60 protein-coding genes and 2 pseudogenes are annotated in these 54,713 nt (G+C 71.7%); 39 read left to right on the top strand and 23 right to left on the bottom strand.

What is annotated here, in order from left to right:
- Positions 1-84: 84 nt before the first annotated feature.
- Entirely contained in the window at positions 85-1,278 is a 1,194-nt protein-coding gene (locus ABZ924_RS17295) for an RtcB family protein (RefSeq protein WP_361909757.1), read from the top strand.
- Positions 1,279-1,351: 73 nt separating this feature from the next.
- On the opposite strand, the gene ABZ924_RS17290 is transcribed toward ABZ924_RS17295, so the two are convergent.
- The gene (locus ABZ924_RS17290; protein WP_361909754.1) at positions 1,352-1,960 is read right to left on the bottom strand and encodes a Uma2 family endonuclease; all 609 of its coding nucleotides are present in this window, start codon (positions 1,958-1,960) and stop codon (positions 1,352-1,354) included.
- A 284-nt stretch (positions 1,961-2,244) separates the two neighbouring features.
- On the opposite strand from ABZ924_RS17290, the gene ABZ924_RS17285 reads away from it, so the two are divergent.
- Positions 2,245-2,811 carry a polysaccharide deacetylase family protein gene (locus tag ABZ924_RS17285; protein ID WP_361909751.1) on the top strand — a complete coding sequence of 189 codons (567 nt, stop codon included), beginning with the start codon at positions 2,245-2,247 and terminating at the stop codon, positions 2,809-2,811.
- A 22-nt stretch (positions 2,812-2,833) separates the two neighbouring features.
- Here ABZ924_RS17285 and ABZ924_RS17280 read toward each other — a convergent pair whose 3' ends face one another.
- Positions 2,834-3,595 carry an SDR family NAD(P)-dependent oxidoreductase gene (locus ABZ924_RS17280; protein ID WP_361909748.1) on the bottom strand — a complete coding sequence of 254 codons (762 nt, stop codon included), beginning with the start codon at positions 3,593-3,595 and terminating at the stop codon, positions 2,834-2,836.
- A 92-nt stretch (positions 3,596-3,687) separates the two neighbouring features.
- Positions 3,688-4,023 (bottom strand): YnfA family protein, encoded by a 336-nt coding sequence (locus tag ABZ924_RS17275; protein WP_361909745.1) that lies wholly within the window; start codon positions 4,021-4,023, stop codon positions 3,688-3,690.
- Positions 4,024-4,119: 96 nt separating this feature from the next.
- Between ABZ924_RS17275 and ABZ924_RS17270 the strand changes: the two genes are divergently transcribed.
- Positions 4,120-4,698 carry a hypothetical protein gene (locus tag ABZ924_RS17270; protein ID WP_361909742.1) on the top strand — a complete coding sequence of 193 codons (579 nt, stop codon included), beginning with the start codon at positions 4,120-4,122 and terminating at the stop codon, positions 4,696-4,698.
- 25 nt (positions 4,699-4,723) lie between these two features.
- Here ABZ924_RS17270 and ABZ924_RS17265 read toward each other — a convergent pair whose 3' ends face one another.
- Both ABZ924_RS17265 and ABZ924_RS17260 read right to left on the bottom strand, forming a co-directional pair.
- The gene (locus ABZ924_RS17265) at positions 4,724-5,461 is read right to left on the bottom strand and encodes a Mut7-C RNAse domain-containing protein (RefSeq protein ID WP_361909739.1); all 738 of its coding nucleotides are present in this window, start codon (positions 5,459-5,461) and stop codon (positions 4,724-4,726) included.
- Positions 5,462-5,502: 41 nt separating this feature from the next.
- Positions 5,503-5,919 carry a helix-turn-helix domain-containing protein gene (locus ABZ924_RS17260; RefSeq protein ID WP_361909736.1) on the bottom strand — a complete coding sequence of 139 codons (417 nt, stop codon included), beginning with the start codon at positions 5,917-5,919 and terminating at the stop codon, positions 5,503-5,505.
- A 153-nt stretch (positions 5,920-6,072) separates the two neighbouring features.
- On the opposite strand from ABZ924_RS17260, the gene ABZ924_RS17255 reads away from it, so the two are divergent.
- The gene (locus ABZ924_RS17255; protein WP_361909842.1) at positions 6,073-6,972 is read left to right on the top strand and encodes an NADP-dependent oxidoreductase; all 900 of its coding nucleotides are present in this window, start codon (positions 6,073-6,075) and stop codon (positions 6,970-6,972) included.
- Between the two features lie 139 nt (positions 6,973-7,111).
- Here the strand turns inward: ABZ924_RS17255 and ABZ924_RS17250 are convergent, their stop codons facing one another.
- Positions 7,112-7,732 carry a hypothetical protein gene (locus ABZ924_RS17250; RefSeq protein WP_361909733.1) on the bottom strand — a complete coding sequence of 207 codons (621 nt, stop codon included), beginning with the start codon at positions 7,730-7,732 and terminating at the stop codon, positions 7,112-7,114.
- A gap of 134 nt (positions 7,733-7,866) precedes the next feature.
- Here ABZ924_RS17250 and hemL point away from each other — a divergent pair, with 134 nt between their 5' ends.
- From hemL to ABZ924_RS17210, 8 genes are all read left to right on the top strand, one after another.
- A complete protein-coding gene (gene hemL, locus ABZ924_RS17245) occupies positions 7,867-9,201 on the top strand; it encodes a glutamate-1-semialdehyde 2,1-aminomutase (RefSeq protein ID WP_361909730.1) in 1,335 nt (444 codons plus the stop codon).
- Positions 9,198-9,872: a histidine phosphatase family protein gene (locus ABZ924_RS17240; RefSeq protein ID WP_361909727.1), complete on the top strand. Its 675-nt coding sequence runs from the start codon at positions 9,198-9,200 to the stop codon at positions 9,870-9,872. The genes hemL and ABZ924_RS17240 overlap by 4 nt, the downstream gene beginning before the upstream one ends.
- 68 nt (positions 9,873-9,940) lie before the next feature.
- Positions 9,941-10,567: a TlpA disulfide reductase family protein gene (locus tag ABZ924_RS17235; protein WP_361909724.1), complete on the top strand. Its 627-nt coding sequence runs from the start codon at positions 9,941-9,943 to the stop codon at positions 10,565-10,567.
- A 4-nt stretch (positions 10,568-10,571) separates the two neighbouring features.
- Complete coding sequence (locus tag ABZ924_RS17230; RefSeq protein WP_361909722.1) at positions 10,572-11,351, top strand: cytochrome c biogenesis protein CcdA; 780 nt, start codon at positions 10,572-10,574, stop codon at positions 11,349-11,351.
- A gap of 13 nt (positions 11,352-11,364) precedes the next feature.
- The gene (locus tag ABZ924_RS17225) at positions 11,365-13,071 is read left to right on the top strand and encodes a cytochrome c biogenesis protein ResB (protein WP_361909719.1); all 1,707 of its coding nucleotides are present in this window, start codon (positions 11,365-11,367) and stop codon (positions 13,069-13,071) included.
- Complete coding sequence (gene ccsB, locus ABZ924_RS17220; protein WP_361909716.1) at positions 13,068-14,162, top strand: c-type cytochrome biogenesis protein CcsB; 1,095 nt, start codon at positions 13,068-13,070, stop codon at positions 14,160-14,162. Before ABZ924_RS17225 ends, ccsB begins: the two co-directional genes overlap by 4 nt.
- A 25-nt stretch (positions 14,163-14,187) precedes the next feature.
- On the top strand, positions 14,188-14,691 hold the full coding sequence (locus ABZ924_RS17215) for an SRPBCC domain-containing protein (protein ID WP_361909714.1): 504 nt from the start codon (positions 14,188-14,190) through the stop codon (positions 14,689-14,691).
- Positions 14,692-14,942: 251 nt separating this feature from the next.
- A complete protein-coding gene (locus ABZ924_RS17210; protein ID WP_361909712.1) occupies positions 14,943-15,647 on the top strand; it encodes a hypothetical protein in 705 nt (234 codons plus the stop codon).
- Positions 15,648-15,663: 16 nt separating this feature from the next.
- Here ABZ924_RS17210 and ABZ924_RS17205 read toward each other — a convergent pair whose 3' ends face one another.
- Positions 15,664-15,990 (bottom strand): PLD nuclease N-terminal domain-containing protein, encoded by a 327-nt coding sequence (locus tag ABZ924_RS17205; RefSeq protein WP_361909710.1) that lies wholly within the window; start codon positions 15,988-15,990, stop codon positions 15,664-15,666.
- A 90-nt stretch (positions 15,991-16,080) separates the two neighbouring features.
- Here ABZ924_RS17205 and ABZ924_RS17200 point away from each other — a divergent pair, with 90 nt between their 5' ends.
- The 4 genes and pseudogenes from ABZ924_RS17200 to ABZ924_RS17185 form a co-directional block, all read left to right on the top strand.
- On the top strand, positions 16,081-17,538 hold the full coding sequence (locus ABZ924_RS17200) for a menaquinone biosynthesis decarboxylase (RefSeq protein WP_361909708.1): 1,458 nt from the start codon (positions 16,081-16,083) through the stop codon (positions 17,536-17,538).
- Entirely contained in the window at positions 17,535-18,005 is a 471-nt protein-coding gene (locus ABZ924_RS17195) for a hypothetical protein (protein ID WP_361909706.1), read from the top strand. Before ABZ924_RS17200 ends, ABZ924_RS17195 begins: the two co-directional genes overlap by 4 nt.
- Positions 18,005-18,925, top strand: a complete 921-nt coding sequence (gene mqnP / locus ABZ924_RS17190; protein ID WP_361909839.1) for a menaquinone biosynthesis prenyltransferase MqnP — start codon at positions 18,005-18,007, stop codon at positions 18,923-18,925. Before ABZ924_RS17195 ends, mqnP begins: the two co-directional genes overlap by 1 nt.
- Positions 18,926-19,003: 78 nt before the next feature.
- Positions 19,004-19,114, top strand: a pseudogene (locus ABZ924_RS17185) (Uma2 family endonuclease); the annotation flags it as partial.
- An 80-nt stretch (positions 19,115-19,194) separates the two neighbouring features.
- On the opposite strand, the gene ABZ924_RS17180 reads toward ABZ924_RS17185, so the two are convergent.
- Positions 19,195-19,812: a rhomboid family intramembrane serine protease gene (locus ABZ924_RS17180; protein WP_361909703.1), complete on the bottom strand. Its 618-nt coding sequence runs from the start codon at positions 19,810-19,812 to the stop codon at positions 19,195-19,197.
- A 115-nt stretch (positions 19,813-19,927) separates the two neighbouring features.
- On the opposite strand from ABZ924_RS17180, the gene ABZ924_RS17175 reads away from it, so the two are divergent.
- Entirely contained in the window at positions 19,928-20,611 is a 684-nt protein-coding gene (locus tag ABZ924_RS17175) for a UbiX family flavin prenyltransferase (RefSeq protein ID WP_361909700.1), read from the top strand.
- Positions 20,612-20,631: 20 nt separating this feature from the next.
- Here ABZ924_RS17175 and ABZ924_RS17170 read toward each other — a convergent pair whose 3' ends face one another.
- On the bottom strand, positions 20,632-20,772 hold the full coding sequence (locus ABZ924_RS17170; RefSeq protein WP_361909697.1) for a hypothetical protein: 141 nt from the start codon (positions 20,770-20,772) through the stop codon (positions 20,632-20,634).
- A gap of 123 nt (positions 20,773-20,895) precedes the next feature.
- Here ABZ924_RS17170 and ABZ924_RS17165 point away from each other — a divergent pair, with 123 nt between their 5' ends.
- The 7 genes from ABZ924_RS17165 to ABZ924_RS17135 all read left to right on the top strand — a co-directional run bounded on the left by ABZ924_RS17165 (position 20,896) and on the right by ABZ924_RS17135 (position 26,886).
- Positions 20,896-21,351, top strand: a complete 456-nt coding sequence (locus ABZ924_RS17165) for an Lrp/AsnC family transcriptional regulator (RefSeq protein ID WP_361909695.1) — start codon at positions 20,896-20,898, stop codon at positions 21,349-21,351.
- 88 nt (positions 21,352-21,439) lie between these two features.
- Positions 21,440-22,603 (top strand): aminofutalosine synthase MqnE, encoded by a 1,164-nt coding sequence (mqnE, locus tag ABZ924_RS17160; RefSeq protein ID WP_361909692.1) that lies wholly within the window; start codon positions 21,440-21,442, stop codon positions 22,601-22,603.
- Positions 22,604-22,793: 190 nt separating this feature from the next.
- Positions 22,794-23,318, top strand: coding sequence for a GNAT family N-acetyltransferase (locus ABZ924_RS17155; protein WP_361909690.1), 525 nt, complete (start codon positions 22,794-22,796; stop codon positions 23,316-23,318).
- A 112-nt stretch (positions 23,319-23,430) separates the two neighbouring features.
- On the top strand, positions 23,431-23,736 hold the full coding sequence (locus tag ABZ924_RS17150) for a DUF4229 domain-containing protein (protein WP_361909687.1): 306 nt from the start codon (positions 23,431-23,433) through the stop codon (positions 23,734-23,736).
- 353 nt (positions 23,737-24,089) lie between these two features.
- Positions 24,090-25,409 (top strand): dicarboxylate/amino acid:cation symporter, encoded by a 1,320-nt coding sequence (locus ABZ924_RS17145; protein WP_361909836.1) that lies wholly within the window; start codon positions 24,090-24,092, stop codon positions 25,407-25,409.
- Between the two features lie 170 nt (positions 25,410-25,579).
- The gene (locus tag ABZ924_RS17140) at positions 25,580-26,017 is read left to right on the top strand and encodes a hypothetical protein (RefSeq protein ID WP_361909685.1); all 438 of its coding nucleotides are present in this window, start codon (positions 25,580-25,582) and stop codon (positions 26,015-26,017) included.
- Positions 26,014-26,886: a hypothetical protein gene (locus ABZ924_RS17135; RefSeq protein WP_361909682.1), complete on the top strand. Its 873-nt coding sequence runs from the start codon at positions 26,014-26,016 to the stop codon at positions 26,884-26,886. Before ABZ924_RS17140 ends, ABZ924_RS17135 begins: the two co-directional genes overlap by 4 nt.
- Positions 26,887-26,896: 10 nt before the next feature.
- Here ABZ924_RS17135 and ABZ924_RS17130 read toward each other — a convergent pair whose 3' ends face one another.
- Positions 26,897-27,208 (bottom strand): hypothetical protein, encoded by a 312-nt coding sequence (locus ABZ924_RS17130; RefSeq protein ID WP_361909679.1) that lies wholly within the window; start codon positions 27,206-27,208, stop codon positions 26,897-26,899.
- A gap of 118 nt (positions 27,209-27,326) precedes the next feature.
- On the opposite strand from ABZ924_RS17130, the gene ABZ924_RS17125 reads away from it, so the two are divergent.
- The gene (locus ABZ924_RS17125) at positions 27,327-28,046 is read left to right on the top strand and encodes a hypothetical protein (protein WP_361909677.1); all 720 of its coding nucleotides are present in this window, start codon (positions 27,327-27,329) and stop codon (positions 28,044-28,046) included.
- Positions 28,047-28,068: 22 nt separating this feature from the next.
- Here ABZ924_RS17125 and ABZ924_RS17120 read toward each other — a convergent pair whose 3' ends face one another.
- The 3 genes and pseudogenes from ABZ924_RS17120 to ABZ924_RS17110 all read right to left on the bottom strand — a co-directional run.
- Complete coding sequence (locus ABZ924_RS17120) at positions 28,069-28,317, bottom strand: hypothetical protein (RefSeq protein ID WP_361909674.1); 249 nt, start codon at positions 28,315-28,317, stop codon at positions 28,069-28,071.
- 59 nt (positions 28,318-28,376) lie between these two features.
- Positions 28,377-28,568 (bottom strand): DUF397 domain-containing protein, encoded by a 192-nt coding sequence (locus ABZ924_RS17115; RefSeq protein WP_361909671.1) that lies wholly within the window; start codon positions 28,566-28,568, stop codon positions 28,377-28,379.
- A gap of 46 nt (positions 28,569-28,614) precedes the next feature.
- Positions 28,615-28,713: pseudogene (locus tag ABZ924_RS17110) on the bottom strand (transcriptional regulator); the annotation flags it as partial.
- Positions 28,714-29,616: 903 nt separating this feature from the next.
- Here ABZ924_RS17110 and ABZ924_RS17105 point away from each other — a divergent pair.
- Entirely contained in the window at positions 29,617-30,000 is a 384-nt protein-coding gene (locus ABZ924_RS17105) for a hypothetical protein (RefSeq protein WP_361909668.1), read from the top strand.
- A gap of 114 nt (positions 30,001-30,114) precedes the next feature.
- Here ABZ924_RS17105 and ABZ924_RS17100 read toward each other — a convergent pair whose 3' ends face one another.
- The gene (locus ABZ924_RS17100) at positions 30,115-31,254 is read right to left on the bottom strand and encodes an NAD(P)-dependent alcohol dehydrogenase (protein ID WP_361909665.1); all 1,140 of its coding nucleotides are present in this window, start codon (positions 31,252-31,254) and stop codon (positions 30,115-30,117) included.
- Positions 31,255-31,399: 145 nt separating this feature from the next.
- Here ABZ924_RS17100 and ABZ924_RS17095 point away from each other — a divergent pair, with 145 nt between their 5' ends.
- The 6 genes from ABZ924_RS17095 (at position 31,400) to ABZ924_RS17070 (ending at position 38,053) form a co-directional block, all read left to right on the top strand.
- Positions 31,400-32,320 carry a helix-turn-helix transcriptional regulator gene (locus ABZ924_RS17095; RefSeq protein ID WP_361909662.1) on the top strand — a complete coding sequence of 307 codons (921 nt, stop codon included), beginning with the start codon at positions 31,400-31,402 and terminating at the stop codon, positions 32,318-32,320.
- A 215-nt stretch (positions 32,321-32,535) separates the two neighbouring features.
- Positions 32,536-33,870, top strand: a complete 1,335-nt coding sequence (locus ABZ924_RS17090) for a hypothetical protein (RefSeq protein ID WP_361909659.1) — start codon at positions 32,536-32,538, stop codon at positions 33,868-33,870.
- 46 nt (positions 33,871-33,916) lie between these two features.
- Positions 33,917-34,264 (top strand): GntR family transcriptional regulator, encoded by a 348-nt coding sequence (locus ABZ924_RS17085; RefSeq protein WP_361909656.1) that lies wholly within the window; start codon positions 33,917-33,919, stop codon positions 34,262-34,264.
- Positions 34,261-35,205, top strand: a complete 945-nt coding sequence (locus ABZ924_RS17080) for a DUF1648 domain-containing protein (RefSeq protein ID WP_361909653.1) — start codon at positions 34,261-34,263, stop codon at positions 35,203-35,205. Before ABZ924_RS17085 ends, ABZ924_RS17080 begins: the two co-directional genes overlap by 4 nt.
- 130 nt (positions 35,206-35,335) lie before the next feature.
- Positions 35,336-37,300 carry an AMP-binding protein gene (locus ABZ924_RS17075; RefSeq protein WP_361909650.1) on the top strand — a complete coding sequence of 655 codons (1,965 nt, stop codon included), beginning with the start codon at positions 35,336-35,338 and terminating at the stop codon, positions 37,298-37,300.
- Between the two features lie 201 nt (positions 37,301-37,501).
- A complete protein-coding gene (locus tag ABZ924_RS17070; RefSeq protein WP_361909647.1) occupies positions 37,502-38,053 on the top strand; it encodes a DUF1062 domain-containing protein in 552 nt (183 codons plus the stop codon).
- A 92-nt stretch (positions 38,054-38,145) separates the two neighbouring features.
- Here ABZ924_RS17070 and ABZ924_RS17065 read toward each other — a convergent pair whose 3' ends face one another.
- Entirely contained in the window at positions 38,146-38,562 is a 417-nt protein-coding gene (locus ABZ924_RS17065) for a carboxymuconolactone decarboxylase (RefSeq protein ID WP_361909645.1), read from the bottom strand.
- Positions 38,563-38,673: 111 nt separating this feature from the next.
- Here ABZ924_RS17065 and ABZ924_RS17060 point away from each other — a divergent pair, with 111 nt between their 5' ends.
- Positions 38,674-39,231: a MarR family transcriptional regulator gene (locus ABZ924_RS17060; protein WP_361909642.1), complete on the top strand. Its 558-nt coding sequence runs from the start codon at positions 38,674-38,676 to the stop codon at positions 39,229-39,231.
- Between the two features lie 127 nt (positions 39,232-39,358).
- The gene (locus tag ABZ924_RS17055; RefSeq protein ID WP_361909639.1) at positions 39,359-41,026 is read left to right on the top strand and encodes an alpha/beta hydrolase; all 1,668 of its coding nucleotides are present in this window, start codon (positions 39,359-39,361) and stop codon (positions 41,024-41,026) included.
- A 49-nt stretch (positions 41,027-41,075) separates the two neighbouring features.
- On the opposite strand, the gene ABZ924_RS17050 is transcribed toward ABZ924_RS17055, so the two are convergent.
- Complete coding sequence (locus ABZ924_RS17050) at positions 41,076-42,269, bottom strand: lipase family protein (protein WP_361909636.1); 1,194 nt, start codon at positions 42,267-42,269, stop codon at positions 41,076-41,078.
- A 574-nt stretch (positions 42,270-42,843) separates the two neighbouring features.
- On the bottom strand, positions 42,844-43,869 hold the full coding sequence (locus ABZ924_RS17045; RefSeq protein WP_361909633.1) for an AraC family transcriptional regulator: 1,026 nt from the start codon (positions 43,867-43,869) through the stop codon (positions 42,844-42,846).
- Between the two features lie 136 nt (positions 43,870-44,005).
- Here ABZ924_RS17045 and ABZ924_RS17040 point away from each other — a divergent pair, with 136 nt between their 5' ends.
- Both ABZ924_RS17040 and ABZ924_RS17035 read left to right on the top strand, forming a co-directional pair.
- The gene (locus ABZ924_RS17040; RefSeq protein WP_361909630.1) at positions 44,006-45,811 is read left to right on the top strand and encodes an AMP-dependent synthetase/ligase; all 1,806 of its coding nucleotides are present in this window, start codon (positions 44,006-44,008) and stop codon (positions 45,809-45,811) included.
- Positions 45,812-45,865: 54 nt separating this feature from the next.
- On the top strand, positions 45,866-46,570 hold the full coding sequence (locus ABZ924_RS17035) for an alpha/beta hydrolase (RefSeq protein ID WP_361909627.1): 705 nt from the start codon (positions 45,866-45,868) through the stop codon (positions 46,568-46,570).
- A gap of 739 nt (positions 46,571-47,309) precedes the next feature.
- On the opposite strand, the gene ABZ924_RS17030 is transcribed toward ABZ924_RS17035, so the two are convergent.
- The 3 genes from ABZ924_RS17030 to ABZ924_RS17020 all read right to left on the bottom strand — a co-directional run bounded on the left by ABZ924_RS17030 (position 47,310) and on the right by ABZ924_RS17020 (position 49,523).
- Entirely contained in the window at positions 47,310-47,702 is a 393-nt protein-coding gene (locus ABZ924_RS17030; RefSeq protein ID WP_361909625.1) for a hypothetical protein, read from the bottom strand.
- A gap of 712 nt (positions 47,703-48,414) precedes the next feature.
- Positions 48,415-48,657 (bottom strand): DUF397 domain-containing protein, encoded by a 243-nt coding sequence (locus tag ABZ924_RS17025; RefSeq protein ID WP_361909622.1) that lies wholly within the window; start codon positions 48,655-48,657, stop codon positions 48,415-48,417.
- Positions 48,654-49,523 carry a helix-turn-helix transcriptional regulator gene (locus ABZ924_RS17020; RefSeq protein ID WP_361909619.1) on the bottom strand — a complete coding sequence of 290 codons (870 nt, stop codon included), beginning with the start codon at positions 49,521-49,523 and terminating at the stop codon, positions 48,654-48,656. The genes ABZ924_RS17025 and ABZ924_RS17020 overlap by 4 nt, the downstream gene beginning before the upstream one ends.
- Before the next feature lie 130 nt (positions 49,524-49,653).
- Between ABZ924_RS17020 and ABZ924_RS17015 the strand changes: the two genes are divergently transcribed.
- Positions 49,654-50,091, top strand: a complete 438-nt coding sequence (locus ABZ924_RS17015; protein ID WP_361909833.1) for an ATP-binding protein — start codon at positions 49,654-49,656, stop codon at positions 50,089-50,091.
- Positions 50,092-50,134: 43 nt separating this feature from the next.
- Here ABZ924_RS17015 and ABZ924_RS17010 read toward each other — a convergent pair whose 3' ends face one another.
- The 3 genes from ABZ924_RS17010 to ABZ924_RS17000 all read right to left on the bottom strand — a co-directional run bounded on the left by ABZ924_RS17010 (position 50,135) and on the right by ABZ924_RS17000 (position 51,932).
- A complete protein-coding gene (locus tag ABZ924_RS17010; protein ID WP_361909616.1) occupies positions 50,135-50,725 on the bottom strand; it encodes a hypothetical protein in 591 nt (196 codons plus the stop codon).
- Positions 50,726-50,930: 205 nt separating this feature from the next.
- Positions 50,931-51,413 carry an SRPBCC domain-containing protein gene (locus ABZ924_RS17005; RefSeq protein ID WP_361909613.1) on the bottom strand — a complete coding sequence of 161 codons (483 nt, stop codon included), beginning with the start codon at positions 51,411-51,413 and terminating at the stop codon, positions 50,931-50,933.
- A 90-nt stretch (positions 51,414-51,503) separates the two neighbouring features.
- Entirely contained in the window at positions 51,504-51,932 is a 429-nt protein-coding gene (locus ABZ924_RS17000; protein WP_361909611.1) for a VOC family protein, read from the bottom strand.
- A 100-nt stretch (positions 51,933-52,032) separates the two neighbouring features.
- On the opposite strand from ABZ924_RS17000, the gene ABZ924_RS16995 reads away from it, so the two are divergent.
- Entirely contained in the window at positions 52,033-52,515 is a 483-nt protein-coding gene (locus ABZ924_RS16995) for a MarR family transcriptional regulator (RefSeq protein ID WP_361909608.1), read from the top strand.
- A gap of 203 nt (positions 52,516-52,718) precedes the next feature.
- Complete coding sequence (locus tag ABZ924_RS16990; RefSeq protein ID WP_361909605.1) at positions 52,719-54,419, top strand: lytic transglycosylase domain-containing protein; 1,701 nt, start codon at positions 52,719-52,721, stop codon at positions 54,417-54,419.
- Positions 54,420-54,713: the final 294 nt, after the last annotated feature.

The following is a 54,713-nucleotide window of genomic DNA, read 5'->3' as shown; positions in this document are numbered from 1 at the left end:
CCGGTTCCCTGTCTGGTTTGGGACTGTGAGCGAGGGTTTTTGCCTATTCTGAGTTTTCTGTGGGTTTCGGGGGATTAAGACCGTATGTCGTACGTAGAGGTACCGGGGGCGCAGGTCCCGATCCGGATGTGGGCCGATCCGGCGTCGGTGGAGGAGCAGGCGATGCAGCAGCTCCGCAACACCGCGACCCTCCCGTGGATCAAGGGCCTGGCCGTGATGCCGGACGTCCACTACGGCAAGGGCGCCACCGTCGGCTCGGTGATCGCGATGAAGGACGCGATCTGCCCGGCGGCGGTCGGCGTCGACATCGGCTGCGGCATGTCGGCGGTGAAGACCTCCCTCACCGCCAACGACCTCCCCGGCGACCTGTCGAAGCTCCGCTCCCGCATCGAGCAGGCGATTCCGGTGGGCATGGGGATGCACCGGGAGGCGGTGGATCCGGGGCGGCTGTACGGGTTCGGGCCGACGGGGTACGGGGACCTGTGGCAGCGGTTCGACTACCTCGCGGATGCGGTCAAATTTCGACACGAACGTGCCACGAAGCAGCTCGGAACGCTCGGATCCGGCAACCACTTCATCGAATTCTGTCTCGACGAGTCGGGTTCGGTCTGGTTGATGCTGCACTCGGGATCCCGGGGCATCGGCAACGAGCTCGCCTCGCACCACATCGGCGTGGCCCGGGGGCTCTCCCACAACCAGGGCCTGGTCGACCGGGACCTCGCAGTCTTCCTCGCGGCGACGCCCGAGATGGAGGCGTACCGCAACGACCTCTTCTGGGCGCAGGAGTACGCCAAGTACAACCGCGCGGTGATGATGAGCCTGTTCAAGGAGGTCGTCCGGCGGGAGTTCCGCAAGGCGAAGGTCTCCTTCGCGCAGGAGATCAACTGCCACCACAACTACGTGGCCGAGGAGCGCTACGAGGGCATGGACCTGCTGGTCACCCGCAAGGGCGCGATCCGCGCCGGCAGCGGGGAGTACGGGATCATCCCGGGCTCGATGGGCACGGGTTCGTACATCGTGAAGGGCCTCGGGAACGAGAAGTCCTTCAACTCCGCCTCGCACGGAGCGGGCCGGAAGATGAGCCGCACGGCGGCGAAGAAGCGGTTCTCGGCGCGGGACCTGGCGGAGCAGACCAGGGGCGTGGAGTGCCGCAAGGACTCGGGCGTGGTCGACGAGATCCCGGGTGCGTACAAGTCCATCGAGCAGGTCATCGACCAGCAGACCGACCTGGTCCAGGTCGTGGCCAAGCTCAAGCAGGTCATCTGCGTGAAGGGCTGAGGCCCGGCGCGCGGATTTCGGGGGAGTGGAGGAGCTCCGGACCGGATTCGGTCCGGAGCTCCTCCGCGTGGTGTCAGTTCTCCTCGCCGTCCAGGAGGAGGTCCACCGGCAGCTCCACGGCGACTCCGAGGTGCTCGGGAACGGGGACGGACGTGCCGCGCTTGTACGTCCTGCGCAGGCTGTACGTGCCGTTGCGGGGGGCGCAGCAGTAGATGACCTCGTCGTGATGGCGGTCGGCGATGATGTACACGGGCACGCCGGCCTGGGCGTAGGCGTCGACCTTGATGTGGACGTCGTCCGCCCAGTTCGACGAGGTGACCTCCACGATCACCTGGAAGACGTCGGGCGAGTAGCAGTTCATCCGGCCCTTGTAGTCGCGGAAGTCCGCGTTGACGAGTGCGAAATCCGGGATGGCGAAGTCCGAGGGACCGGTCGGCAGCCAGATGCCGATGCCCTGGAGGTAGCGCAGTCCGGCCTTCCTGGCCCCGGCCTCGTAGAACCTCTCGGTGAGCCAGCTCAACGTGAGGGCGTGCGACCCGTCGGCGGGTGGTGTCACAGTGAGCCTTCCCTGGAGGATCTCCACTCGGTGCCCGGGAAGCTCCTTGGAGAGACGATCGGCGGCCTCCGCGATCGTCGTCTCGTGCTGTGTCACGGCCATGGCTTCCTCCTTTTCGCGGCTCATGGTTCTGGAGCGTAGCCCCGCCCGTGGGCAAACTGCTCGACATCACCCGTACGGGCGCAACCCGCGCGCCACCGACTGGCCTCGCGTCACAACTTCCCCCGGGGAAGCCCAAGTTGGGTCGCGGGTCTCGGGCCGGGGGATTGACGGCAGGGGATGGTCTAGACCAAGGTGGCGGCATGGGGAGAACTCGTGTGTCGCTTGCCGCCATTGCGTCGTTGTCGCTCGCTCTCGGGGCCGCCGGGTCCGCTCAGGCCGGGGTGGGTTTGCCCGTCGTCGTGTCGCACGTGCCGACGCAGGAGAAGGTCGTCTTCATCACCGTCGACGACGGGTGGGTGCACGACCCGGGCGCCGCGCAGACCCTCGTCGAGCGGCGGATCCCCGTGTCGCTGTTCCTGCTGCCCGGCGCGACCTCGTACGACACCGGGTACTTCACCCGGCTCGTCGACGAGGGGCGGGCCACCGTCGAGAACCACACGGTCAACCACCCGGACCTCACCACCCTCGACGCCGCCGGGAAGGACGCCGAGGTCTGCGGGGCGGGGGAGCAGCTCGCGGCCGCGTTCGGGCGGGAGCCGAAGCTGCTGCGGCCGCCGTACGGGGCGGTCGACGACGACGTGCGGCTGGCGGCGAAGGCGTGCGGGGTGAAGGCGCTGGTCACGTGGACGTACGACTTCACCACCTGGGAGCGGACCCCGCCGACGCCGCAGCTGAAGTCCGGTGACATCGTGCTGCTGCACTTCACGCCGACGCTGGGCGCGGACCTGCAGCGGGCCCTGGACGCGGCGAGGGCCGCGGGCCTGAAGCCCGCGGCCCTCATGCCGCACCTGAAGGCGGCCGGGATCGTCGCCTAGCCGCGGCAGCGGCGGTGGCGGTTCACAGCTCGCGGTGGACCTTGGTGTTGGAGGCCTGGGCGCGGGGGCGGACCACGAGGAGGTCGATGTTGACGTGGCTGGGCCGAGTGACGGCCCAGGTGATGGTGTCGGCCACGTCGTCGGCGGTCAGGGGTTCGGCGACGCCCGCGTACACCTTGGCGGCCTTGTCGGTGTCGCCGCGGAAGCGGGTGGTGGCGAACTCCTCGGTCTTGACCATGCCGGGGGCGATCTCGATGACGCGGACGGGCTGGCCGACGATCTCCAGGCGGAGGGTCTCGGCCAGGACGCGGGCGCCGTTCTTGGCGGCGACGTAGCCGGCGCCGCCCTCGTACGTGGCGTGTCCGGCGGTGGAGGAGAGGACGACGACGGTGCCGTCGCCGGAGGCGGTCAGGGCGGGCAGCAGGGCCTGGGTGACGTTGAGGGTGCCGATGACGTTGACCTCGTACATCGTGCGCCAGTCGGCGGGGTCGCCGGTGGCGACCGGCTCGGCGCCGATCGCGCCGCCCGCGTTGTTGACCAGGACGTCGCAGCGGTCGAGGGAGGCCGCGAGGGCGTCGACGGCGGCCCGGTCGGTGACGTCGAGGGCGTGTGCGGCGGCGGAGTGCCCGGCGGCGGTGAGCTCGGCGGCGAGGGCCTCGATGCGGTCCTTGCGGCGGGCGGTGAGGACGACGTGGTAGCCGGCCTCCGCGAGCTGCCGGGCGGTGGCGGCGCCGATGCCGCTGCTCGCGCCGGTGACGACTGCGGTCCGGGTGGCCGTGCTCATGGTGGGGGCTCCTCGTGCGGTCGTGCGCGCTGCGTGGGTGTGCGTGCGTGCGTGTGTTCGTACGGGCGGGTACCGGCCAGCATAGGCGGGGGTCAGCCGCCGCGCGGCGCGTACATGATCACGGCCATTCCGGCGAGGCAGACGAGGGCGCCGGCGATGTCCCAGCGGTCGGGGCGGTAGCCGTCGGCGACGACGCCCCAGAGCAGGGAGCCGGCGACGAAGACACCGCCGTAGGCGGCCAGGACGCGGGCGAAGTCGCCCTGCGGCTGGAGCGTGGCCACGAAGCCGTACAGGCCGAGGGCGATCACGCCGGCGCCGATCCAGGCCCAGCCGCGGTGTTCGCGCAGGCCCTGCCAGACGAGCCAGGCGCCGCCGATCTCCAGGACGGCGGCGAGGGCGAACAGGGCGGCGGAGCGGGCGATCAGCATGGCGCGAAGCGTACGCAGGGGCCGGTTGGGGGAGGGCGCGCCCTCGTTCGTGTGATGGTCCGACCGGTCGGGGGCCGGTGCGGTTAGCGTCCGCGCGTGAAGGAGGAGGTGGTGGCGGTGCGCCGTTGCGCCGTACGGAGTGTGGTGGTGGCGGGCCTGCTGGTGCTGGGGGGCGCCGCCGGGGTCCAGGGCCGGCCGGCCCTTGCGCAGGAGCCGCCCGCGCAGGGATACGAGCAAGAGGTCGGGCAGGAGGCCGCGCAGGAGCCCGCGCCGGAGGCCGCGCCCGGTCCCGACGAGGCCGATGTGGGCTACCACGGGCGGGTGTCCCTGGAGCGGGGGCAGCTGCGCGTGTGGCTGGTGCCGCAGAACGACGGGCCGGCCGCGCTGCCCGATGCGACGCTGCGGGTGCGGCTGTCGGCCGAGCTGGCGGACCGGCAGGAGCTCTCCGCGGGCTGTGTGCGGGCGGGCTCCCGCGAGGTGGTGTGCGAGACCGGGCCGCTGCCGATGCACGGGTACGGCCGGCACATCGGGCTGCTGCTGGCGCTGAAGGAGCCGGTCCCGGAGGTGGTGGTCCGGATCGACACCTGGTGGAACGGCGGGGCGTCCGACCGGAACCTGTCCAACAACCAGCACGCGGTGCTGGCGCTGGACACCGGGGACAGCTACGCCTTCTGACGCTCGGACAGGGTCGCGGCCCGGCTCAGTGCCTGCCCACCGCCCCGAACTCCTCGACCGCCTCGCTGACGATGCGCTGCAGGCGGGCGTGGTGGGCGCCGCGCCAGTAGACCCGCTCGCACGCCGTGCACTGCGCGAACACGTCGTACGAGCGGTGCGTCCCGCGCTCCAGGCGGTCGCCGACGCTTTCCTTGTCGGCGTCGCGCAGGGCCCCGTTGCAGGCGGTGCAGCGGGTCCACGGGGCGAGGGCGGGTGCGAAGCGGCCCAGGACGTCGCGCAGTTGCTCGTCGGGGTTGTCGCTGTAGACGTAGGCGCCGGCAAAGATCTCCCGGCGGCGCAGCAGTCCGCGGTCGCGGGAGAGCAGGACGCGCTGCTCGTCGGCGGAGCGGGTGGCGAGGGCGGGGTCGCCGATGTCCTCGTTCTCGTACGCGGCGTCCACGCCGAGCAGGCGCAGGCGGCGGGCGAGGGTGCCGAGGTGGACGTCGAGCAGGAAGCGCAGCGGTGCGCCGTCGACGCGCTGCGGGCGCTCGACTCCGTACACCTCGACGGACTGTCCGGCGCGCGGCACGTAGGAGACGGGCACCTCGCGGCCGTCGACCAGGAGCCGGCCGACCTCGGTGAGCGGGACCCCGGCCGATTCGACGACGTGGCCGAGGCTGGACGCGCCGTCGATCGCGGTCGGTACGCGCTCGGCCCGCCTGCTGGGCGGGGCGAAGAGGCGCAGTGCGGGGGCGAGGGTGAGGTGAATGCCGGGTCCGTTCACGCTGCCAGCATGCCATTGCGGGGCGGGCCGGTGCGGGGGAATTACGCGGTCCCGGCGGCCTCGTCGTAGGCGGCGCGGTGGGCGCTGACCTCGTCGAAGTGGTCCTCGGCCCACAGCTTGACCGAGTACAGCAGGGCGCCGAGGCCCGCGCCGAGCTCGGTGAGGCGGTAGTCGACGCGGACGGGGACGGTCGGGGTGACGGTGCGGGTGACCAGGCCGTCGCGTTCGAGGGAGCGCAGGGTCTGGGTGAGCATCTTCTGGCTGACGCCGGGGATCTTGCGGCCGAGGTCGCTGTAGCGCATGGAGCCGCCCTCGGCCTTGCCCAGTGCGCTGACGATCAGGCCGACCCACTTGTCGCTGATGCGGGCCAGGAGCTGGCTGGTGGGGCATTCCTTGAGGAAGGCGTCGTAGGCGTAGCGCGCCTCGTCGCGGCGGGCGGCGGCGCTGAGCGTGGCCATGGGTACCCACTTCCGGGTCGGGTACGCACTCCGAAGTGCGTACTTACGGAAAGAGAGTACCTCTCCCTAAGTTAGTGCTCACAAGGAACGAGCGAACGAGCGAGCGAACGAAACGGGAGACGGACCATGAGCGAGAACATCACGAACAGCACCATGCAGGCGGTCGTCGTCGACGGGTTCGGCGGTCCCGAGCAGGTGCGCATCGTCGAGGTGCCGGTGCCGCGCCCCGGGGCCGGCCAGGTCCGGGTCCGGGTCCGGGCCGCCGGGGTCAACCCGGTGGACGGCGCGGTCCGCGTGGGCGTCTTCGGCGGCGCCGGGCAGCGGCTCGGCCTCGGCTGGGACGTGGCCGGCGAGATCGACGAGCTCGGCGAAGGGGTCACCGGCTGGTCGGTGGGCCGGCAGGTGATCGGCCTGCACTACGGACCGGTCAAGCCGCTCGGCACGCACGCCGAGTACGCGGTCCTCGACGCCTCGGCCCTGGCCCCCGCCCCGGCCACCGCGGACACCGCGGCTGCCGCGGCGCTCCCGCTGAGCGGGCTCACCGCCGGGCGGGCGGTGCGGCTGCTGGACCTGGCGCCGGGCTCCTCGGTGCTGGTCACCGGGGCCGCGGGCATCGTCGGCGGGCTCGCGGTGCAGCTCGCGGCGCGGGCCGGGCTGGCGGTGACGGCCCTGGCCGGCGAGGGGGACGAGGAGCTCGTACGGTCGCTGGGCGCGACCGCGTTCGTCCCGCGCGGCGGGGCCCCGACCGAGCCGGTCGACGGGGTGATCGACGCGGCGGTCCTCGGCGAGGAGGCGCTCGGCTTCGTCCGCGACGGCGGTGTCTACGTGGGCCTGCGCCCGCACGCCGCCCCGGCCGCCCAGCGCGGGATCACGGTGGTCGAGCAGGAGGTCGCCGCCGACGGCGCGCACCTGGCGGAGCTGTCGGCCCTGGTCGACGAGGGCGCCCTCACCCTGCGGGTGGCCCGCACGATCCCCCTGGCCGACGCCGCGAAGGCCCACGCCGAACTGGCCGAACCGGGCACCCGCGGCCGCCTGGTCCTGACCACCTCCTGACACCCGCCGACCACCTGCCGAGCCCCCGCCCCGCGGCGGGGGCCAGGGGCAGGCGCACGGCTCTAGGGTCAGGGCCCAAGAGCCCAGGGGTCAGGGCCCATGGGTCAGGGCCCACGGGTCAGGGCCCCTGGGCAACGGCTCAGGGCCAGACCAGGCAGTACGGCTGGTGGCCCGCCTCGTGGAGGCGGTGGCTGAAGTCCTGCCACTCGTGCAGGAGCTGGTAGACGTCGAACGCGTCCCGCGGGCCGCTGCGGTCCGGGACCGTGGACCAGATGAACGCCGCCGCGCCGACCGACTCCTCGCCGATGTCGCGCAGCGGGTCGACCACCGTCATCGGGAGCTTGACCACCGCGTAGTCCGGGTGGAGGACGACCAGCTCCAGCGGGGGCACCTTGTGCAGGGGTATGCCCTGGATGCCGGTGAGGACCATCGCGGCCATGGTCTCCGGCTTGATCTTGGTGAACATGCCGCCCATGCCGAGCTCGTCGCCGCCGAGCTCCTCCGGCCGCATCGTGACCGGCACCCGGGCCGCCGTCGCCCCGTCGGGGGCGCCGAAGTACTTGTACGTCACGCCCATGCCGCGGCCCCTGGGCAGCAGCAGGCTGCCGGGATCCTCGGCCGTCTCGGTCTCCGGCACCGGATCGGCCGCGTCCGCGGCCCGCCGGCGGTGCCTGCCCCGGCGTCGGGCTTCGCGGGCCTCGCGGGCGCGCTTCGGGTCGAGGCCGTCCGTACCCTCGCCCGGTCCACCACCGCGTTGCATATCTCCACCCGACTGGTCTTGCCTGCCCCGGCCCCGCGGCCCCCGCCACGCAGCCTGATCATCATGGCAGTGACCTCCCCGCGGGCGGCGCGGTGAAACGCCCGTCCGCAAGTGAGTCGCGGCCTGATGAGACCATGGCTCGTGTGAGCTACCCGTACCCGTATGAAGCCAAAGTCTCGCAGACTCTCTTTGACCGTGCGTCCCTCGTGACGCCCGGCGGCGTGAACTCTCCGGTGCGCGCGTTCCGCGCCGTGGGCGGTACGCCCAGGTTCATGGTGTCCGGTACCGGTCCGTACCTGACCGATGCCGACGGCCGCGAGTACGTCGACCTGGTCTGCTCGTGGGGGCCGATGATTCTCGGCCACGCCCACCCGGCCGTGGTGGAGGCCATCCAGGCCGCCGTCGCCCGCGGTACCTCCTTCGGCACGCCCGGCGAGGGCGAGGTCGCCCTCGCCGAGGAGATCGTCGCCCGTATCGAGCCCGTCGAGCAGGTCCGCCTGGTGTCCTCCGGTACGGAGGCCACCATGTCCGCGATCCGCCTGGCGCGCGGGTTCACGGGCCGCTCCAAGGTCGTGAAGTTCGCCGGCTGCTACCACGGCCACGTGGACGCGCTGCTCGCCGCCGCCGGTTCCGGTTTGGCGACTTTCGCACTGCCGGACACCCCCGGCGTCACCGGCGCGCAGGCCGGCGACACGATCGTGCTCCCGTACAACGACCTCGAAGCGGTCCGGGCGGCCTTCGCCGCGCACCCCGGCGAGATCGCCTGCGTGATCACCGAGGCCGCGCCCGGCAACATGGGCGTGGTCACGCCCGCCGAGGGCTTCAACCAGGGGCTCGCGGACCTGTGCCGTGAGAACGGCGCCCTGTACATCTCCGACGAGGTCATGACCGGTTTCCGCACCTCGCGGGCCGGCTGGTACGGGGTCGACGGCGTCAAGCCCGACCTGATGACCTTCGGCAAGGTCATGGGCGGCGGCTTCCCGGCCGCGGCGTTCGGCGGCCGCGCCGACGTGATGGGCCACCTGGCCCCGGCCGGCCCGGTCTACCAGGCGGGCACCCTCTCCGGGAACCCCGTCGCGACCGCCGCGGGCGTGGCGCAGCTGCGCCTGCTCGACCAGGCCGCGTACGAGAAGGTCGACGCGGTGTCGGCGCAGATCCAGGGCCTGCTCACGGACGCGCTGGCCAAGGAGGGCGTCGCCCACCGCCTGCAGACCGCCTCCAACATGTTCTCGGTCTTCTTCACCGACAAGCCGGTGCGCAACTACGACGACGCGAAGACGCAGGACGCATTCCGCTTCAACGCGTTCTTCCACTCGATGCTGTCGCAGGGCGTGTACCTGCCGCCGTCGGCCTTCGAGTCGTGGTTCGTCTCCACCGCCCACGACGAGCGGGCCGTCGAGCGGATCGCGGCCGCGCTGCCCGCCGCCGCCCGCGCCGCCGCGCAGGCCGTCCCGGAAGGTTCCGCATGAGCGACATCACCGTCGTCCACCTGATGCGCCACGGCGAGGTGCACAACCCCGACGGGGTCCTGTACGGGCGCCGCGCCGGCTACCACCTCTCCGAGCTGGGCCGCCGCATGGCGGACCGGGTCGCCGAGCACCTGCAGGACCGCGACATCACGTACGTGGTCTCCTCCCCGCTGGAGCGGGCGCAGGAGACGGCGGCGCCGGTCGCCAAGACGCACGGCCTGGACGTGGCGACCGACGCCCGGCTGCTGGAGGCGGAGAACGTCTTCGAGGGCAAGACCTTCGGCGTCGGCGACGGCGCGCTGCGCAAGCCCGGCAACTGGAAGCACCTGACGAACCCGTTCAAGCCGTCGTGGGGCGAGCCGTACGTGGAGCAGGTCGTCCGGATGATGAGCGCGATCGAGGCGGCGCGGGACGCGGCCCGCGGCCACGAGGCCGTCGCGGTCAGCCACCAGCTGCCGATCTGGATCGTGCGCAGCTTCGCGGAGAAGCGCCGGCTGTGGCACGACCCGCGGCGCCGCCAGTGCACGCTGGCCTCGCTGACCTCGTTCACGTTCCAGGGCGACAAGCTGGTGTCGGTGGGCTACAGCGAGCCGGCCCGGGACCTGGTCCCGGCGCACCTGCTGGCCGGGGCGAAGCCGGTGAAGGGCAAGTCGAAGGCGTTCGGCGCCTGACCAGGGAATCAACCCACCGGACGGGGGGCGCGGAAGATCGCGCAAATCGCTCATGCGAAACTTTTCACATGAGAATTGGCCGCGCCCCCCGTCGCCGCTCGACCCGCGGCGGCCGCGCCCTCCTGCTGACGGCGGCGACCGTCGGATGCGCCCTGGCCCTGTCGGCGTGCGACGACGGCGGCAAGCCGTCCGGTTCCGGCGGCGGCAACTACGTGACGGGCCCCAGCGGCATCTCCACCGTCGCCAAGGGCGAGCGCACCGAGGCCCCCAAGCTCGACGGCGAGACCGTCGACGGCAAGACCCTCGACACCACCGCCCTCAAGGGCAAGGTCGTCGTCCTCAACGTGTGGGGCTCCTGGTGCCCGCCGTGCCGCGCCGAGGCCCCGAACTTCGCGAAGGTCTCCAAGGAGCTCGCCGACGCGGGCAAGGACGTGGCGTTCGTCGGGATCAACACCCGCGACAACACCAAGCAGAACGCGGCCGCCTTCGAGGAGAACTTCCAGATCTCCTACCCCAGCCTGTACGACCCGGACGGCAAGCTGATGCTCCGCTTCCCGGCGGGCACGCTGAACCCGAACGCGATCCCCTCCACGATCGTCCTCGACAAGCAGGGGAAGATCGCGGCCCGCACGCTGGCCGCGCTCGACGAGGAACACCTGCGCTCCATGATCGACCCGCTGCTCGCGGAGCAGTGACCTCGTGGTCCCCCCGCTCCTGCCCCTGGCCGCCGAGTCGGCCGGCGTGAACACCACGGTCCTCAACGGGGCCCTGCTGCTGGCCCTGCCCATCGCGGTCCTCGCCGGCCTGGTCTCGTTCTTCTCGCCGTGCGTGCTGCCGCTGGTCCCCGGCTACCTCTCGTACGTCACCGGCGTCAGCGGCGCCGACCTCGCCGAGGCCCGCCGCGGCCGGATGGTGGCCGGCGCGAGCCTGTTCATCCTCGGCTTCACCGCCGTCTTCGTCTCCACCGGCGCCCTGTTCGGCCAGTTCGGCAACGTCCTGGTGGGCAACAAGGAGATCATCTCCCGGGTCATGGGCGGCCTGGTGATCGTCCTCGGCCTGTTCTTCATGGGGGCCATACCGGGCCTGACCATGCGGGAGTTCCGCTTCCACAAGAAGCCCACGGCCGGCCTGCTCGGCGCGCCCCTGCTGGGCGTGCTCTTCGGCGTCGGCTGGACCCCCTGCATGGGCCCGACCCTCGCCGCCGTCACCACGCTCTCCCTGGACCAGGCCAGCGCCGGCCGCGGCGCCCTGCTGACGGTGGCCTACTGCCTGGGCCTGGGTCTGCCCTTCATCGCCGCCGCGGTCGCCTTCCGCAAGGCGCTCGGCGCGTTCGGATGGGTCAAGCAGCACTACGCCTGGGTGATGCGCATCGGCGGCGGCATGCTGATCCTGACCGGGCTGCTCCTCGTCACAGGAATGTGGAGCACCATCATCAGCGACACGCAGAGCTGGACCCGAGGCTTCACGGTGGGGATCTGAGGACGACACGGACATGAGTACGACCGACAAGGCGCGGACCGGCGCGCCGAACCCGACCCCCGAACCCACCGAGACCGAAGCCGAGGCCGCGGCCGGCGCGCAGCTGTCCACGGCCCCCGCCGAGGACGCCGGCGGGCCCGTCGGCATCGGCGTGCTCGGCTGGGCCCGCTGGTTCTGGCGGCAGCTCACCTCGATGCGCGTCGCGCTGATCCTGCTCTTCCTGCTGTCCCTGGGCTCCATCCCCGGCTCCCTCATCCCGCAGACCCAGGTCGACGCGATGAAGGTGGCCCAGTGGAAGAAGGACCACTCCTTCTGGGTCCCGGTCGCCGAGAAGCTCCAGCTCTTCGACGTCTACAGCTCGGTGTGGTTCTCCGCGATCTACCTGCTGCTGTTCGTCTCGCTGATCGGCTGCATCGTCCCGCGCACCTGGCAGTTCGTCGGCCAGCTCACCGGCCGCCCGCCCGGTGCCCCGCGGCGCCTGGACCGGATGCCCGCGTACACCACCTGGCGCACCGCCGCCGCCCCCGACGAGGTGCTCGCACATGCGAAGACCCTGCTGGGCGGGCGGCGCTTTCGCACCGAGGCCGGCCGCGGCTCCGTCGCCGCCGAGAAGGGCTACCTGCGCGAGGCCGGCAACCTGGTCTTCCACATCTCGCTGATCGTGCTGCTGGTGGCGTTCGCCTGGGGCCAGCTGCTGAAGTCCGAGGGCGGCAAGCTCGTCCTGCGCGGCAAGGGCTTCGCGAACACCCTCACCCAGTACGACGACTTCAAGTCCGGCAGCTTCTTCAGCTCCGAGGACCTCCCGCCGTTCTCCTTCACCCTCGACAAGTTCGACGCCACCTTCGAGCGGACCGGCCCGCAGAAGGGCACCCCGCGCGACTTCAAGGCGTACGTCACCTTCCGCGAGGGCGCCGACGGCGCCCCGCAGAAGCGCGAGATCCAGGTCAACAAGCCCCTGGAGGTCGACGGCGCGAAGGTCTACCTCTTGGGCCACGGCTACGCGCCCGTCATCTCGGTGACCGACCCCACCGGCAAGGTCATCTACAAGGACGCCGTGCCGATGCTGCCCTTCGACGGCAACCTCAGCTCCTCCGGAGCCGTCAAGGTCACCGACGGCTACCGCGACAAGGACGGCAACAAGGAGCAGCTCGGCTTCAACGCCATGTTCGTGCCGACCTTCGCCGGCGCCGGCCAGGGCACGATGCTCTCCCAGTTCCCGGACACCGACTTCCCCGTGCTGGCGCTGAGCGCCTACCACGGCAGCCTGGGCGTCGACTCGGGCCTGCCGCAGAACGTGTACCAGCTGAACACCTCCAAGATGAAGGAGTTCAAGGACGCCGACGGGCAGCTGTTCAAGAAGCGGCTGCTGCCCGGCGAGACCATGGAGCTCCCGGACGGCGCGGGCACCGTGAAGTTCGAGGGCATCGAGCGCTGGGCCACCTTCTCGATCACCCAGCAGCCCGGCAGCGGTCTCGCGCTCGCGGGCGCGCTCGCCGCCATCGGCGGGCTCGCCGCGTCGCTGTTCATCCAGCGGCGCCGCGTCTGGGTCCGGGCGGTCGCCGGCGAGGACGGCGTGACCGTCGTCGAGATGGCGGCCCTGGGCCGCAGCGAGTCGGCGAAGGTGCCCGAGGAGCTCTCGGTACTCGCCGCCACGCTGCACCAGCAGGCGCCCACCGCGCCTGATCCTGTCGAAGAATCCCCCGAAGGAGAGCGCGGATGACGCCGCTCGCAGCCGCGGTTAACGAGAACCTGGCCCAGATCAGCAACTACCTGGTCTATTCGTCGATGGCGGTCTACACGCTCGCCTTCTTCGCGCACATCGCCGAGTGGACCTTCGGCAGCCGCAGCAAGGTCGCCCGTACCGCCGCCGCGCTGACCGGCGCGGCCTCCGGTGCCGGCGCCGCGGCGGGGCCCGCCGTGCAGGTGCGCACCCAGGGCGGCGGCACCGCCGTCCTCGACAAGCCGAAGGTCGTCACCCGCTCCGCGACCGGCACCCGCGACGTCCCGGACGGCCCCGGCGCCGCCGGCGGCACCGCACAGGGCGACCTGTACGGGCGGATCGCGGTCTCGCTGACGACGCTGGCCTTCCTCATCGAGGCGGGCGCGGTCGTCACCCGCGCGCTGTCCGTCGAGCGTGCCCCCTGGGGCAACATGTACGAGTTCTCGCTCACCTTCTCCACGGTGGCCGTCGGCGCGTACCTGGTGCTGCTCGCGCTGAAGAAGAACGTCCGCTGGCTCGGCCTGCTCCTGGTCACCACCGTCCTGCTGGACCTCGGCATCGCCGTCACCTGGCTCTACACCGACAGCGACCAGCTGGTCCCGGCGCTGCACTCGTACTGGCTGTGGATCCACGTCTCCACGGCGATCTTCTGCGGCGCCGTCTTCTACATCGGTGCCGCGGGCGCGGTCCTCTACCTCTTCCGCGACTCCTACGAGAGCCAGCTCGAGGCCGGCCGTACCCCGGGGAAGTTCCGCAGCTCGGTGCTGGAGCGGCTGCCCTCGGCGGCCTCCCTCGACAAGTTCTCGTACCGCATCAACGCGGCCGTCTTCCCGCTGTGGACCTTCACGATCATCGCGGGCGCCATCTGGGCGGGCGACGCCTGGGGCCGCTACTGGGGCTGGGACCCCAAGGAGGTCTGGTCCTTCGTGACGTGGGTGGCGTACGCCTGCTACCTGCACGCCCGCGCGACCGCCGGCTGGAAGGGCCGCAAGGCCGCCTACCTGGCCCTCTTCGCCTTCGCCTGCTGGATCTGGAACTACTACGGCGTGAACATCCTGCTCAGCGGCAAGCACTCCTACGCGGGCGTCTGAGCCGCAGGAGTGGCACGCTGGTGGCATGCCTCCTGTGAGTCATGCCACCAGCGAGAGCCGGGGCGAGGACCGCTGGATCCTGCGCTTCGAAGTGCACCTGCCCTGCGCGTACGAGGCCCTGTGGCCGGCCCTGACCACGGCCGAGGGGCTGCGCGGCTGGCTGGCCGCGGCGGACGTCCTCGAGCGCCGGCTCGGCGGAGCCGTCACCCTGCGCTGGCTCAACACCGGCACCACCGTCACCGGCCGGATCACCGCCTGGGACGTCGAACGGGTCGCCGAGTACACCGTGACCGAGCACGGCCGCATCCGCTTCCACCTCGAGCCCGTCGGCACCGACTCCACCGTGATCCGCTTCCTCAACGAGCGCTCCGGCAGCCACGAGGACCGGCTCGACTCCCTGGCCGGCTGGCACCACCACTTCGAGTTGCTGGAAGGCGCCCTCCAGGGCCACCCGGCGGACTGGAGCCACTGGACCGACGCCCGCTGGGCGGAGCTCCGCTCCTCGTACGCGGCGTTCTCCCACCGGTAGGCGGCCCCTCCGCTCGCCATGCCGGTCCCGGCCGCCGGGACTAACCTGAAAAAGAGGACGTCCACGGCACGCGATCCGCGAAGCCGATCGCGCCGCAAGGGCCGGAACGGGGGACCGGCCGACGCGAAGATGCCGCGCTCACGCCCCAGTTCCTGGCCCGCACCCACCGCGGCCATGGCGCGCCCGAACGGCGACGGCTGTCCCCGACGTCCGCCCCACTCGCCAATGCTTTCCCCGTAAGGAGGGAACGCATGAATCCGCATGCCCGCCCCGCACTCCTCGTCCCGCTCCTCGCCTCCGCGCTCGCCGTGCCTCCGGTGGCGGCTGCGCAGGCCGCGCCCGTCGAACGGGCGCCCGCCGCGCCGGCCGCGCCGGCCGCAGCCGTCTGCAAACTCGTGGTGGCCCCCGGCACGAATCCCGTGGAATTCGACCTGACGCTGGCCGGGTTCCCTTCCGGAAAGCGCGTCAAGGTGAGGGGAGCGGAGAACTTCGAACGCACCGTCGACGCGCAGGGCGCCTTCACCGAGCAGGACGTCAAGAAGGGCACCTACACGGTGTACTTCGGAGGCGGCCGCCACCAAGGGCAGCAGCAGGTCAGCTGCGAGAAGCCGGCCAGGGTCGCGCCCGTGAACGTCCGCATCTCGGAAGTGCAGATCACCAAGGTGTCGACCGCCACGCCCGACGTCGACTGCAAGGCGTCGCAGCCCGTCACGTTCGAGGGCAAGCTCATCGGAACCGGCACCGGGACCGTCGAGTACGTGTGGTCGGGCGAGGGCAGGCAGACCTCTCCGGACGTCAAGTTCACCGCCCCCGAAACCCCCACGGTCAACTTCGTCGTGAAGTCCCCCACGCGCAATGCGCCCACGGACCCGGCGCCCAGGGTCAGCGCCGTGCTCAGGGCGGGCAACGCATCGGACCCGCAGGCCTTCACGCTCACCTGCAAGCCAGGGACCTGACGACCGGATCAGGCCATCAGGACCGGTCGTCCTTGTCGCCGCCGTCCCTGCGGTCCCTGTCGTCGCGGTCGCGGTCCTCGCCGAGGGACCGCAGGAACTCCGGGTTGTCGTCGGGCGCCACCCACTGCGTCCGGCGCGCCCGGCCCCCGCTGCCGCCCACCGCGGACCGCTGCCGCCCGGCGAACAGCCACACCACGGGGCCGACGATCGAGAAGAGCAGGATGATCAGCACCCACACCACCTTCGGGAGGTGCTTGACCTCCTCCTCCGGGGTGTTCAGGCAGTCGATGAAGGCGTAAATGGTCAGCGCGATGATCAGCAGGAACGGCAGATAGCGCAGCACGGTGTGGGACCGACTCCCCGGCAGTGGCGGGGGACCCGCGTAGGGCCCCGGTGACACCCACAGGTTAGTCGGTGACGGATACTGGCCCCTATGGCTTACGACGATCTCCGCTCGCTGCTCCGGGCTCTGGAGCGGGAGGGCGACCTCAAGCGCATCAAGGCCGAAGTCGACCCGTACCTGGAGGTCGGGGAGATCGTCGACAGAGTGAACAAGGCCGGTGGCCCGGCCCTGCTCTTCGAGAACGTCAAGGGCTCCTCGATGCCCCTGGCGATGAACGTCTTCGGCACCGACCGCCGCCTGCTGAAGGCCCTCGGCCTGAAGTCGTACGGCGAGATCAGCGAGAAGATCGGCGGCCTGCTCAAGCCGGAGCTGCCGCAGGGATTCATCGGCGTCCGCGAGGCCTTCGGCAAGCTCGGCTCGATGGTCCACGTGCCGCCGAAGAAGGTGAAGGGCGACGCCGCCCCCGTCCAGGAGGTCGTCCTGACCGGCGACGACGTGGACCTCGACGCGCTGCCCGCGCTCTTCACCTGGCCCAAGGACGGCGGCTCCTTCTTCAACCTGGGCCTGACGCACACCAAGCACCCGGAGACGGGCGTGCGCAACCTCGGCCTCTACCGCCTCCAGCGCCACGACAAGCGCACCATCGGCATGCACTGGCAGATCCACAAGGACAGCCGCAACCACTACGCCGTCGCCGCCGCGCGGGGCGAGCGGCTGCCCGTCGCGATCGCCTTCGGCTGCCCGCCGGCCGTGACGTACGCGTCCACCGCGCCGCTGCCGGGCGACATCGACGAGTACCTGTTCGCCGGGTTCGTCGCGGGCAAGCGGATCGAGATGGTCGACTGCAAGACCGTCCCGCTCCAGGTGCCGGCCAACGCCGAGGTCGTCCTGGAGGGCTGGCTGGAGCCGGGCGAGATGCTGCCGGAGGGGCCGTTCGGCGACCACACCGGCTTCTACACGCCGCAGGAGCCGTTCCCCGCGCTGAAGATCGACTGCGTGACGATGCGGAAGCGGCCGCTCCTGCAGTCGATCGTGGTCGGCCGCCCCCCGACGGAGGACGGCCCGCTGGGCCGTGCGACGGAGCGTTTCTTCCTCCCCCTCCTCAAGATCATCGTCCCGGACATCGTGGACTACCACCTGCCGGAGTCCGGCGGCTTCCACAACTGCGCGATCGTCTCGATCGACAAGAAGTACCCCAAGCACGCCCAGAAGGTCATGCACGCAATCTGGGGCGCCCACATGATGTCGCTGACCAAGCTGATCATCGTTGTCGACAAGGACTGCGACGTCCACGACCTGCACGAGGTCTCCTGGCGGGCGCTGGGCAACACCGACTACTCCCGGGACCTCACCGTCGTCGAGGGCCCGGTCGACCACCTCGACCACGCCTCGTACCAGCAGTTCTGGGGCGGCAAGGCCGGCATCGACGCCACGAAGAAGCTCCCCGAGGAGGGCTACACCCGCGACGGCGGCTGGCCCGACATGGTCGAGTCCGACCCGGCCACGGCCGCCCTCGTGGACCGCCGCTGGAAGGAGTACGGACTGTGAGCCCGATCGACGTGGGCGGCCCGGAGTTCTTCCTCGGCACCGCGGCGCGGTACGTCGCCCTGGCCCGCCCGGAGATCGACCCGACGCAGCCCGGAGTGCTCCTCGCCGCCGAGCAGGCCGGCGTGAGCCCGGAGGAGTTCGCGGGATCCGGGGACACCTGGGCCCTGATGTACGAGGCGGACGGCGAGGGCGACGGCTTCGAGCTGCCCGGCGCGCGGGACATCGAGGCCGACGACTTCGCGGAGCAGCTCCAGCGCGCCCTGGCGGCCGGTGAGCCGTTCACCGCCGAAGCCGGGAACTTCCTGCGCCTGGACGCCCGCCCGTCCGGAGACTCCTGGCAGGTCACCGCCCGCGTCACCCCGCCCGAGGGCCACGACGACGACACCGTCCGGACCCTGGACCTCGGCGCCCTCCCGGCGGCGGAACTCGCGGCCGACCTCGAAGCCTTCCGCAGGAGCCTCGCATGATGACCACCGCCGACGGGGTCATCGGCTCCGGGCCCGCGCCGCAGGCCCCCGGGCGGGTGAAGGCGTTCCTGCGGCTCGTGATGATCGAGCACTCGGTCTTCGCGCTGCCCTTCGCCTACATCGCCTCGCTGACCGCGATGTTCCGGCTCGACCGCACCGTGCACTGGGCCGAGTTGCTGCTCGTCACCGTCTGCATGGTGGGCCTGCGGACCTTCGCGATGGCCGCGAACCGGATCATCGACCGGGAGATCGACGCCCGCAACCCCCGCACCGCGGGCCGCGAGCTCGTCACCGGCGCGGTGTCCGTGCGCTCGGCGTGGACCGGGGCGGGCATCGCGCTGGCCGTGTTCCTCGGGGCGGCGGCGCTGCTGAACCCGCTCTGCCTGGCGCTGGCCCCGGTCGCGGTGGTCCCGATGGTGGTCTACCCGTACGGCAAGCGGTTCACGAACTTCCCGCACGCCATCCTGGGCCTCGCCCAGGCCATGGGCCCGATCGGGGCCTGGCTCGCCGTCACCGGGACCTGGTCCTGGGACGCGGTGATCCTCGGCCTGGCGGTCGGCGTGTGGATCGGCGGCTTCGACCTGATCTTCGCCTGCCAGGACGTGGCCGCGGACCGGGCGGACGGCGTCAAGTCCGTCCCGGCCCGCTTCGGCGTCCCGGCCGCCCTGTGGGGCGCCCGCGGCGCGCACGCCGTCACCACGGCCCTGCTGGCCTGGTACGCGGTGGCCACGGACGCGGGCGTGCCGTTCTGGATCGGCCTGGTCATCGTCGTGGCCGCGTTCCTGTACGAGCACACCATCGTCACCCCGCACGACCTGTCCCGCCTGAACCGCGCCTTCTTCACGGTGAACGGTTTCATCGGAGTCGCACTCTTCGCCTGTGCCCTCCTGGACCTCGCCCTGCGCGGCCTGACGCTCTAGCTCGACGGTGTGAGCCGCGCGGGATCCCGCCGCGCGCGGCCTGCCCACGTGGATACCGTGCGGCCTACCATCGAGTGCATGGACAGGGAGGCCGACGTCACCATCTCGGAGAGCGACCGCCTGCAGTCACAGCTCAGCCGGTTCGAGGACATGTTCCCCGGCTACCGGATGGAGATCGTCGAGGGCGCCATGGCCCGGCGCGGGATCCCGCACTACCTGATCTTCGACCCGTATCGACACCGCCGGGCTGCCCGTGGACCCTTCGGTCGTCAGGTGAGCTGTCGGCGCGGGGCCGGGCGGCGGTGGTACAGGGCCGTGGCGATGCCTGCCAGCAGGCCGCACAGGTGGCCCTGCCAGCTCACGGTGGTGTCGGTCGGGAGAATGCCGACCAGGATCGTCGTGCCCCAGACGGCCGCGACGCCGAGGGACACGGCAATGCCCAGCACATTCCGCTCGACGAAGCCGCGGACCAGCAGGTAGCCGAAGAGGCCGAAGACCAGGCCGGACGCTCCCGCCGTCATGGTGTTCGGCCAGGCGGTCAGCCAGACGCCGATGCCGTCCGCCAGGATGATCAGCCCGCATACGGCGAGGAAGCGGCGGATGCCCGACAGGGCCGTGACGAAGCCGAGGACCAGCAGCGGGACGCTGTTGGCGGCGACGTGGCCGAAGCCGAAGTGCAGGAAGGGCGCGAAGAGGATGCCGCTCAGGCCGCCGGGGTCGCGGGCCGGGATCCCGTACGCGTCGAGGGCGTGCCCCGTGGCGTAGTCGACCACCTCCAGGGCCCACAGCAGCGCCACCCAGCCCAGCATCAGCTTCGCCGCGGCCTTGGCCCTGTCGGTCCGGCTCCAGTCCTCCACGGCCCCGCTCGTCCCGCTCGTCCCGCTCATCGTGCTCCCGTCCCCCGTGTGTCGCGTGTGCGTGTTGCGTGTGCGTGCCCCGTCAGGGAACGTCCGGGAGACCTTAGCGAGTGCCCGCCGGGTGTGGCCGGATAGTCTCGTAGCCATGACTGAGCGCAAGCGCACCCCCTGGGTGGTGGGGGTTTCCGGGGCTTCCGGGACGCCGTACGCGGCTTCGGTGATCCGAGGGCTGCTGGCGGCGGGCGAGAGTGTGGACCTGGTGGTGAGCCGGGCCTCGCGCCTGACCCTGCTGGACGAGACCGGGATCGCCTTCCGCGACGCGCACTGGCGCGAGGACCTGCGGGAGTGGCTGGCCCGCGGCGCGGACGGCAAGCCGGGGACGTTCCGGGTGCCGGACGGGGACGTCCGGTACTGGGCCGCGGGCGACCTGGCGGCCGGGCCGAGCTCGGGCTCGTATCCCGTCAAGGGGATGCTGATCGTGCCGGCGTCCACGGCCTGCGTGGCGGGGGTGGCGCTCGGGCTGTCGAAGGACCTGCTCCAGCGCGTCGCGAGCGTGACGCTCAAGGAGCGGCGCCGACTGGTGGTCGCGGTGCGGGAGACCCCGCTGAACGGGCAGACGCTGAAGCATCTGGTGGCGCTGGACGAGGCGGGCGCGGTCGTGCTGCCCGCCTCTCCGGCGTTCTATGCGGGTGCGACGCACATCCAGGATCTGGTGGATTTCGTCGCGGGGCGGGTGCTGGATGCGGCAGGGGTGCCGCACCGGCTGTACCGCCGGTGGGAGGGGGAGCTCGGTGCGGGCTCCCGCCCCCGGGAGGCAAGCGGTGACTAGGGCGAGAGGGAGCTGCGCGACTAGCGCGAGCGCTTCTTCGCCGTGTGCGGCTTGCGGGTCTTGTCGACGCGGTGGGCGGCGGCGGGCTGGTCGGTGCGGGATCGGTTGGCCAGCTCCTGGAGCTGTCGCATGTGCGCGTAGGCCATCTCGATCGTGTACACGGGTGAACCACTCCTGAAGATCGTCATTGATCTGTTGAAAGATTCACAGGGCGTTGACCCTGTGTGCCTTTGATTCTATACGTAAACTTGCGGGATCGCCGAACAATAGAAGGGTCCGGATAGATGGACGCGGTGGATAGGCAGCTCATCCAGGCACTCCGGGAGAACGGACGCGCCTCGTACGCGGAGCTGGGCCGGCTCGTAGGCCTGTCCGGCCCCAGCGTCACCGACCGGATCAACCGGCTGGAGTCGGCCGGCGTCATCACCGGCTACCGCGCGACCGTCGACGCGGCCTCCCTCGGCCTCGGCGTCACTGCGCTGATCGGCATCTCCCTCTCCGACGCCGCCGACCACGAGGACGTGGCCCGGCGCCTGCGCGACCTCGCGGAGATCGAGGACTGCTGGTTCATCGCCGGCGACGACTCCTACATGCTCAAGGTCCGCGCCAGCGACGTGGACGGCCTGGAGAAGATCATCCGCAAGCTCTCGGGCACCAAGGGCGTCTCCCGCACCCGTACCACCATCGTGCTGTCCACGAAGTGGGAGAACCGGGTCGGCGAACTTCCCGAGGAGCGCTGAGAGTACGGTTGCAGGGTCGGGCGCGCCCCACAGGGCGCCCCGCAGGGCAGAGCTGGACAGCAGGAACCTAAGAGGAGGCGACCGGCCGATGGACGCTGGGCTCAAGCGTGAGCTGGAGGAGAAGGTCCGCTCCGGCGAGCGGCTCACCCGTGAGGACGGCATCGCCCTCTACGAGTCCGACGACCTGGCCTGGCTCGGGGGGCTCGCCCACGAGGTGCGCACCCGCAAGAACGGCGACGTCGTCCACTTCAACGTCAACCGCCACCTCAACATGACGAACGTGTGCACCGCCTCGTGCGCGTACTGCTCGTTCCAGCGCAAGCCGGGCGAGAAGGACGCGTACACGATGCGCATCGAGGAGGCCGTGCGCCTGGCCAAGGCCATGGAGAGCGAGAGCCTCACCGAGCTGCACATCGTCAACGGCCTGCACCCCAGCCTGCCGTGGCGCTACTACCCGCGCTCGCTCTCCGCACTGAAGGAGGCGCTGCCGAACGTCTCGCTGAAGGCGTTCACGGCGACGGAGATCCACCACTTCGAGACGATCTCCGGTCTCTCGGCGTCCGAGATCCTGGACGAGCTGATCGAGGCCGGCCTGGAGTCGCTCACCGGCGGCGGCGCGGAGATCTTCGACTGGGAGGTCCGCCAGCACATCGTCGACCACAAGACCCACTGGGAGGACTGGTCGCGCATCCACCGCCTCGCGCACGAGAAGGGCCTCAAGACCCCGTGCACGATGCTGTACGGGCACATCGAGGAGCCGCGCCACCGCGTGGACCACGTGCTGCGGCTGCGCGAGCTCCAGGACGAGACCGGCGGCTTCCAGGTCTTCATCCCGCTGCGGTACCAGCACGACTTCGTGGACATGAAGGACGGCAAGGTCCGCAACACCCTCCAGGCGCGCACGACGATGGCCACGGGCGCGGAGGCGCTGAAGACCTTCGCGGTCTCGCGCCTGCTGTTCGACAACATCCAGCACGTGAAGGTGTTCTGGGTGATGCACGGCGTGCAGACCGCCCAGCTGGCGCTGCAGCACGGCGCGGACGACATGGACGGCTCGGTCGTCGAGTACAAGATCACGCACGACGCGGACAACTACGGGACCCCGAACAAGCTGGGCCGCGACGACCTGCTGGACCTGATCCGCGAGGCGGGCTTCCGGCCGGTGGAGCGCAACACGCGCTACGAGGTCATCCGCGAGTACCCCGGCCCGGACGCGGGGCTGCGCGAGACGCCGCAGGCGATGCGCGTCTGACGGCGGCGCCGTCGCCGGACGACTGATGTGGGGAAGGCCCCGGTCCGAGGAGGACCGGGGCCTTCGTGCACATACGCCCCTGTGGCCCCGTGCCCCGGTGGCCCCGTGCCCCTGCGCCCCTGTGCCCCCCCCGTACCCCTGCGCCCCCAGGTCATTGCCGAGTACTGCAGGTAATGGATAACCTCACTCGGTGCCTCTTACTTTCACCTTCGATCCGGTCGTCGATCCCGCCCTGCGCGAGGGGGTCGTCACGCTCTGGACGGACGTCACCAACGCCGGCGGCGCGGTCGGGTTCGTGGCGCCGGTCACCGCCGACGACATACGCCCCGAGATGGTCAAGCACCTCGTCGCCATGGCCGAGGGCCGCCACCGCCTGGTCGTGGGGCGGGACGCGGACGGCCGGGTCCGCGCCTGCGCCTTCCTCGCCCTCAACACGCACCGCCTGATGACCCACTGGGCCTGGGCCTACACCGTCATGGTCGACCCCGCCCTCCAGGGTCGGGGTGCGGGCCGCGCCCTGATGGAGGCCGTGGCCGACGCCGCGCGCACCGTCGGCGGCATCGAGGCCGTCCGGCTCTCCTGCCGCGGCGGCCTCGGCCTGGAGCACTTCTACGCGGCCTGCGGCTACAAGGAGGTCGGCCGCGTCCCCGACGCCGTCCGCGTGGCCCCCGGCGACGACCGCGACGAGATCACGATGCTCCTGCCGCTCCACTGAGGCGGCGGGGCCGTGCGGCGTACGGATGACCCCGGCGGCGCCCGGGGGAGGGCGGCCGTGCTTCACTGGACGGGCACGTGACGCGAGTACCGACGAGAGAGAAGGGGTCACCGTGTCCTTCAAGCCGAGCGCGACGATCCGCTACACCGCGATGCGCCTGGGCATCTTCGTCGGATGCCTCGTCCTCGTGGCCGCCCTCGTCCACGTGGGCTGGGTGCCCGCCGGGCTGGGCGACGCCAACTTCGCCTGGGTCGTGCTGCTCGCGCTGGTGATCTCCGCGCCGCTGTCCTTCGTACTGCTGCGCAAGCAGCGCGACGAGATGTCCGAGCAGATCGTCGGGCGCGTGGCGGACGCGAAGCAGAAGCTCGCCGCGAACCGCGCGCAGGAGGACGCGGCCGACGACGCGGCCCGCGCGTAGGGCCTGTCGGCCGGTCAGCAGCCGGTTGGCCGCTGGTTAGCTTCCTCACATACCGAAGCGCCCCAGTACCCGGGAACACCCCGGTGTACTGGGGCGCTTGCGTTGTCCGGGGCTCGGGAGCGGGCCTGCGCGGGCCCCTGACTCAAAGTGCGCCTTTGAGGATCTCAAAGGGAAAGTGTTAGCGTGTTAAACATGTTGACCACAGTTGCGCACGAAATGACCACGAGCATCCCGCTCGTGGCGCGCCTGCACGTCGACCTCTGCCGCCGCGCGTCCGCGGCCTGGTGCGGCTGTCGCTGACCCCGCCTTCTTCTTCCCTTGCTTTTTCCTCTTTGCGCATGACCCCCCGGAGAGTGTCCGTGTCCGCGACCCCTCAGGCCCCGGCTCCCGCCACCGCCAAGGCCTCCTTCAAGTTCCCCTTCTGGGCCCAGATCGTCACCGGTCTCGTGCTCGGCGTCCTGTTCGGCTGGCTCGCCCGCAGCCAGGACGTCAGCTGGCTCGCCACCACCCTGGAGAAGGTCGGCGACATCTTCGTGCAGCTGCTGAAGCTGGCCGTCGCCCCGCTCGTCTTCTTCGCGATCCTGGTGTCCATCACCAACCTGCGGAAGGTCAACAACGCCGCCCGCCTCGCCTCGCGCACGCTGCTCTGGTTCATGATCACGTCGCTGATCGCCGTCGGCATCGGCCTCGCGATCGGCCTGCTCACCAACCCCGGCGCGGGCACCGGCCTGACCCCGCAGGACGGCAAGCTGCCCAAGCGCACCGGCTCCTGGATCGACTTCCTGACCGGCATCGTGCCGAAGGACATCGTCACGCCGTTCACCGAGCTGAACGTGCTGCAGATCGTCTTCCTCGCCGCCGTCGCCGGTATCGCCGCCCTCCAGCTCGGCACCAAGGCCCAGCCCGTCCTGAACGTGGCCGAGTCCGTCCTGGAACTGCTCCAGAAGGCCCTGTGGTGGGTCATCCGGCTGGCGCCCATCGGCACCGTCGGCCTCATCGGCACCGCGATCGCCTCGTACGGCTGGGAGCTGATCGGCAAGTACGCGACCTTCACCGCCGACGTCTACCTCGGCTCGGCGCTCGTGATGTTCGGCGTGTACCCGCTGCTGCTCGCCACCGTCGCCAAGGTCAACCCGATCCAGTTCTTCAAGGGAGCCTGGCCCGCGATCCAGCTCGCCTTCGTCTCGCGCTCCTCGGTCGGCACCATGCCGGTCACCCAGAAGGTCACCGAGCGGCTCGGCGTCCCGAAGGAGTACGCCTCCTTCGCCGTCCCGTTCGGCGCGACGACGAAGATGGACGGCTGCGCCGCGATCTACCCCGCGCTCGCCGCGATCTTCATCGCGCAGATCTTCGACGTGCAGCTGACGATCACCGACTACCTGCTGATCGCCTTCGTGTCGGTCGTCGGCTCCGCCGCCACCGCCGGCCTCACCGGCGCCACGGTCATGCTGACGCTGACCCTCTCCACCCTGGGCCTGCCCCTCGAAGGCGTCGGCCTCCTCATGGCCATCGACCCGATCCTGGACATGATGCGCACCGCCACCAACGTCGCCGGCCAGTCCCTGGTGCCGGTCGTGGTCGCGGCCCGCGAGGGAATCCTGGACAAGAAGGCCTACGCCGCCGCCTCGTCCTCGCCGCTGGACGACCGGGCCCCGGTGGCGGCCGCCGCCTGACAGGCGCGCCGCCCAACCGGCGCCGCAGCCCCCGCCCTCCCCTCATGGCGGGGGCTGCGGCATTCCTGCGGGCCTCCCTGCAGGGCGTTAGCACTGGTGCTGGTGATGCATTAACTTGTCTGCTCTCACAGGTAGTTCACCTGTGAATGCCGGTGACCTGGAGGGGCAGGGTGCTGACGGACGCACTGGAAATGCTGGCGGCAGCGGGTGGTACGGCGTTAGTGGGCGCGGTGGCGACCGATGCCTGGCAGACGACCCGCTCCGGCTTCACGCGGCTCTTGGGGCGCGGAAACCCGCAGGCCGAACAGACCACGGCCGGCCGCCTCGACCGAGCTGCCGCGGAGGTGAGCCGGGCCTCCGGCCCTCAGGAGCTGGAATCCGTACGGCGGGACCTCCAGGCGGAATGGCGGGGCCGGCTGAAGGACCTCCTGGAGGAGCAGCCCGAGCTGGCGGCGGAGCTCCGCGAACTGATCGCCCGCGTCGAGGCCGAGCTGCCGGCCTCCCAGCAGACCTGGGTGCAGAACAACACCGCGTACGGCGGCGGGATCCAGAACATCACCCAGAGCGGTGACATCATCGTCGGTGACGCGACCCGGCGACCGCGGTGACCGCCTCCGAAGAGAGCGCCGGTCCGGCCGGCAGGCAGGACAACTCCGCCCGCGAAGGCGGCATCCAGAACATCACCCACGGCGGCAACGTCTTCAACACCACCGTGTACCCGCCGAACGCCGGGCGCCCCGCACGGCGGTCATCCGGCCGCACCCTCGCCCTCTGCATCGCCGGCGCCGCCGCCGTGATCGCCGTGCCGGCCACGGTCCTGGCCCTCCGGTACGGCCCCCTGAAGACCGAGAACGTCGACAGCGCCCGCCCTGCCGCCTCTGATGCCCCCTCCTCGCCGTCGGCCTCACCCAGCGGCTCCGCCGCCCCGTCGGCCACGCCGTCGGCCGCCTCCGGCACGCCGGTCGCGGGAGTCGCGGGGCAGGCCGCTCCCTCCGGCAGCACCGGGGCGGCGACGGCGCGGGCCCACCTGACCCCCACGCCCAGTTCTCCGTACCCGTCGCAGAACGTCACCTGCGCGAAAAGAGGGCTCCGCACCAGCGTCCCCGGCGTCGAGATGCAGCCCTGCACCCAGGCGGTGAGCGGGACGGGAGCCGCCCAGTTCGGCGCCAAGGTGACCAACGCGACCAACGCCCAAGTCGTCGTCACCGTGCTGGTGAAGCCGTATGTGGCTGAGGTGGGCAACAAGGAGTGCCCGTCGCATCCCGGACCATGGCCGCAGATCGTCATCGACCCGGGCCAGACCTGGTACAGCCAGTTCGGGCAATGCTCCCTGGGCGGACTCAAGGGGCACCGGGTGCAATCCATGGCCTGGGTCGCCCTTGACTCCGCCGGCGCAGCAGGGCTCTCCAGCGCCCTCTCGGGGAATGGGCGGTCGGTTGATATCCAGGCGGACGGCTCGGTCGTGCCCGCCGAGTGAGCCGGCGGCTCTATTCCAGCAGCGATACGCGGACGTAAGCGAACAGGCCGAGGAGTACGGGCGGCGCGAACCACCACAGGCCCAAGGTCCGGCGTACGGTCGGGATCAGCGTGATCAGCAGGCCGATCACGCTCAGGCAGAGGGCGAAGAAGCAGGCGGCGGAGATGTTCGTGGCGCCGCGGTCGTTGACCCCGCCGGTGGGCTGGATGACGAGCGCCCCGTAGCAGAGCCACCCTTCCAGGAGGTAGAGGAGCCCGAGCGGCACCCCGAGCACCCACTGCAGACAGCCCCGGTCCTCGGGCAGGTCGATGCTCTCCCTCACTGGGGCCGTCCTCTCGTTCCGGATCGGGATCAGGATCCGGGGTGGAGACGCGGAGCAGTGATCGTTCGGTTCCGTATAGTCGGTCACCGAAGATCAAGTGGCACTGTACGGGGGCGATGTGACGGTACGACAGATACGGGCGGCGGCCAGGATGATCGGGCGGCGCAATGCGCTGCGATACCTGGCCATCGGGGTCGGGGCGTCCCTCGTGGCGGCGTGCACCGGCAAGGACAAGGCCGCCGCCCCGCCCGCCGGAGGCCCGGCGGCGGGCGAGACGTCGGCGGCCCCCACGTCGGCGGCCCCGTCCTCGGCCCCGTCGTCCGCGGCCCCTTCCTCCGGGGCCGCCGCATCGCCCACGGCGGCGCCGCCCGCACCTCCGGCGCCCAGTGCTGCCGGGCCGGTGGCGCGGGCCTTCGACGCCTTCATCAGGGGCGAGTGGAAGGTGGAGTCGACCACCCCGCGCGGCGAGACCGTACGCGGCACGGCCACCATCAGGACGGACGGCAGCGGGAACGGCGGCTTCACCATCGTCTGGGACGGCAACGGCGCCCCGGTCACCTGGTCCGGGGGCTGGCTCCAGCGCGGCGAGCACCTGCGCATCGACGTGTACGAGGCGCCCCAGCGCCTGGACCGGCTGACCGGCGGCGAGGCCCTGTCGATCCCCGCGGTCTTCGGTGACGAGATCTCGACCACCCTGCCCTGGCAGCCGCCGGGGGCTCACAACACCAAGGACGGCCAGCAGCTGCAGGTGACCTACCGCAAGAACGTGCTGCGGATCGCCCACACCGAACGCGGCGGCAGCGAGTCGGTCCACGTCTGCACCCGCGCCGGCACCTGACCACGTCCCGCGCCGCGCTGCCTCAAAGCAGCGCGGCGCGGATCCACGCCGTCGCGGCGAGGACGACGGGCACGGCGTACCACCAGCGGCCCATGGTCCGCCGGTACACCGGGAGCAGCGAGAGCAACAGCCCGAGGAGGCTGATGCCGATGACGACGTGGGCAGCCGTCTCGATGTCGCCGCGCACCCTCCCGTCCCCGGGGTCCGCCTGCGCGATGAGCATGAAGAAGCAGAGGCAGGCTGCCGGAAGGTAGACGAGAACGAGCGGCACACCGAGCACCCACTGCAGACACCCGCGGTCCTCGGGCAGATCGATGCTCTCGCGTCGCCTCAGCAACCCGAGGCGTGCGCGACGAAGCCGGCCCAGGCGTCGGCGCCGAAGGCGAGGTGGGGGCCCTGGATGTTCTTGGAGTCGCGGACGTGGACGGCGCCGGTGGCGGCGGCCACCTCAACGCAGTCGTCGCCCTCACTGCTGCTGCTGTAGCTGCTCTTGAACCAGGCCGGCTCCGGGTTGTAGATCATGTCTCTCCCAGCAGTTCCTCGATGAAGGCCCGCGACTCCCACGGGGTGAGAGCTTGGGCGCGGACGGACGATCGAAGATCGACCGTCGGGCCATGCGTGCGGCCAGTATCCGTTCCACCTCGTCGCGCGAGTAGGTGGGCCGCCGCCGACAGTCCCTGCCCGTGCGGAGTCCCGGACAGCCCCGACGGCACGGGACAGCGTCCGGACAAAAACGGTAGGCACGGCCGGGTCGCGGGGGGCCGCGATGCGGTGTGCTTAGACACCAAAAGCGCAAAAGGACGGGGGAAAGAACCCACCAAACCCACCCCCACCAGCCCCCGTCGCTCGGACGGGTGAACTGTGCCAACTGGACTGGATTTGGGGCGGGTTGCCGGGCATATGCTCGGCCCGACCGCAACAGCAGACATGAGACGGCCCCCGACGGGACGGCAATCCCGGCCGAGGGCCTGACCAAGTAGGAAGTTCCTCCACTTCCCATGGCTCTCCAGCACCCTAGCGCGCCCTCGGGCGCAAGGTCCCGTGTTCACGCCGGGACCGCCCGATCCGGTGTCATCCACGTCAACACGCGGCACGCCAGTCACTTCACCGTGGTCGGCAACCATCTCGCCCAGCACCACGAACTGTCGTACACGGCACGAGGGATCGCCGTGTACATCCAGTCGCTCCCGGCCGGGGCCGCGATCGGGGTCAAGGCGCTCGCCGGGCGGTCCCGGGAGGGGGAGGTCCGGGTCGGCGCAGCCTTGCGGGAGCTGGAGGAGCACGGCTACCTGGAGCGGCGGCGCGAGCGGCTGGCCTCCGGGCGGGTGGTGACCCGTACGTTCTCGTACAACAACCCGGGGAGCGTGGCCGGGGCCGCGGCCGGGGCCGGGATCCGGGCGGTGCCGTCTCCGGACCCGGACCCGGACCCTCCCGCGCCGCCGGAGCCGCAGGCCGACCTTGAGCCTGACCCGGAGCCCGACCCGGATCCGGAGCGCGAGCCGCAGTCGGCCCCGCCGCCGGTGGCGGAGGTGGGGTCGGCGGCGCCGTCGAAGCACCCGCCGCGTCCGCGGTGGAAGCCCGAGCTGCCGCCGAGCTGCTGGCCGGGCTGCGGCGGTGCGACCCGCGGCTGCTGCTGTCCGAGCGGGACGTGCGGCGGCTCGTGCCCGCGGTGTCGGTCTGGCTGGAGCGTGGGGCCGAGCCCGAGGCTGTTGCGCGGGTGCTGTCCGCCGACCTGCCGGACGGGTTGCGCCGCCCGGCGGGGCTGCTCGCGTACCGGCTGGCCGAGCTGCTCCCGCCGTACCTGCCGCCGGTCACGGCCCCGGCCGCGCGGCCGTACGTACCGCCGGACCCTTGGCAGGACTGCGACGGCTGCAAACGCGTCTTCCGTGCACCCGAGCCGGGGGGCCGCTGCCGCGACTGCCGAGAAGCCGGCGCCGCCCAAGCGGCGGCCTAGAGCAATCACGTCACCCCGTACGGGATGATCTTCGTTCACGACCTCCGGTTCAGCGGACTCTTGCGAGGAACCCCGGGCCTTCAGGCCCGGGAGGAATCGCCTTTAGGAGGTCGGTCAGATGGTGGCCGTGTCGATGACGAAGCGGTAGCGGACGTCGCTGGTGAGGACGCGGGCGTAGGCGTCATTGATCTGGTCGGCGCGGATCAGTTCGATCTCGGCGCCGATTCCGTGGGCCGCGCAGAAGTCCAGCATCTCCTGGGTCTCCGGCAGACCGCCGATCATCGAGCCGGAGACGGACTTGCGGCCGATCAGCAGGGTGTGGGCGTTGATGCTGACCGGCTTCTCCGGTGCGCCCACCTGGACCAGGGTGCCGTCGGTCTTCAGCAGGCCGAGGTAGGCGCTCAGGTCGAGGTCGGCGGAGACGGTGTTGACGATCAGGTCGAAGGTGCCGGCCAGCTCGGTGAAGGTGGCCGGGTCGGAGGTGGCGCGATAGTGGTCCGCGCCGAGCTTCAGGCCGTCCTCGCGCTTGCGCAGGGACTGGCTGAGCACGGTGACCTCGGCGCCCATGGCGTGCGCGATCTTCACGCCCATGTGCCCCAGCCCGCCGAGGCCGACGACGGCGACCTTCCTGCCCGGCCCGGCGCCCCAGTGGTTGAGCGGCGAGTAGAGGGTGATGCCGGCACAGAGCAGCGGCGCGGCGACGTCCAGCGGCAGCGCGTCGGGGATGCGCAGCGCGTACCCCTCGTCCACGACCAGCTGGGTGGAGTAGCCGCCGTAGGTGGGCTCGCCGTCGTGGCCGATGCCGTTGTAGGTGAAGACCGCGCCCGGGGTGCCGGTGCAGTACTGCTGCAGGCCGGCCCGGCAGTTGTCGCACTCGCGGCAGGAGTCGACGAAGCAGCCGACCCCGACCCGGTCGCCGACGGCCCAGCGGGTCACCCCGGGACCGACCTCGGCGACCACGCCGGCGATCTCGTGGCCAGGGACCATCGGGAAGATGGCGTCGCCCCAGTCCTCGGCGACCTGGTGGATGTCGGAGTGGCAGATGCCGGCGAAGCGGATGTCGATCAGGATGTCGTGCTCGCCCAGCGCCCGGCGCGGGACGGTGGTCCGCTCCAGCGGGGCCTTGGGGGCCGGGGCGGCGTACGCGGCGACCGTGCGCGGCCCGGCCCCGGCCGCCGGGTCGGCGGCGCTCTTGGCGGTGGTGGTGCTCGCGGCGGCGGTGGTGGTGCTCGCGGTGTCGATCGTGTTCGTCATGTGCCCCAGCCTGCGCCGGCGCGAGAGGGGCAACCAGGTCAGCGGTTGTCGTACGACGGTCCCGCGTACGACCGCGGAACATACGCGCGGGCAGCGTACGACCGGCCAACGTACGACTGGCAGGCTCACCCTCATACTGGGCCGCATGGACCCGCGCACCGAACTCAGCGAATTCCTCCGCTCCCGTCGGGCCCGGCTGCGGCCGGAGGACGTCGGTCTGCCGGACTACGGCACCCGTCGGCGGGTGCCCGGACTGCGTCGCGAGGAGCTGGCGCAGCTGGCCGGCGTGAGCACGGCGTACTACATCAGGCTCGAGCAGGGCCACGGCGAGAACGTCTCCACGGCCGTGCTGGACTCGATCGCGCGCGCCCTGCGGCTCACCGCCGCCGAGCGCGAGCACCTGCAGCGGCTCACCAAGCCGCCCCGCCGCCGGAGCGGGCGCGCCGCGGCGGCCCGCCCCCAGCAGGTGCGGCCCGCCCTGCAGCACCTGCTCGACGCGATGGAGGGCGTCCCCGCGTACGTGCTCGGACGGCGGCTGGACATCGTCGCGTGGAACCGGCTCGGCAACGCGTTGACCGGCGACTTCTCCGCGATGCCGCCGGAGCAGCGGAACATGGCCTGGCACGTCTTCCTGGACCCGGCGGCGCGCGAGCTGTACGACGACTGGGAGGGCAAGGCCACGGACGTGGTCGGCATCCTGCGGTTGGAGGCCGGCCGGGACCTCGACGATCCCCGACTGGCCTCGCTGATCGGTGAACTCTCCCTGAAGAGCGCGGACTTCCGCCGGCTCTGGGCCGCGCACGACATCCGGGACAAGGGCCACGGCACCAAGGACCTGCACCACCCCGTGGTCGGCCGGCTGACCCTGCGCTACGAGACGCTGCGGCCGGCCGGCGATCCGGACCAGGTGCTGGTGACCTACCACGCCGAGCCCGGCTCGCCCTCGGCCGAGTCGCTCCGTCTGCTCGCCAGTTGGGCCGCGACCGGGCCGACCGAGGGTGAGGGATCCGCCACGCCGACCGCCCACGCCGAGGGCCGGGAGTTCCCGGCGGAGCGGCCCCGTTAGGACCGGGTCAAGTTGACCCGAACGCAGCAGCTCTGCGTGCACATGCCGGGCGGGTCGCCGAGCCTGGCCGCATGGGCATACAACCATGGGTGGTCGTCGAGCCGCCTGACCGGCGTGGCCTGCGTCGGATCACCATCCAGGACAAGATCGTGGGTAGCGCCTGGTCCCTCCGACAGTTTCGGAAGGAACTCCGCCGCCTCGGTTACCCCCATGACATGGACCTCGATGACCGCTCGCGCATCTACTGGCGCGGCGGCGACAGCAGTGTCTGGCCGGATGAGCGAGGCCTCAGACGCCGTGTGGTCATCGCCTTCATGCTCCTTGGCCTGATGGGCTCGCTGGCTCTGCACGTCGTCATCGGCGGGGTGGACGCCACGGGAGCACTGACCTTCGCGCAACGTCTGGTCGGAGTCCTTTTCCTGTTGGGAGGTGTCGTTCAGGCCATCGGGTTGCCTGCGGCCGTCGACTACTGGGACCGCAGGAAGGTCAGGCATTCCGGAGCGCTGGTCCTCCTCGGCGTGCTGATGACGCTGGCCACCACGACCCTTCTGCTCTTCCTGTGGCTGGAGGAACGGGAATTCATATCCCAGGTCTTGCTTTTCCTCGCTTTGTGGCTGTGGTCTGTGTGGGCCCTGAGCATCCTCATCCATGAAAGGGTGTGGAGAGGGATACCGCACCCCAGGAGATTCGCTGCAGGAGTTACGGCCACGGCGCTTCTGACCGGAATCAGCCTAGGGTACTCAAGTATCTACAAACCCCTAGTCGAGCCCTACCACTTCGTCTTGAGGGCAACCTTCGGGATGCCTCAGACGGATGTTGATTCACCCTATATTCACGTCCCCCTCAAGCTCTACGCGAAGAACGACGGAGGGATTCCGGTCTACATCGTCGTCGACGATTACACGGTCTGGGGGCACTTGGCCGAATTCTCGAAGTCAGGCAAAGGGTTGGAGAAATGGCGCGGTAGTGAGGAGCCCGGGGGATGGGTTTCGGATGTAAAGGCCTTCGAGGGCAAAGTGCAGGATGATGTTGTCGCATCCGGGCAGTTCCAAGGTCCTGGGTCGACATTGGACGTCGGGGAAGAGTTCGGCATGGAGAAGATCATCACGCTTCCCAAGGATACGGAATACGAGACGCTGAACGCCGTTCTTTCATTCTCCATGATGAGGCAGGATCGCGGAAAGCTCGACGACGGATTTTCTGACTGGAAGATGTCCTGGATCGAGAGTCAAGGGAAATACTATTGCCCACCCAAGGAGTGTGGCGAGCATGTCATATATCACGGCCGGGTGCTCTACAACGACAGCTTGATCAATCTTACCCGCAGGCCGCGCTACGTCGCAGCCTTCTGGTCGCCGCAGGAGTATCCGGAGGTTTTCATTTCCTCGTTCAACTTCGCGAAAAACAAGAAGAGCGAATCGATGTACGGAGTATATAGAGGCCTTGATGAGAAAGAAGTGGCTCGAGAGGCCGGGAGATACGGCCTCAGTTGGGTGTCCGCCAACTCGGAAGTTTCCGTCAAGGGGCTCCTGAAGCAGGCGCAGCGCTGAGTCGCGCGCACGGTATGGCGTTGTTGGTGCTAGCGTGAGTAGCACCATGTTGCTGAAGCTGAACGCCGCGGACCACCGGCCCCTGCACGAGCAGGTGGCGGGTGCCATTCGGCGGGCCGTCGTCGAGGGGGAGTGCCGGCCCGGTGACCGGCTGCCGCCCGCGCGGGACATCTCGCAGGCGCTGGGCGTCAACGCGAACACCGTCCTGCGCGGGCTGCGCGCCCTGCGCGACGAGGGGCTGCTCGAGTTCCGGCGGGGCCGCGGGGTGACCGTGGCCGAGGGGGCGGACCTGAAGTCGGCGCTGCTGGAGCGGGTGCGCGAACTCGTGGCCGACGGGGCGCACCTGGGGTACAGCAAGGCCGATCTCATCGAAATGATCAAGGGGGTGCCGTGAACGGTGGGGTGAAGCGCCGGTTAGTGGCGGCGGGTTGGGCCGTCGGGGTGGCGGCGTTGCTCGTGGCGATGCCGGCGGCGGCGAGCGGGCGGCTGCCGGACCGGCTGGCGACCCACTGGGGCGGGACCTCGGGGGAGCCCGACGGGTCCATGCCGCTGTGGGCGGCCGCGCTGTTCCCGGCGGTGATCTGGGCCGTCCTTGCGGTGGGCGCCGCCCTGTTCGTGCGGCACCGGCGGGCGGCCGCCGGGGTGCTGGTCGGGACCGGTGCGCTGCTGCTCGGGGCGCAGGCTTCGGTCGTACGGGCGAATCTGGACCGGGCCGACTGGCGGGATGCCGCGTCGGCGACCGGCTGGGTGGTGGCGACCCTCGCGGTGGCTGCGGTGTCCGGGCTGGCAGCGGCGCTGGCCGCCGGTCGGGAGCCGGTCCCGGCGGCGGGGTCGGCGTACGAGTCGCCCGGCATGGACATCCCCGCCGGTGAGCGGCGGGTCTGGCTGTCCCGTGCGGCGAACCCCTGGATCCAGCTGATCGCGGTCGTCGCGGGGGTGGTGGCGATGGGCGGTGCGCTCGTCGCGGTGGGCGGGTTGGCGGCCCCGCCGTGGGCGCTGATCGCGCCCTTCGCCCTGGTGTCGGTCTCGGCCTTCGCCCTCTCCTCGGTGCAGGCCCGGGTCACGGGTGAGGGGCTGGAGGTGGCCTTCGGGCCGCTGGGGTGGCCCGTACGGCGGTGGGCTGCGCGGGACATCGAGTGGGCCCGCGCCGAGAACCGTACCCCCGCGCAGGTCGGCGGATGGGGCTACCGGCTGAGCGGACTGGGTACGACGGTAATGCTGCGCAGTGGGGAGTGCCTGGTCGTGAGCTCCGGGGGAAAGGTTTTTGCAGTGAGCGTCGACGACGCCGGGCGCGGTGCGGCGCTGCTCACCGCCCTCATCCCGTCCACCAGGTGATCCGGTTCATGGTCCGGGTGTGAACGAACCTGCCGGGTTCGGTGAATCGGCCTGGTCGGGGGCTGTTCAGGCCCGCTACCCGTACGTAGATTACCGGCGGTAACTCCCGTGTCGAGCGGAGGAGAGCGCCGTGGAACCCGAGCCGAAGCCGAAGCCGGAGTCGAAGCCGAAGCTGGTCGAGCCGGTCAGGACCGTCATCGACGGGGTGGTCCGGGAGGTGGAGGTACCCGCGCTCGTCGCCCTGCCGGACAGCGGCTCCCTCGGGGACATCCCCTTCCACAACGCCCGCGAGGCCCCCGGCGCGGCCGTCCTCGCCCGCAAGGAGCCCGACGGGACCTGGCGGGACGTCACCGCCGCCGAGTTCGCGGCCCAGGTGCTGGCCGTCGCCAAGGGGCTCATCGCCGAGGGCCTGCGCGAGGGCGACCGGCTGGCCATCATGGCCCGTACCACCTACGAGTGGACCCTGCTGGACTTCGCCGGCTGGGCCGCCGGGCTCGTCACCGTCCCCGTCTACCCCACCTCCTCCGCCCTCCAGGCCCGCTGGATCATCCAGGACTCCGGCGCCGTGGCCTGCGCCGTCGAGGACACCGCCCAGGCCCGCCTGATCAGCGCCGAGCGGGCGCACCTGCCGGGGCTCGTGCACCTGTGGGAGTTCGACACCGGCGCGGTGGCCCGCCTGGCCAAGGCCGGCGAGCACGTCCCCGACGCCGTCGTGCACGCGCGCCGCGCCGCCCGTACGCCCGACTCCGTCGCCACGCTCATCTACACCTCCGGCACCACCGGAGCCCCCAAGGGCTGCGTGATCACCCACGGCAACTTCTTCGCCGAGGCCGACAACGCGGTCGAGCTGCTGCACCCCGTCTTCAAGTCCGTCAGCAAGGACGCCGCCTCCACCCTGCTGTTCCTGCCGCTCAGCCACGTCTTCGGCCGCATGGTCGCCGTCGGCTGCCTGCGCGCCCGCGTCAAGCTCGGCCACGCGCCCAGCATCGCGACCGAGGACCTGCTCGCCGACCTGGCCGGCTTCCGGCCCACCTTCCTGCTGGCCATCCCGTACGTCCTGGAGAAGGTCCACAACACCGCCCGCGCCACCGCCGAGCGAATGGGCCGCGCCGCCTCCTTCGACCGGGCCGCGCGCATCGCCCGCCGGTACGGCGAGGTGCTGGAGGGCGGCGGGCGGCCGGGGCTCGGACTGCGGGCGGCCCGCGCCCTGTACGACCCGCTCGTCTACCGGCGGATCCGGGCCGCGCTCGGCGGGCGCGTGCGGTACGTCATCAGCGGCGGCTCACCCCTGGGCCGGCGGCTCGCCGCCTTCTACGCCGGGGCCGGCATCGAGGTGTTCGAGGGGTACGGGCTCACGGAGACGACCGGAGCCAGCACCGTGACCCCGCCGCAGAAGCCGCGGCTCGGGACGGTGGGCTGGCCGCTGCCGGGCACGGCGGTGCGGATCGCGGAGGACGGGGAGGTGCTGCTGCGCGGACGGCACGTGTTCGCCGGGTACTGGAACACGCCGGCGGTGTACGGGGCGTACGGGGACGGCATGCACGGCGGCGGCATGGGCGGCGGCGCCCCGTACGGCGGCGCCCCGCACGGCGGCGCCATGCACGGCGGTGGCTGGCTCGCCACCGGGGACATCGGCGAGCTCGACGCCGACGGGTACCTGACGATCACCGGCCGGAAGAAGGATCTGATCATCACCTCCGGCGGCAAGAACGTGGCCCCGGCCCCGCTGGAGGACTGGCTGCGGGCCCACCCGCTGGTCGGCCAGTGCATGGTCGTCGGCGACAACCGGCCGTACGTGGCCGCGCTGATCACCCTCGAACCGGAGGGGCTCGCGCACTGGCGGGCGATGCGGAAGAAGGAGGGCGTCCCGATGCGGGAGCTCGTCCACGACCGGGACCTGCTGGCCGACCTCCAGCGCGCGGTGGACGAGGCGAACCGCCTCGTCTCGCGGGCGGAGTCGATCCGCCGCTTCACGGTCCTGCCGGGCGACTTCACGGAAGCCCGCGGCCACCTCACCCCGTCCCTGAAACTCCGCCGCGCCGCGATCGCCCGGGACCACGAGGCCGATATCGAGGCCCTGTACCGCCGCAGCTGACCCGGGTGCCCGGCGTTCGTTCGAAATTCGGTGGAGCAGCGCCCCCGTACGCCATTACCTTGCTGCCGATCCGAGTTGTCGAGGCAAGGACGTCCCGTTGTACACCGTGTGAGACCCCCCGAGAGCTGATCTGTCGCGCGTCGCGCCTGTGCGCCGCGCTGCTTTTTGCTGCGGACTTCTCACTGGAACCGGTGTACTTCTGTGCTCAAGAACTGGGTGGTCATGCCCACCTGCCTGCCGACCGTTCGCCGCCGCTGCCACGCGTGCGCGTCCGAGCGCTTCCGGCCGAACGGCAAATTCCGCGTCAACGCCCACCACAAGCTCCTCGACGCCTGGATCCTCGTGCTCTGCACCGCTTGCGGGGACACGGCGAAGCTCGCGGTCCTGGAGCGGGCGAACGTGCGCTCCGTACGACCCGAGCTGCTGGACCGGATGCACGGCAACGACCCCGACCTGGCGGCCGAGCTGCTCCAGGATCCGGTCGTGCAGCGCCGCAACCGCATCGCCCTCGACTGGGACGGCGCCTGGCGGCTCGACACCGGCGGGTCCGATCACCCCCTGGACCGGGAGGTGGTCGACGTCTCGGTCCGCTTCGCGGCACGGATCCCGGTCCGGCCGGTGCGGCTGATCGCCGACGGGTGCGGTCTTTCGCGGGCCGAGGTCGAGCGGCTGCTCGCGGAGGGGAAGCTCGTGTCGGCGGTCCGGCTGAGCGGCAGGCTCTCCGGCGACTTCGGCTTCATGCTCAAGCGCTGAGCCGCCCCTTTGCGGGGCCAGGGGCTCAGGGGCCCAGGGGCCTGTCCGGCATGACGCGCCGGACAGGCCCTGCCCCGCGCCCCTGGCCCCGGCTAGTCCGCGCGGTTCATGCGGTTGGCGAAGGTCGAGACCGTGTACGTGCCGATGCCGAGCACGACCTCCAGCGCGTTGCGCCGGGTGTAGCCGTGGGCCTGGAACGCCGCCAGCTCGTCGTCCTCCACCGCGCCCGAGGAGGCGAGGACCTGGAGGGTGAACCGGCGTACGGCATCGAGGCGTTCGGGATCCGGCGCCGGGCCGAGGCCGGCGAGCTTGGCCTCGTGCATGTCGATGCAGAGGCCGCACTGGTGGTGGGCGGCGACGGTCAGGATGACGGTCTCGCGGGAGTGCGGGTCGAGTGTGGTCGACTCGAAGATCTCGCTGAGCTTGAGGAAGCCCTCCAGGGTCTGCGGGGACTCCTCCTTCAGCAGGGCGACGGCATGGGCGGTGCGGGCGGGCAGGGTGGTGTGCACGGCGACTCCTGGTGGACCGCGCGAAGGCGCGGAACGGGCGGACGGACGGACGCGCGGACGGACGAACGCACGGTCGCACGGACGCACGGACGACGGACTAGGATCGACAACATGGTTGACGATGCTTCCGAAGAAAACGTAAACCGGGTTGTCGATCGCGGCAAGGCGGTTTCGGACGAGGTGGTTTCGGACGAGGTGGTTTCGGACCCCCCTGGCTGGGAGCTGCCGCTGCTGCTCTTCGGTGCGTTCCGCACCCTGATCGACCGTCTGCACGCCCGGCTCGCGGACGAGGGGCACCCGGACCTGCGTCCCGCCTACGGTTTCGCCATGCAGGCCATCGGTGCCGGGGGCGCGACCGCCAGCGAGATCGGGCGGCGCCTGGGCGTTTCGAAGCAGGCGGCGGGCAAGACCGTCGACCGGCTGGTTGCGCTCGGCTACGCCGTACGCATCGACGACGCCCGCGACGCGCGCCGCAAGCTCGTCCACCTCACCCCGCGTGGCCACGCCGCACTCCAGCGCTCGGCCGCCCTCTTCGACGAACTGCGTGCGGAATGGGTCGCAGCCCTCGGCCCGGAGCGCGTACGGAGCATCGAGAGCGGTCTGCGCGGGGTCGTTCCGGCGGAGACGGCCTTCCGGCTGGATGCGACCAGCTGGCTGGGAGGCGTCTAGCCAGGGGCCTGCCAGGGCCGCTGACCTGCGGTGGAGGGGCGGGCGGGGCCGGTCGGGCGGCGGGCCGGGGCGGGGGCGCTTATGGTGGGCTGACTGGTTCGGGGGGCCGCCCGAGGAGGGTGCTGCCGTGCACCGTTCCCGTTTCCGTGCCCGCGCGCGCTCGGGTGCCGGTGCCCGTTCCCCTTCCCGTGCCCGTTCTCGTGGCGGGGTCGCGGTCGGTGCCGCCTGCCTGATCGTCCTCGGCTGCCTCGCGGCCGCGCCCGGCCTGGTCGGCCTGGGCGGCCTGGGGGGTCCCCCCGTCCCGTCGGGCGTGCGGGGACCGCTCGTGGTCGGCTCCGACCCCCGGATCCCCCGGATCCGGTGGGGTGCGTGTCCCGAGCAGCCCGTGCCCGACGGGATGCGGTGCGGAAAGCTGGCCGTGCCGTTGGACCACGACCATCCCGGCAAGGGGAGCATCGACATCGCGCTCGCCCGAATACCCGCCACCGCGCCCCACGGCCGGCGGCTCGGCTCGCTGGTGCTGAACTTCGGCGGGCCCGGCGGCCCCGGCATCGAGACCCTCGCCGCCGATCCGAAGCCGTACGCCGAGCTCGGTGAGCGCTACGACCTCGTCGCCTTCGACCCCCGCGGCGTCGGCCACAGCGCCCCCGTCAGCTGCGGCGGCTCCCTCGAACCGGATCCCGGCACCAGCACCGGCCCCGGCACCGCGACCGGCAAGGCCACTGCCGACGCCGCCGCCCAGCTCGCCGCCCTCCGGGCCCTCGTCAAACGCTGCGAGCGCGCATCCGGCCCGGTCCTCCCGTACATCGGCACCGTCAACGTCTCGCGCGACATGGAGCTCATGCGCCGCGCCCTCGGCGACGACAGGCTCAACTACCTCGGCTTCTCCTACGGCACCCGGCTCGGCGCCGTGTACGCCGCCCAATACCCCCACCGCGTGGGCCGCATGGTCCTCGACGGCGTCGACACCCTCACCGAATCCCTCACCGAGCAGGCCCTCGTCTCCGCGCGCGGCCAGCAGCAGGCCCTCGACAACTTCCTGACCTGGTGCACCCACCGCAAGGAAGGCTGCGTCTACGGCACGAACACCCGCACCGCCAAGAAGGAGACGGCCGCCCTCGTCGCCCACCTCGACGCCCACCCGCTCGTCGACGCCGACGGAGCCCGCTTCACCGGCGAGCACGCCGTCACCGCCATCTCCGCCGCCCTCTACTCCAAGGAGTTGTGGCCCGACCTCGCCCAGGCCCTCGCCGACGTCGAGCGCAAGGGCGACCCGCGCGGGATGCTCCGCCTCAGCACCCCGGACGGCCCGGAGCCGGCCGACCCCGGGCCGCCCGGCCTCGTACCCGCCGACAACGGCGAGGCCGCGCTCGCCGCCGTGAACTGCGCCGACGACCCCGACCGCGACTACGACAAGGCCGACCCGGCCGCCATCGAGAAGAAGATCGAGGGCTTGCGCGAGGAGTTCCGCCGGGCCTCGGAGATCTTCGGGCCGCGGCAGCTGATGACGGTGCTGTCCTGCTACGGCCGCCCTGCCGGCACCGACTTCATCCGCCGGATCGACCGGCCCGGCGCCCCGCGCATGCTGCTCGTCGGTACGCGCGGCGACCCGGCCACCCCGTACCAGTGGACGGAGGAGACCGCCGAACGCCTCGGCTCGGCCGTGGTCCTGGACTACAAGGGCGACGGCCACACCGGCTACACCGCCTCCCGCTGCGTGCGCGGCTACGTCACCCGCTTCCTCGTCGACGGTCGACTGCCCTCCGGGACGCGGTCCTGCCCCGACGGCGAATGAACGCCGGCGGGGCAGGCATGCGGCAGGGCGCGGTCAAGCGGTCAACCGGTCAACAGTTGCCGTGCGCCGGGCGGCCCGCGAAGCGGTCGGCGAGCCAGGCCGCGGCCGCCGGGGAGTGGGTGATCACCCCGCTGACGTGCTCACCGACCCAGACGGTGTCCCACTCCACGTCCGCGCCCCGCGCGCACCAGTCGGCGCGCAGCTGCCGCCCGACCGCGTACGGGATCAGCTCGTCGCCCAGCGCGTGGTACTGGTACACCGGCGCGGCCGGCGCCGTCCGGCCGAGCCGGCTCCGGTCCAGGCGGGCCTGCCAGTCGGGCTGGTCGAGGGGGTTGCGGGTGGTGAGGTCGGAGATCCGCTTGAAGGAGCCGGCGATGGCGTCGATCGCCACGCAGTTCTCCTTCATGCCGGCCACCAGTGCCCGGCCCGCCGGATTGAGGTACGAGTCGAGCTGCAGCTCGGGGAAGGCCGCGTCCTGGCCGGCGGCCGCCATGAAGATCAGGCCGGAGCCGTAGGAGCCGTTGTTGAACGCGGCCACCTTCATCAGGTCCGCCGGGACCCCGCCGGTCGCCGTGCCCTTCACGTTCAGCTCGGGCGCGTACGAGCCCTGCAGCTCGGCGGCCCAGCTGCTGGCCTGGCCGCCCTGCGAGTAGCCCATGATGCCGACCGGGGTGTCGGGCGCGAGGCCCGCCTCCGGCAGCCGGAGCGCGGCGCGGGCCGCGTCGAGGACGGCGTGGCCGGCGGAGGGGCCGACGGTGTACGTGTGCACGCCGGGCGTGCCGAGGCCCTCGTAGTCGGTGACGACCACGGCCCAGCCGCGGAGGGTGAGCTGCTGGATGAGGTTGGCCTCGGTGGCGGTGCCGTGGGGGAGGTTGTTGCCGGGGGCGCAGGAGTCGCCCATGCCGACGGTGCCGACGGCGTACGTGACGAGGGGGCGCGGGCCGGTGCGGCCGTCCTGGGGGACGATCACGGTGCCGGAGACGGTGTTCGGGGCGCCTTCGGCGGTGGTCGAGCGGTAGTGGATCTTCCAGGCCTTGGTGGCGGTCGGCTGGCCGGGGAGGGGGTGGAAGGCGGAGGGGGCGACGCCGACGAGATCCCCGGGCGCGGCGCCCTCCGCTTCCGGGGCTTCCGGGGCGTCCGCGGCCGCCCCGGACACCCCGGCCCCGAGGGCCAGACCCAGAGCCGCCACAGCGGCGAGGACGATACGGCAGTGGCGCGGGCGACGGCGGTGTGCGATACGCATGGCGGCTCTCCAGCGGCTCGTTCCGTGCGGGCAGGTGAAGAGAAGGTAGTGACGGCCCGCCAGCCCCGTCGCTGACCGCACAGCTCACCTTTCCTGACCGAAGCAGGCCCGCCCGGTGCCCGGCGCAGCCGGGTTCCTCGGGGCTCCGCCCCAAACCCCGCGCCTCAATCGCCGGCGGTGCTGGATTTTGCCGCCCCTCGGCTTCGAAGGCGGGGGTCGGAGCCGGGTTTCTTGGGGCTCCGCCCCAAACCCCGCGCCTCAATCGCCGGCGGGGCTGAGATTGCCGAGCCCCGGCTTCGAGGGCAGGGGGCGGAGATGCGTGTTGGCTGCCGCTTCGTCCCGAGGACGCCTCGGGCGGGGGTCCGGCCGATTCAGCCTCGCCGGCGTTTGAGGCGCGGGGTCTGGGGCGGCGCCCCAGAAGCCCGGGCGGCTCCGCCTGCGCCTGCGGCCGGGGCCCGTGTTCGCCCCCACTCTCGAAGCCGGGGGGCACATTCAGCCCCGCCGGCGTTTGAGGCGCGGGTCCGGGCGGAGCACGGGGGCCGGTGGAGGCGGGGGCCCTGGGGGCACCCCGGGGTTAGGGGGCCGGGCGGGACGGGCCCGAGGACAGGCGGTAGGCGGCCGGGGTGGTGCCCGTCCAGCGGCGGAAGGCCCGGTGGAACGCCGTGTCCTCCGAGAAGCCCAGCCGCGCCGCCAACCCGGCGATGGGCTCACCCCCCTCAGCCAGCGCAGCGATGGCCGCATCGCGCCGCACCTGGTCCTTCAGCCGCTGGAAGGACGTCCCCTCCCCCTGCAGCCGCCGCCGCAGCGTCGCCGGGGACACCGCCAGCCGGGCCGCGACCTCCGCCAGCTCCGGCAGCCGCGGCGACCCCTGCAACTGCCGGGCCAGTGCCTTGCGTACCTGCTCGGCCACCGTCGTCCCGTACTCCGGCCGCGACAGCAGGTCGAACGGCGCCCGCCGCAGCAGCGCCTCGAGCGCCTCCTCGTCCCGCACCACCGGCGCGGCCAGCCACCGCGCGTCGAACACCGCGCCCGTCCGCTGCGCCCCGAACCGCACCGGGCAGTCGAAGAGGATCCCGTACTCGGACGCGTGCGGCGGCGGCGGATACGCGAATGCCGCGCCCGCGAGCGGAATCCGGCGCCCGATCAGCCAACTGCTCAGCCGGTGCCAGATCATCAGCACGCACTCGGTCAGGAACCGCTCCTCGTCCCGGTCGAAGTCGTTGCGCACGCTGAACCGCGCCTCCGCCCCCGCCACGTCGAGCGACAGCTCGGGCCCGCCCGGGAAGAGCCCGTAGAACACGGCCGCCCGCTCCACCGCCGCCCCCAGGTCCCGGCAGCCCAGCGAGGCACGGCACATCATTGCGAAGGTGCCCGGCCGGCTCGGCACCGCGGACAGCCCGAGGAACTCGTCCTGCGTCGTGCGGTACAGCGCCCGGAACAGCCGCGCGAACTGCGCAGGCGTCACCCGCGCCCGGTCGTCGCCGAGCAGCAGCGGCGGGATCTGCGCCTCCTGCAGCAGCGGCACGGTGTCGATGCCGCTGCGCGCCGCCCCCGCGAGCACGGCACGCACATGGTGCACGGTGACCGTCCGCCTCCCCACGGCATCGACGGTAGCCGTGATGAGCGCTGGAGTCAGCGGGGCTGACGCTTCCGGTCATGCCGCTCGGGCCGCCGGGCTGCTTAGCGTCGTCCCCGTATGTACGTACGTGGGCGCACGCACGAAGGGGAGGCGAGCGATGGCGATGGCGAAGGAGACGGACGCTGTACGGCCGCGGACGCTGGCGGAGTTCACCGACTGGACCGCGCAGCGGTACGGGGACGGGCCCGCCCTCCGCCACCGGGCGGCCGGGGCCGATGCCGGCGGCGGCTGGGCGAGCGTCTCGTACGCCGAACTGCGGGCCCGCGCACGTGCCGTCGGCCGCGCCCTGCTCGGCCCGGGGCTCGCGGTCGCCGCCGGCGAGCGGGTGGCGGTGCTCGCGGAGACCCGCCCGGCGTGGACGTACACCCACTTCGGGATCCTGGCGGCGGGCGCGGTCCTCGTCCCGGTGTACCCGACGGCGGGGGAGGAAGAGCTGGCCTGGGTCCTGGCGGACTCGGAGGCGGTGGTCGCGGTCTGCGACGACGCGGCCCAGGCGGCCCGGGTGGAGACCCTGCGGGCGAAGCTGCCGGCGCTGCGGGCGGTGGTGCGGATGGACGACTTGGTGTCGGGCCTGCCGGGTGCGGGGGCCGCCGACCCCGACCCCGCCCCCGACCCCGCCGCCGACGCCGCGCTGTCCGCTCGGGCCGCCGCCGTCGAGCCGTCCGCGGACGCGGCCATCGTGTACACCTCCGGCACCACCGGCCTGCCGAAGGGCTGCCGCCTCACCCACGGCAACCTCGGCGCCGTCCAGGACGCCGTCCTCCCGCTGTCGGGCGGCGGCGGCCCGGGGGACTCCACGTACCTCTACCTGCCGCTGGCCCACGTACTGGCGCAGCTCATCCAGTTCACGGCCCTGCTCAAGGGCGGCGAGCTGTGCTACTTCGGGGGCCGGATCGAGGACGTGCTGTCCGAGCTGGCCGAGGTACGGCCGACGCACCTGCCCTCCGTACCGCGCCTGTTCGAGAAGCTGCACGCGGTCGTGCTGTCGATGGCCGAGGCGCAGGAGGGCGGCCGGGAGCGGCTGGAGGAGGCCGTCCGCGTCGGGCTGCTCGCCGCCGAGGGGCGTCTGCCCGAGGCCGACCGGGCGGTGTACGAGGCGGCGGAGGGGCAGCTGTACGCGCTGGTCCGCGGGGCGTTCGGCGGCCGGCTGACGTACGCGCTGACCGGCGCCGCACCGATCGCCCCGGCGACCCTGGACTTCCTGCGGGCCTGCGGGATCGCCGTGTACGAGGGCTACGGCATGACCGAGTCCGGCGGGGTGCTCTGCGCCAACCACCCGGAGGCGGTGCGCCCCGGCACGGTCGGCCGCCCGGTCGCCGGCTGCGAGATCCGCATCGCGCCGGACGGGGAGGTGCTGGCCCGCGGGCCGATGGTCTTCCCCGGCTACCACGCCAACGCCGCCGCGACGGCGCAGGCCCTGGACGCGGAGGGCTGGCTGCACACCGGGGACCTGGGGGAGCTGGACGCGGACGGGTACCTGCGCATCACGGGCCGGAAGAAGGAGCTGATCATCACCTCGGCGGGGAAGAACATCACCCCGACGGAGGTCGAGTTCGCGGTGCAGCGCTCCCGGTACGTGTCCCGGGCCGTGCTCATCGGCGACCGCCGGCCGCATCCGGTCGCGCTGATCACGCTGGACGCGGAGGAGGTCGCGGCCTGGGCGGCCTGGGAGGGCGTCGACCCGGGCCCGGAGCCGGGCGCCCACCCGGCGGTGCGGGCGCTGGTGCAGGAGGCGGTCGAGGCGGCCAATGCCGGGGTGTCCCGGCCGGCCCGGATCCGGGCGTTCCACGTCCTGGCCGAGGACTTCAGCGTCGAGGCGGGCACGCTGACCCCGACGCTGAAGCTGCGGCGCGAGGAGGTGGCGCGGCGGTACGCGGCGCAGATCGAGGCGCTGTACGCGTGAGGGTGGCCCGTTGCTGTTCGAACATGCGTTCGCATGATCGTGTACGGTGCGGCCATGAGCAACTTCGTACTCGTACCCGGCGCGTGGCTCGGGGCGTGGGCCTGGGACGCGGTGGTCGCGGAGCTGCGGGCTGCGGGGCACGGCGCGTACGCGCTGACGCTGTCCGGCCTCGCCGAGCGGGCCGCGGCGGGCGCATGGGCGGGCCAGCAGACGCACGTACAGGACGTCGTGGGCGAGGTGGAGCGCCTGGACCTGCGTGACGTGGTCCTGGTCGGCCACAGCTACGCCGGCATCCCGGTCGGCCAGGCGGCGGAGCTGATCGGGGACCGCCTGGCCCGGGTGGTCTTCGTCGACGCGAACGTCCCGGTGGACGGGGAGTCGTTCGTCGCCGGCTGGCCGGAAGGGCGGGCGATGGTCGAGGCGTCGATCGAGGCCGGCGGCGGCTACTGGCCGCCGCCGGGGGCGGAGGAGTTCGCGGGCCAGGGACTGGACGATGCCGCGATCTCCCGCATCGTCGCCGGCTGCACCCCGCACCCAGGGGCGACCCTGACCGAGCCCGCGATCCTGGCCCGCTCGCTGCGCGAGCTCCCGGCGGTGTACGTGAAGTGCCTGCTGGACGGGGAGGACCCGGGGCCGGCGGTGACCGACCTCCTGCGCAGTGCGAGCTGGACCCTGACGACGCTGAACACGGGCCACTGGCCGATGTTCTCGGCCCCGGAGACCCTGGCGAAGGTGCTGCTGGAGGCGGGGGAGGGGTAGCGCGGCGGGGCAGGGTCGGACTGCTGGGCGGGGGCCGAGGAGCGGGGTCACGGGTGGGGGCGGGTCGGCCTGCTGGACGGGGGCGGAGGGCCCGGGTCACGGATGGGGCCGGGTCGGCCTGCTCGACGGGGGCGGAGGGCCCGGGTCACGGGTGGGGCGGGATCGGTGGGTGTCCGGGGGCGTCCCGGCCGCCCATTGTCCTTTCGGTGCGGGCCGGCGCGTCAAGGGCGCTCCTTCGTCGCGTCGCTGCGCGATGGCCTTCGGCCACCCTTGACCCGCCGTCCCACCCCGAAATGCCAAAGAGCTGCCGGGAAGCCCCCGAAGGATGGCCAGGGGGTCATGTCCAGCCTCTTCCCTCGTCAGAGAGGGCAGTCGGGGCCGGGAGGTGCAGAATCCTTCCTCCCGGGACCATCACCCTGCTCGGCGCCGGGCAGGCGGGTAGCCGAGCCCCAGGGCCGAGAGAGGGCGATCCCCGGAGCTGAGGGGCTCCAACCTGCACGAGACTTCGATGAGATGACCGTCGGGAGCGGGGAAGCGCCCCAAATCGCTACGCGCTCCTCTTTTCTCGGCGTCCGACGGCCGTCTTGGGCTGGTAGCGCAACAGATCGCTACGTGGCCGCCCACGTCTCAGCGTCGAACGGCCGTCTGGGCCAGGCGCCCGCGTGTGGCGTCCGGCAGCCTCACTTCCCTTGCCATGGACGGCAGTCTGACGTGGGACCGGCGCCACAGGACATCCCAATCAGCCAATGCGCCTGGCGTCGGTCTTCAGCGTCCTGGTCCTCTGGCCGGAGATAGTGACGTCGGCGGTTGCCTGAACGATCGCAGGCCGATGGAAGGACACGTGCGTGTCAGGCGTGCAGCTCCACTCCTCGTCCGGCTTCAGAGTCTGATAGTGGGCTGCAACGGGACAGGCACCCAGGACATGGGCGTTACCGGACACCTTGAACTGCACTAGGACATTGACCTGGATATCATTCGTCGCAATATTTTCGACCCACACAGTTGCCTTGCGAAGACTGGCTGCGAGCGACGTCGGGTCCCACTCCGCCTCGTAGCAGACCTTCACCCGGGCGAGGCTGTTGCCGCGATGCCGCGGGGGGATGCGGAACGATTGGCTGCAGTCGCTTTCCACGACCACAGAGGGTGCTCTTACGCTGGTCGCGTCCGATGCGGCGACCGAAGTGGGCGTCACCAACGCCGCCGCAAGAAGCGGAACGCCCAGGGCCGCCCTTGCCAGCTTCCGGGAGGATCGCATCGATCGCCCCTTCCCTAGCAGGTTGGGGATCATTTCGACCGTACGCCCCGCATGCGGCGCAGGCATCTCGACTAGCGTTACCCAGGGTGACGCCCGCTGCCGGTTCCGCTGGGGCGAACGGCCGGTTCGCGCTGTTGCGTCTACCAGCCCCAGACGGCCGTCCGACGCTGAGACGTGGGCGCCCACGTAGCGATCTGTCGCGCTACCAGCCCAAGACGGCCGCCGGACGCCGAGAAAAGAGGAGCGCGTAGCGATTTGGGGCGCTTCCCCGCTCCTGACGGTCATCTCATTGAAGTCTCGTGCAGGTTGGAGCCCCTCAGCTCCGGCGATGGCCCTCTCTCAGCCCTGGGGGCTCGGCTGCCCGGATGCCCGGTGCCGGGCATGGGGGTGGTCCTGGGAGGAAGGATTCTGCACCTCCCGGCCCCGACTGCCCTCTCTGACGAGGGCAGTCCTTCAATCGTTCCTCCCGGCCATCCTTCGGGGGCTTCCCGGCAGCTCTTTGGCATTCCGGGCCGGCCCGCACCGGAAGGACAATGGGCTGACGGGACGCCCCCGGACACTCCTCCGACGCCGACCCGCTCGGATGCCGCTAAACCGTTACGCCGTCCAGGAACGCGGTCCAGGCCTCGGGGGCCACCGCCAGTTCCGGGCTTCCGGTCAGCTTCGAGTCCCGGATGTGGACGGTGTGGGCGCAGGTGGCCACCTCGACGCACTGGCCGCCCTCGCCATCGCTGTAGCTCGATTTCCGCCAGGCGTAGGCGACTTCGATGCAGTTTCCGCCCTCGCCGCTGCTGCAGCTGCTCTTGAACCAGGCCAGGTCGGTGGCTTTCATCGCTCTCCCAGCATCTTCTCGATCAAGGTCAGGGACTCGTCGGGCGTGAGCGCCTGTGCCCGGATGATCCCATAGCGCTCAGCGTAGATCCGCACCTGTTCGGCATCGGTGATCAAGTTCGGCTTGCCGTAACTTTCGGTGTAGGCGACCTGCTGGCGTCCTCTGGGGTGAAGGAGGCTGAACGAGCCGCCCATTGCCGCGTGTTCCCCCCGGCTGAACGGCATCACCTGCAGCTCCACCGTCCGAAGGCTGCCGATCTCGATGAGGCGGCGCAACTGCTCTCTGTGGACGTCAGGGCCGCCCACCGGGCGCATCAGGAGACTCTCGTCCAGGACGAAGCTGAACGTGGGCGAGGGCCAACGGTCGAAGATCTGTTGGCGGGCCATCCGGTCAGCCACCCGCTTCTCGATGGTGACCTCGTCCAGCAGCGGTCGGCGCTTGGTGAATACGGCCCGTGCGTGGCCCTCCGTCTGGAGGAGGCCCATGACGCCCTGGTAGCTGTAGTCGTGAATCGCGTTGGCCTCAGCCTCAGCCTTCGCATAGTCCCGGAACCAATCCGGATGCCGCGTCCGCGCCCTCTTCAGCGCGTCCTTCACGTCCGGGATCGCCGCCCGGAGGACCCCGCCCGCCTCCAGTACCCGGTCGGCGTTCTCCAGGAAGTCCGGCTGTGGGGTCCGGACGCCCCGCTCGATCGAGGACACCAGGTCCTCGCCCACGTGGACCAGCGCGGCCAGTTCCTTCTGCTGGAGGCCGGCGCGCTCCCGCAGCACCTTGATGATTTTCCCGAGCGCCTTGAAGAGGTACGCGGTGCCGTCGACCTCCACTGGTCGCTCCGGCTGTTCCTCGCGGTCTGACAGGTCGTTCATCGGCTGAACCGCCCTCGTCCGTACGGGCCGTACACACAGCAGGCGTCGCTCCTACAGCACTCCACCGTAGCGCCGCCGCTTCTGGAAAGCGTACGGGGAACCGGACACGCTCGGTCACGTGACAACCGAATTGAGTGACATTGCACCCGGGCCCGCGCCCGGTGCCCCCCGCGAGTTCCGCCAGCTCCTCAGCGCCACCCCCCGCGGCGCCCGCCTCGCCCGGCGCCTGGCCGGGGCGCAGTTGGCCGCCTGGGGGATCCCGTACGGCTGTGCCCTCGCCGAGGACGTCGAGCTCGTCGTCGCCGAGCTCGCCGCCAACGCCGTGGTGCACGGGCTCGTGCCCGGGCGGGACTTCGAGGTCGTGCTGCGGTACGACGGCCTGCGGGTCCGGGTCGAGGTGAGCGACGCCCGCGGCGAGCAGGGGCCGCCGGAGGTGCTCGCGCCCGCCGATCCGTGGTCGGCGGAGGGCGGGCGGGGCTTGCTCCTGGTGGCGGCCGTGGCGCGGGAGTGGGGAGTCAGGCCGCGGCCGGCGGGGTATCCGGGGAAGACGGTGTGGGCCTGCCTGTGACGCGGTCGGCCACCCCGGTCACCCAAGCCGCCCCGCCTGGTGGTTACTTGAGGGTGAAGCCGCCCTTGAGGACCTTGTCGAACGGCGCCGGGGCCATGCACTTCGACAAGGTCATGTCCGCCGGCCCCGACAGCCCGACGCGGGCCGGGCCGCCGCCCTTGCCGGGGACGTAGAAGCTCATGCCCATCCGGACGTGGTCCTTCAGCATCGCCTGGAGGGGGTCGTCCATGGGGAAGTCGGCGTCCTTCGGGTTGTTGCTGGCGGCGACGATCCGGCCGGTCACCGTCGCGTTGGGGCCGCCCCTGGTCACGCAGTCGACCTCCATGTCGGCCCAGTACGTACGCGACACGCCGTTCGGGCGGACCATCTTGTGCGACAGGCGCAGGGTCCCCTCGGACTTCACCGGGAACCACGGACTGTCCTTGGTGTAGGTGCCGCGCGCGTCGACGGTGACCTGGATGTCGTCAGCGGGGTCGGGGTATTCGAGGCGCGCCCAGCCCTTGATGTGGGCGGTGGTCTCCGCCGGCGCCGGAGGCGGCGGGGTGGCGGCCTCGGCGCTGGCCACGGGGACTGCCAGGGCGGCGGCCAGGGCGAGGAGAGCGGCGATCCGAACGGTCTTGCTGCTGCGTCGCACGGTGATGCTCCGATCGATCGAAGGGGGCCGGAGGCAGATCCGGTTGCCCTTCGATCCTCGCGAGCGGCGGCGGTCCGTACGTCGTCCGCCGGGGCGAGGTGCCTCCCCCGTGCGGTGGAGGTGGCCTGATGCTCAGGGCGCAGGCCCAGGCCCAGGTTCAGGTTCAGGGCGCAGGCCCAGGTTCAGGGGCAGGGTCAGGCGTCCCTCACGCCGAGCCCGTGAGCACCTCGTCCAGGTGCGCCAGGATCTGGCGCCAGGCCGATTCGTGCCGGTCGCGGGCGGCCTCGTCGTAGAAGCCCGCGTGCGTCAGCCGCAGGTGCATGCCGATGTTGTGGGGGGCGATCTGGAGGGTGACCACCGTCTCCGCGCCCTCCGTGCCGCCCCGGCCCGTCACCCAGGTGAGCTCCACGAGCCGGCTGGGCTCCAGCCGCAGGAAGCGGCCGTAGTGCGGGTGCCGGGTCGGCGGTGTGCCCGGCTCCTGCGCGGACTCCGTTTCGAAGAAGAACGGCGCGTTCACCTCGGCCGTCATGGCCACCGAGCCCGGAGCGGCGAACCAGCGGTCGAACTGCTCGGTCCACGCCACGTAGACCGTGTGCGTATCGGTCATCATCGCGTGCTCCACGGACAGCCGGTGCGGGCGGTCCGAGAGATCGGGGACGCGGATCGGGTCGGTGGGCACGGTAGGCACGGCACCGCAGCCTAGTGATCCGGAGGGCGTGGGAGTGGGCACCACGCGGGCGGGGAAGGCGGCGAAGGCGGGGCGCGCAGGGCGGCCGGGTCAGTACGACTGGAGCTCCCAGAGGTTGCCCTCGGGGTCGCGGACGTGGGCGCTGCGCAGGGTGGGGCCCCACTCGGGGCGGTCCGCCGGCGGGCCGGCCGGGGTGGCGCCGTGGGCCAGGCAGGCGGCGTAGGCGGCGTCCACGTCGGGTACGCGGCTGACCAGCATGGTCCGGTCGTCGGCACCAGCACCAGCACCAGCACCGGCATTCGCCCCCGCCCCCGCCCCGTGCAGCGTGAGCGTGGCGGCCATCGCCGCCCGTTCGAAGAGGGCCAGTACGCCCTGGCCGTCCACGTCCCAGGAGGCGTACGGGCCTTCGGCGGATCCGCGGGTGCGGGTGGCGCCGAGGAGGGCGGGGAGCACGGCGTCGTAGAAGCGGAAGGTCTCGCCGAAGCGGCCGACCAGCAGCCGGGTGTGCAGGGCGTCCATGGGGCTCCGTTCGGTGGGAGTCGACTCGACATGTGCACGCGTCGCGCCTGAGCAATTCGTAGGTTCAAACCTATGATTGGTGGCAGCCTACAATGCCCCCATGGCTTCCCCCACCCCCCGACTGGTCGCCCTCACCCCCTACTTGCTCTCCAAGGTGGGCAAGACGGCCCGCACCCTCGTCGGCGACCGGCTCGCCGCGCGCGGGCTCCGGCTGTGGGACATGGCGGTGCTGGCCGTGCTCGCCGACCGCGGGCCGCAGGCCCAGGCGCAGCGGGAGCTCGCCGAAGCCCTCGAACTGCATCCCAGCGACGTGGCCAAGGTGCTCGACGGCCTGGCGCGGCTCGGGCACGTGGACCGGGAGCGCGATCCGGCCGACCGGCGGCGGGTGCTCGTGCGCATCAGCGGGCAGGGCCGCGTCCTGCTCGACGAGCTGACCGCCGAGACCGAGGCCGTACGGGACCACGTGCTGGCCCCCCTCGACCAGGCCGAGCGGGCCACCCTGCACGCGCTCCTGCTCCGCGTCCACGCGGGGACGGCGGCAGAGGCTGCGTTGGAGGCGGCAACCGGGTCGACGCCAGGCTGATACCACCCCGTATCCCCCTCAATTGGGCCTGCGGCGCCGCCCCTTGTGCGTTCGGTCGCAAGACCCGGGTGAAGCCGAGACGAATGGTGTGTCACATCTCCCGGGGCGGCGGTGAGTCGCGTCCGAATACCTGATAGACAGTGGATATTCACGGCTCGACCCGCCGTATGACTTGCCGGCCGCCTTGGGGGGATCGCCGCACTGTGAAGCCGCTTCACCGCCACCTCGTCAACACCTCGCGCAAGGTCCTGTGCACGGCCGCGCTCGCGGCCAGTCTGACGACCGCCGCCGTGGTGACCAACACCTCCACCGCCGACGCGGGCGAGTCGGAGCCGACCCCGGACAGCCCCCAGGCCACCGACCGCGGTGACGCCCGGCTCGACCTGCCCGACAACCTCGCGGACCCCGCCGTCCCGCCGGCCGCCGGTGCCGGCGAGGGGGCCAGCGGCATACCCGCGACCGCCCTCGACGCCTACAAGCGCGCCCAGACCGCGGTGGCCGCCGCGCTGCCGAACTGCAAGCTGCCGTGGGAGCTGCTCGCCGGCATCGGCCGCGTCGAGTCGGTCCACGCCTCCGGGTACGGGCTCAAGGCCGACGGCTACACCGAGCGCCCGATCCGCGGCCCCCAGCTGAACGGCCAAGGCTTCGCCGAGGTCAAGGACACCGACAAGGGCGAGTGGGACGGCGACGCCGTCTACGACAAGGCCGTCGGCCCGATGCAGTTCATCCCCTCCACCTGGGCCACCTGGGGCGCCGACGGCAACGGCGACTCCAAGCGCGACCCGAACAACATCTACGACGCCGCCCTGGGCGCGGGCCTCTACCTCTGCGCGGGCGACCGGAACCTCTCGGACGCGGCCCAGCTCGACAAGGCGATCCTCAGCTACAACAACTCGCGCGAGTACGTGAACACCGTGCTCGGGTTCATGCGGCAGTACCAGAGCGGCGCCACCCAGGTGCCCAACCCGCCGGCCGGGACCTACCAGCCGCCGACCTCCCCGGTGCTGCCGAACCCGCGCACGACGACCCCGACGCACACGACCCCCGGCCGGGGCACCTCGCCGACCCCCACCCCGGGCAAGACCACGAACCCGACCGACCCGGCCAAGCCGACTCCGACGCCGAAGCCCGAGCCGGAGAAGCCGACGCCGACGCCCGCGCGCCTGGCCAAGCTGGAGGCGGTCGGCAGCACCGAGCTCAGGGCCGAGGCCGGTTCCGCGTTCACCGCGGTGCCGCGGATCAAGGCGGTGCTCAGCGACGGCAAGCCGGCGGCGAACCAGTTCATCCTGTTCGCGGTCGAGGACGACACGACGGACGGCACGAACTTCGGCAAGCCGGGCAAGGCCCACCTTGCGGTGCAGACCGACGCGGAGGGCGTGGCCGCCGCGCCCGGCCTGGTTGCGGGTGCCCGGGCGGGCAGCTTCACCCTGCGGGCCACCGGGTACGACACCTCCAGCCAGTTCACGGTGAACTTCAAGGGCTTCGTCGCGGCGAAGCCGGCTCCGGCTCCTGCGGACCTGCTGACCCGGACCGACGCCGGTGCGGCGAAGCCGCTGGAGGTCGTCGCCGGGCAGGCCGTCAAGGGTGTCGAGGTGCAGGCCACCGCGGGCGGCAAGGCCGTGGCGGGTACGCAGGTCACCGCCGGGCTGGTCGAGAAGAACGAGGCCGGGCAGTGGATGCCGGTGGATCCGGCGAAGGCGAAGGGTCCTTGGTTCAAGGGGGCCAAGGACGGCGAGAAGCTGTTCAGTGTGGAGCTGGTGGCGTCCGGGGCCGACGGGAAGATCGTGGTGCCGGAGTTGCTGACCGAGGGGGTCGCCCCCGGCACGTATCACCTCCGGCTGATCACCAAGGAGAACGTGGTCCTGGTGCTGGACGTGAAGGTCACCGCCGCCACGGCGTCGTGACCGTGTCGGCCTGATGTGCCGGAGCGGTGCCGTCCGGGTTCGGGCGGCACCGCTCCGCCGTTTCCCGGGCCGGGGTGGCCCCGGTCCGGCCGCGTGGGGGTGCGGGTGGTGTGCCGCTGCGCGGGGCCTGTCCCCTCCCCGCCCCTTCCCGCTGTGCCGGATATGCGGCTCCGCCGCGTGGCGGGCTCCGCCCGGACCCTCCCCCGGCTACCGCTGGGGGGACCCCCAGGGCGCTTCGCGCCCGGTGCGCTCAAACGCCGCGCGGGCTGGATTTTCCAGCCTCGCCGGCGTTTG

This window comes from Streptomyces sp. NPDC046876 (assembly GCF_040645035.1).
Classification (GTDB): domain Bacteria; phylum Actinomycetota; class Actinomycetes; order Streptomycetales; family Streptomycetaceae; genus Streptomyces.
Note: the sequence above shows the minus strand (reverse complement) of the source record. Positions and strands in the feature narration are given on the sequence as shown.

Bases quoted from the DNA above. Each gene is read 5' to 3' on its own strand.
- ABZ924_RS17295 (WP_361909757.1), top strand. From the start codon at position 85: ATGTCGTACGTAGAGGTACCGGGGGCGCAGGTCCCGATCCGGATGTGG.
- ABZ924_RS17290 (WP_361909754.1), bottom strand. From the start codon at position 1,960: ATGAGCCGCGAAAAGGAGGAAGCCATGGCCGTGACACAGCACGAGACG.
- ABZ924_RS17280 (WP_361909748.1), bottom strand. From the start codon at position 3,595: ATGAGCACGGCCACCCGGACCGCAGTCGTCACCGGCGCGAGCAGCGGC.
- ABZ924_RS17275 (WP_361909745.1), bottom strand. From the start codon at position 4,023: ATGCTGATCGCCCGCTCCGCCGCCCTGTTCGCCCTCGCCGCCGTCCTG.
- ABZ924_RS17260 (WP_361909736.1), bottom strand. From the start codon at position 5,919: ATGGCCACGCTCAGCGCCGCCGCCCGCCGCGACGAGGCGCGCTACGCC.
- ABZ924_RS17255 (WP_361909842.1), top strand. From the start codon at position 6,073: ATGCAGGCGGTCGTCGTCGACGGGTTCGGCGGTCCCGAGCAGGTGCGC.
- ABZ924_RS17250 (WP_361909733.1), bottom strand. From the start codon at position 7,732: ATGCAACGCGGTGGTGGACCGGGCGAGGGTACGGACGGCCTCGACCCG.
- hemL (WP_361909730.1), top strand. From the start codon at position 7,867: ATGGCTCGTGTGAGCTACCCGTACCCGTATGAAGCCAAAGTCTCGCAG.
- ABZ924_RS17240 (WP_361909727.1), top strand. From the start codon at position 9,198: ATGAGCGACATCACCGTCGTCCACCTGATGCGCCACGGCGAGGTGCAC.
- ABZ924_RS17235 (WP_361909724.1), top strand. From the start codon at position 9,941: ATGAGAATTGGCCGCGCCCCCCGTCGCCGCTCGACCCGCGGCGGCCGC.
- ABZ924_RS17225 (WP_361909719.1), top strand. From the start codon at position 11,365: ATGAGTACGACCGACAAGGCGCGGACCGGCGCGCCGAACCCGACCCCC.
- ccsB (WP_361909716.1), top strand. From the start codon at position 13,068: ATGACGCCGCTCGCAGCCGCGGTTAACGAGAACCTGGCCCAGATCAGC.
- ABZ924_RS17215 (WP_361909714.1), top strand. From the start codon at position 14,188: ATGCCTCCTGTGAGTCATGCCACCAGCGAGAGCCGGGGCGAGGACCGC.
- ABZ924_RS17210 (WP_361909712.1), top strand. From the start codon at position 14,943: ATGAATCCGCATGCCCGCCCCGCACTCCTCGTCCCGCTCCTCGCCTCC.
- ABZ924_RS17200 (WP_361909708.1), top strand. From the start codon at position 16,081: ATGGCTTACGACGATCTCCGCTCGCTGCTCCGGGCTCTGGAGCGGGAG.
- mqnP (WP_361909839.1), top strand. From the start codon at position 18,005: ATGACCACCGCCGACGGGGTCATCGGCTCCGGGCCCGCGCCGCAGGCC.
- ABZ924_RS17180 (WP_361909703.1), bottom strand. From the start codon at position 19,812: ATGAGCGGGACGAGCGGGACGAGCGGGGCCGTGGAGGACTGGAGCCGG.
- ABZ924_RS17175 (WP_361909700.1), top strand. From the start codon at position 19,928: ATGACTGAGCGCAAGCGCACCCCCTGGGTGGTGGGGGTTTCCGGGGCT.
- ABZ924_RS17165 (WP_361909695.1), top strand. From the start codon at position 20,896: ATGGACGCGGTGGATAGGCAGCTCATCCAGGCACTCCGGGAGAACGGA.
- mqnE (WP_361909692.1), top strand. From the start codon at position 21,440: ATGGACGCTGGGCTCAAGCGTGAGCTGGAGGAGAAGGTCCGCTCCGGC.
- ABZ924_RS17115 (WP_361909671.1), bottom strand. From the start codon at position 28,568: ATGATCTACAACCCGGAGCCGGCCTGGTTCAAGAGCAGCTACAGCAGC.
- ABZ924_RS17100 (WP_361909665.1), bottom strand. From the start codon at position 31,254: ATGACGAACACGATCGACACCGCGAGCACCACCACCGCCGCCGCGAGC.
- ABZ924_RS17095 (WP_361909662.1), top strand. From the start codon at position 31,400: ATGGACCCGCGCACCGAACTCAGCGAATTCCTCCGCTCCCGTCGGGCC.
- ABZ924_RS17090 (WP_361909659.1), top strand. From the start codon at position 32,536: ATGGACCTCGATGACCGCTCGCGCATCTACTGGCGCGGCGGCGACAGC.
- ABZ924_RS17085 (WP_361909656.1), top strand. From the start codon at position 33,917: ATGTTGCTGAAGCTGAACGCCGCGGACCACCGGCCCCTGCACGAGCAG.
- ABZ924_RS17060 (WP_361909642.1), top strand. From the start codon at position 38,674: ATGGTTGACGATGCTTCCGAAGAAAACGTAAACCGGGTTGTCGATCGC.
- ABZ924_RS17050 (WP_361909636.1), bottom strand. From the start codon at position 42,269: ATGCGTATCGCACACCGCCGTCGCCCGCGCCACTGCCGTATCGTCCTC.
- ABZ924_RS17040 (WP_361909630.1), top strand. From the start codon at position 44,006: ATGGCGATGGCGAAGGAGACGGACGCTGTACGGCCGCGGACGCTGGCG.
- ABZ924_RS17035 (WP_361909627.1), top strand. From the start codon at position 45,866: ATGAGCAACTTCGTACTCGTACCCGGCGCGTGGCTCGGGGCGTGGGCC.
- ABZ924_RS17025 (WP_361909622.1), bottom strand. From the start codon at position 48,657: ATGAAAGCCACCGACCTGGCCTGGTTCAAGAGCAGCTGCAGCAGCGGC.
- ABZ924_RS17020 (WP_361909619.1), bottom strand. From the start codon at position 49,523: ATGAACGACCTGTCAGACCGCGAGGAACAGCCGGAGCGACCAGTGGAG.
- ABZ924_RS17000 (WP_361909611.1), bottom strand. From the start codon at position 51,932: ATGGACGCCCTGCACACCCGGCTGCTGGTCGGCCGCTTCGGCGAGACC.
- ABZ924_RS16995 (WP_361909608.1), top strand. From the start codon at position 52,033: ATGGCTTCCCCCACCCCCCGACTGGTCGCCCTCACCCCCTACTTGCTC.